This window comes from Corynebacterium sp. HMSC067D03 (assembly GCF_001811185.1).
Lineage (GTDB): Bacteria > Actinomycetota > Actinomycetes > Mycobacteriales > Mycobacteriaceae > Corynebacterium > Corynebacterium coyleae.
Map to the genome: position 1 here is coordinate 1 of NZ_KV803820.1, position 57,671 is coordinate 57,671.

The window sequence follows — 57,671 nt, forward strand, 5'->3', positions numbered from 1 at the left end:
TTTCACCGTCCACCGGAATCATGACACCCCACTGTGTGTGCAGCTCCCCCGATTGTTGCCTCTGCTGTTCTCGCTCACTGCAATGGTCATGAGACTTCAATAGGCATCGCTTCACCAAAATCCGGAGCGGCTATCCTACCGGCGTGCAGAAACTTTCTGGTGGCCTCCTTGCCGCGCTGGCTTTGTTTACCGCCTCTGGTCCCCTGGGCATCGACATGTACCTCCCGGGCATGCCAGAACTAGCTACGAGTTTGTCGACGACCCACTCATTTGCCCAGATGACCATTACCGGGTTCATGCTCGGTATGGCCCTTGGCAATCTCTTGTTTGGGGCGATTTCCGACGGGACCGGACGAAAGCCTGTCATTATTGTGGCTTCCGCCGTTGCCCTTGTTGCCTCGGTGGCTTGCGCGCTAGCCGATTCCATCGCATTCCTCATTTGCGCCCGCTTCTTCCAAGGCCTCGCAGGTGGATGCGCGATCGTCGTTGCTCGTGCTGTCGTCCCCGACATTGCTCACGGAAAACAAGCCGCGCGCGGACTTTCAGCGCTCATGGCGATCTCCGGGTTTATGCCTGCAATCGCCCCGGTGCTTGGTGGCCTCATCATTCCCGCATTCACCTGGCGCGGCGTTTTTTGGACAATCGCTGCAGTCAATCTTGCGCAGCTCGTTGTCGCTTTGTGGCTCGTTCCCGAGACGCTGCCCTCCCACAAGCGGACAAGTGGCACCTTGCGCCAGATGTTTCCGCGGATGGGGCGCTGTCTACAACGTCCCGCGTTCACTGGATACATGGTGGCTGCAGGTTTGGGCTTTGGCACGCTCTTTTCCTACATCGCGGCTTCTCCCCTAGTCCTCCAATTGCAGCTCGGTCTGAGCCCAACCACATTCTCTCTCGTCTTCGGGAGCATCGCGTTGCTCATTCCACTGAGCAACACGCTCAACATGCGGCTGCTCAAGCGGCACCAGCCGCGCGCGCTCCTTACCGTCGCACTCGGAGTTGATCTCACAGTGGGTGCGATACTCCTCGCATTTTCCATTTTGGGTCCAAGCACCGCAATGATTCCTTTTATCGCAATCCTCTCCGCGATGGCGGGATTCATCATGGCGAATGCTTCCGCTCTCGCTATCGAGGAAGTGCGAGACATCGGTACCGGAGCCGGAACCGGTGTCATGGGGTTCTTCCAATTCATTATCGGTGGACTCGTTCCACCACTTGTTGCGCTCGGCCCAAACCCAGCCGCTGCGATGGCGCTCGGCGTGCTCACCTGCGCTGGTTTGGCGCTTACGGGAGCACGCATCAGCTCACGCTTTCACCGAAGCTGATCAGCTTCAACCCACCACGTTCCAAAACCACGAGGCCAGAAACAAAACCGCTTTACAATTAACGACGATGCTTACCCCCAACACCTCAGACCAGCTTCCCGACTCGATCGACACGCAGGTATTGATTGGGCCGGTTCTTCCACCTGGGGAGTGCGAGACACGCTTGATTGGTATTGCTTCGCTCACCGGGGTTGCCGCAATCGAGGGAGCATCTGCCGGCTTGGGAAATGCGACCGATTTCGCATTGCTCAACGCCCTTCGCGTGTGGTCTGATGCAGTGCTCGTTGGTGCGGAAACGGTACGAAAGGAAGACTACTTCGGTGCGCGAGTCTCGCCAGAGAAACAGCAACAACGGAAGGAAAACGGGCAGTCTGTCGCGCCTCCGATTGTGGTGTTAAGCCGCAGCCTCGGTTTTGATACGTCCTCGCAGCTCTTCTCCAATAGTCTCGCAGCGCCGATATTCGCCGTCCCCCAGGATATGCTCGATACCCCTGAGGTTGCTGCTCGCGCACATGACATCACCGAGGCTGGTGGCAGCATCCTCCCGCTCGTAGATGACTCCATGCGAACAGCAATTGAAGCGCTGCACATGCACGGTATGTCCCGCATCGTTTGCGAGGGAGGTCCACAGCTCAACACCCAGATGCTGAATGAAGACGCGGTAGACGTATTTCATTACACCATCAGCCCTCACGCAGTGCTGCAGCCTTCTGAAGTGAGGTTGTTCGGGCACAGTGACGACGATCGCAACATCCCCTTTGTTCTCGAGTCGGTTAAAGCAACAAGCGATTCCCTGCTGTTTTGCCGTTACCGAAGGGTGCGGGACCGAAAAGGCTAATCGAGCCGGTACGGTATCACCCGTGATGTTGCAAACTCGCCTCCATGATTTTTGGGTCGCCCCAGCGCCCGTCGCGACGCGTTCCCACGCGGAGGTACCAACCTCCACGCTTCGAGGCGCAGGTGCTTTGGCTTGGCCACTGGCAGTCATCTTGATCGTGCACAGGCTTTTTGTCCTCGCACGCACCGGATCGGTGACCGACGACTTCACTACGGTCTGGTCGGCGGCACGCCGCTTCGTCGACCGAGTACCTGTGTACAACGAGATTTACGAGCACGTTGACCCGCACTACCTCTATAACCCGGGTGCTACGCTGCTACTTTCTCCTCTTGGGATGCTTCCAAGTATGGAAAGCGCGAGGCCATTTTTCATCCTGTTCAACGCGCTTTGCATTATTGCTGCAGTCACATGGCTTACGCAGCTAGCGGGCTTCCGCATGTCTCACCCGGTGCTTCCAATCGCATTAGCCCTTGCATTTATGACGGAAGCCGTGACAAATACCTTGGTGTTTTCGAACATCAACGGTGTACTACTTCTCGCCCTGACTGCGTTTATCGCGTTGTTTCTCGCTAGGCGTGATGTCGGTGCGGGTATCGTGCTCGGGCTGGCGGTCGTCGTCAAGCCAATGTTCGCTCCGCTTCTCGTACTGCCACTGATGAAAATGCGGTGGAAGGTAGTTGCTAGCGGTGTCGCCGTACCTGTATTCCTCAACGTCATTGCCTGGCCGCTGACTCCAGGTGCTCGCGACTACATCGACGTTGTTGTGCCGTATCTAGGCATCACACGCGACTATGCCAACTCTTCGCTCGCAGGTTTTGCCGTCTATTTCGGTATGCCTGCCTGGGCGCACACCATCCTCTTTGTCGTCGCTGCATCTGCTGTTGCGGCGGCGATCATTGGTTTAGCCCGCTGGCGTTATAGCGACGAATGGCTTTGGCTGACCCTGAGCACCGGCGTCCTGCTCGCAGGCGTATGCCTACTGTCCTCACTCGGACAGGCGTACTACTCGATGATGCTCTTCCCCGCCCTGTTTACTGTGTTTCACCGCGCCAGCCCCCTTCACACTTGGCCAACGTGGCTGGGCGCCGTTTTATGTCTCGCGCCACTGAGTTGGGTTACGCCTGACGCGATACTGCTTGGACGGTGGCTGAACACTTTTCTTCCCACATTTGGATGGGCCGTGTTTATTGTCGCGGTGGCATCGTGGGTATGGTCTACTCAAATCACATCGGCGCCACAAAAGGAGAGGACGCGACAATGAGCGAATCCAAACCAAATTACAAGGACTTCACCGAAGCACAGTGGCGAGAAAAACTTAGCCCTGAAGAGTTTCGGGTCCTGCGGGAGGCCGGCACCGAGGCACCCGGTGTGGGCGAATACACCAACACCACCACTGAAGGTGTCTACCGCTGTAGAGCATGTGGTGAGGAACTGTTTCGGTCCTCAGAAAAGTTCGACGCACACTGCGGGTGGCCAGCATTCTTTTCCCCACTGGCGGGCGATCGGATTATTGAGCGCGAAGACCGCTCTCACGGAATGATCCGTACGGAAGTACTCTGCGCGAACTGTGGCTCTCATCTCGGCCACGTGTTTGCCGGCGAGGGTTTTGACACCCCCACCGACCTGCGTTACTGCATCAACTCCATTAGCCTGACGCTGGAAGAGGCCTAGGGCCTCATCCGGCCTACGGCAGGATGTTGATGATCTCCGCGATGTCGCTGACGCGACGTCCGGTCTGGAACGGAACCTCCTCGCGCACGTGCAGGCGGGCCTCGGTGTAGCGCATCGTCTTCATCAGGGCCTCAATGCGCTCGAGCGTTGGCGCCTCAAATGCCAGCATCCACTCGTAGTCGCCGAGCGTAAACGCCTCGACGGTGTTCGCGCGCACGTCCGCAAAGTCGCGGGCGGCTTGGCCGTGTTCAGAAAGGATTCGGCGACGCTTCTGGGGGTCCATGATGTACCAGTCATACGAGCGAACGAAGGGGTAGACCGTGATCCAGTCACCCGGTTCCTCCCCCATAATGAAACTCGGCAGGTGGGACTTGTTGAACTCTGCAGGACGGTGCAAACCGTTGCCAAGCCAGCTCACCTCAACGAGCTGACCGAACGCAGTCTCACGTCGGAAATCAGCCAGTGCCTTTTGTAGGTCGGAAAACTCTTCTGCGTGCCACCAGATCATGAAGTCTGCATCAGCACGAATGCCGGTGTTGTCGTAGATGCCACGAACAACAACGACGCCCTCTTCTTCAAGCTTGCGGAAGAAAGCCTGCGCTTCTTCGATGATACGAGTACGTTCCGTCCCAAGAGCACCGGGAATTGCACGGAACACTGCAAACTGCAGATAACGCTGCGTGGCGTTGAGTTTCGCAAAGTCAAGCTTGGCCATGATGACGCTCCTTCCCTGCCGATACGGCAGATCAAACTAAAGTCGTAATGAGTCTACGCTGTCGCACATTGCGTCTCGACGATATGTCGGCGCGCCTCCCCCACCACACGCAACGGGTCGATACCTTTATGCGTGTGATGAATCCGGACACCACCCCCCAGACCTCCACACATAGTGCGGATACGCTCGGGGAAGGCGCAAACGAGAACTGGCCGGCGGATTTTTCTAAGGCCGTCGAGTCAATGCATGCAGCCCAGCTGCGTCCTGAGATTTCCCTCGGGACTATCCGACCGCCGCAGCGACCTGCACCGTTTAGCCATGCTGTGGGGCTCGAAGTCGTTCACCCGAACGAGGACGGTGACAACATCCCGGTCGATTCAGAAGGCGATGCTTTCGGCCGACTAATCCTGCTGCACTCCCCTGCCGCCGAGGAGGCCTGGGAGGGCACCATGCGGCTGGTGGCCTATATCCAAGCGGACATGGATGATGCTGTGGCGTCAGACCCGTTGCTACCTGACGTCGCTTGGCAGTGGCTCAATGAATCGCTCGCGGAGACCAGTGCTGGGTTCACCAATCTTGGCGGCACGGTTACTTCGACCGCATCAGTACGCTTCGGTGAGATCGGTGGACCTCCCCGCGCATACCAGTTGGAGATGCGCGCCTCCTGGACTGCTGAGGGGATCGACTTGAAGAGCCACGTCGAGGCTTTTTCCAAGGTTTTGGCACATGTTGCCGGGCTTCCACCAGAGGGTGTGACACAGCTCAACGCACGCTAGGGCATACTTACGCAACATGACATCCCAGGTGCAGTACCACCTCGTAGAAACTCCCGAGCAATTCTCTCGCGCAGCGGCGGCATTGGCAGAAGGTCGAGGCGCTTACGCCATCGATACCGAGCGCGCAGCGTCATTTCGTTATGACGACCGAGCGTTCCTCGTGCAGATTTATCGACGAGATACCGATACGTACCTGTTCGCCCCGGAAGGCAACCGAGACGCGCTTCATGATGCCCTCGCTCCCGTCATCAACGGTGAGGACTGGATTATCCACGCTGCCGTCGATGATCTTAAGTCGCTCGCAATGCTCGGTCTCTACCCAGGCACAATCTTTGACACAGAACTCGCATCCCGCTTCGCAGGGTTTAATAGGCCAAATTTGGCGGCGATGGTGCAGCACTTCGTGGGAGTAGAACTTAAAAAAGGTCACGGCCACGAGGACTGGTCCACCACACCTCTGCCACCAACGTGGCAAGAATACGCCGCGTTAGATGTCGCACACCTCCACGATCTCGCAGAGGCTCTCGCCGAGCAATTGGACAACGAAGGCAAGCTTTCGTTCGCCGAGCAGGAGTTTGAGCGGATTGTCAACGAGCTCGGACCGGACAACGCACCCTTTAATGAGACATGGCGTGACATGAAGGGAGTGTCAGGGCTACGCTCCGCCAGGAGCCTGCAGCTCGCTAAAACGCTGTGGACCGCCCGCGACGAACATTGCCGAAAAGAAGACATCTCTCCCGGTCACATGCTCTCGAGCGAATCAATCGTCACCATCGCTCGTACTGTGCCATCCTCCCCATGGGAACTACGAAACTGCCTGCGCTACCGATCGCTCAATACAACGAAAACCAAATTCTGGTTTAGTCTCGTCGAACAGGCGCTCGCTGAGGACCCCGAACAATGGCCAACCCCCGCGCAGCCTGCACCGACTGACCCTCCCGCAAAAATTGTGTGGGAACACGACTACCCACGTTCCTGGCACGCATTGCAGTCGGCGCGAAAGTACGTCTCTGAAGTGGCGGCGCAACAAAACATCCGTCCAGATATGCTGCTCTCTTCTGCAGTGCTGCGACAAGTTATGTGGACCGCCCCAGACTCCGACGCCGTATGGAGCACTGACGCTGCTGCTATGCAACTGAAGCGTGCTGGGGCACGCCCATGGCAGATCGCCCTTACGGCACCGCTGCTCGCACGGGCCCAAGCTGAAGCGAAAGCAGCAGGAATCCCGCAGGGCAAAACCCCGTCATCTGGGCGAGCTGCAGCACGTCGCCGTCGCAGGAAGCGCGCTCAATAGCGCCTTACTCGCTGTCAGCGAGTCGCTGTGCCCACTCTCTAATCTGCAGGGTGGCAGACTCCGCATCGAGTCCGTACTCCTGGAGGATTTCGTCGCGGGACCCGTGCCGGGGGAACACATCCGGAAACGCGAGTTGGCGTAGCGGTGTGTCCACCTCTGCTGCCGAAAACGCCTCAGCGATAGCAGATCCGACGCCGCCTCGAATGATGCCGTCTTCATAGACCACAACCATGTCAGCTTCGACAGCCAGGTCACACAGCGCGGCGTTGACGGGAATGATCCAACGGGGATCGACAACAGTTACGCGGATACCGTCGTCGACAAGCGCATCTGCAATCTCGAGCGCGGCCTGACCAAATGCGCCGACGGCAACGAGTAGCACGTCGATTTCTGAATCGCTGCTATCACCTGTGGGTTCGGCGAGGATATCTACACCGCCGACGTTTCGCAGTGCCGGGATCGTCGGGCCGGCAGAGCCCTTCGGGAACCGTACGATCGTCGGGGCGTCGTCGACAAGAAGGGCCTCCCTGAACTCTTCGCGCAACGACTGAGTGTCTCGAGGTGCGGCGATACGGACACCCGGGACGATCGATGCGATCGCCATATCCCAAACACCGTTATGGCTTGCGCCGTCGGAGCCAGTTACGCCTGCACGGTCCAGCACTAACGTAACCGGCTGGTGGAGCAAACCTGCATCCATAAGCAACTGGTCAAAAGCACGATTGAGGAAGGTCGAGTAAATCGCCACAACCGGGTGCAATCCACCGAGTGCCATACCAGCGGCAGACGTCACTGCGTGCTGTTCCGCAATCCCCACATCGAAGAACCTGTCTGGAAACTGCTCACCAAATGGCTGCAGACCGGTTGGCCCCGCCATTGCCGCAGTGATCGCAACGATGTCATCGCGTTCGTGGCCTGCGCGAAGCAGCTCTTCGGTGAAAGCGGCGGTCCAACCTGGCTTAGAGGTGGCCAGTGCTTTTCCTGTTACAGGGTCGATCACGCCGGTAGAGTGCATCTGGTCGGCTACGTCATTGACTGCCGGGGCGAAACCGTGGCCTTTCTCAGTGACAACATGCACGATCAACGGCCCCTCGTAGCGCTTGGCATACTTAAAGGCGTTGAGCAGTGCCTTGAGATCATGCCCCTCGACTGGACCGACATATTTCATACCAAGGTCCGGGAACATTTCGGTTGGAAGAACCTGATACTTCACGCCCTCCTTGAGCGCATGCAACGCATCAAAGGTCTTCTCTCCGACCCACCCCATAGATTTGAGGGTCTTTTTCCCAGACTCCATGACCTCGTCGTAGCCAGGCTGGATCCGAATAGCGGCAAGCTGGTCACGGAGCTTGGTCAGGTTATTGGCCAGCCCGCCAATCGTCGGAGAGTACGAACGTCCGTTGTCGTTAACCACGATGACAACGTTGCGGTTTCCGGCCGCGATGTTGTTGAGTGCTTCCCAACACATGCCACCTGTGAGCGCTCCGTCACCGACAACTGCGATGACGTGATCGTCCGAATTACCGGTGAGTTCCTTCGCTTTGGCAAGACCGTCAGCATAGGACAGCGAGGCACTGGCATGGGAAGATTCGGTCCAGTCGTGTTCTGATTCAGATCGCGACGTGTACCCAGAAAGACCGCCCTTCTTGCGCAAGGAATCAAACTGGTTCGCACGTCCAGTCAAAATCTTGTGCACATACGACTGATGCGATGTGTCAAAGATGATCGGGTCGTTCGGGGAATCGAAAACGTAATGCAGCGCCAGTGTCAGCTCAACAACGCCGAGGTTCGGTCCGAGGTGTCCTCCGGTTGCTGACACTTTCTGGATGAGCAGCTGCCGGATCTCGTCCGCGAGCGCGTTGAGCTGGCTCGGCGCGAGCTTCTGCACGTCTGCCGGTGTCTCAATATGCTCGAGCAGTCCCACTATCCTGTCGCTCTCCTTCAGGTTTTTCGCCGCGATGCGGTCCGCATCTGCAGTGTTCCCGTATGGTTTCCGCACGTTGCGTAGTGCGGAATCGGTTCTGGTCAGCTTACACTCCGAAATTGGTTGACCCTATTCCTCCGCACCACCATTGTGGTCAGGCACAAGTGATGCCATGACCTCAAAATGGTGAGTATTGGGAAAAGCATCGATAAGAGCGATGTGCTCGACTCTAAATCCGTGCGCGCCAAAGCCTGCGAGGTCGCGCGCAAAGGTTGCTGGATCACAACCGATGTGAATGATGCGTTCTGGAGCCGCTTGCGCAATCTTGTCGACGACATCACGCCCTGCCCCTGACCGAGGCGGATCTAAGACAACAAGTCCCGGAGCCGGAAGCTCGCTGATTCCAACTTCCACCTTCGCATTGTGGCGATGCACATCAAACTCGTCTTCCACTGGCTGTGGGTTCGCCGTCGCCGAAGCGGAGTAATCAACACTGTCGATCCTGCCGCCGCCGATTGTCTCATTGATCGCAGGCACAAATGCACCGACGCCTCCGTACAGATCCCATCCGTTACGGTGCGTGTAGTTGTCGCTTCCCCATTCTTTAATGAGGTCGCTATAGGTTTGCGCCGCGTTGAGGTGCGCTTGCCAAAATGCTGTAGGGGGAAAGGAAAACTCGTGACCGTCTACCACCTCGGTGACCAACCCCGGGCCTTCAAGCACCTTGTGAATACGCTCAACGCGTCGGCCACGCTGCGCCGACTGTGTTTCCACAACGTGACGTTTCCCGCGGGAATCCACGACCGCCACAATCTCACTGCCGGGCGTGTATCGAGCCGCGTCGTCGCCAATGATGCCGTCGAGCACTTGCGGCGCGACCTGACTACACACGACACCACCGACAACGTCTGACGATTTCAGTGCACGCATTCCGGCTCGTCCTTGCGGATCAACGCCCATGCGGACACGGGTGCGCCAACCAGTTCTGGGTTCAAGCTCCACAACCCGCAATTGCTTCTCGACGACATCCGCCTCGACAACACCACTCTTGCTCGCAAGCGCACCGAGTTGGCCAAGAAGAACGTCGCGTTTGAGCGATACCTGTACCGCCGGGTCAATGTGCGCGAAGTCGCAGCACCCCGCACCTGCTGCTGCCGCAGGACAAGCCGATCTGACACGGTGAGGCGATGGATCCACTACTTTGACAAGCTCTGCACGTGCCCAGCGTTTTTTCACACGGGTCAGTCGCGCTTCAACCGTGTCGCCGGGAATTGCGCCCGCGATGAAAACGACGCGCCCGTCTGGGGCGTCGGCGATGCCTTCTCCCCCGTGCGCCATTGCCCTCACAGACAACTTCAGCACGAGGCCGGCAGTAATCTCGTCAGTCACAGCTACTCGGACTTACCGCGTCCGGCTTGGCGCTGAGCGCGCTGCGCCTCACGGAATTCGCGGAGCTGCTTTTGGCCTTCGACATTTTGAGCGATGATCTTCTGCAACGCGTCGCTCAGCACGTTCGGGTTACCCTCCGCGGGGGCTTCCTGAGCGCCCTGAGCCTGCTGAGCACGCGCCTCCACAGCCTCTTGCACCTGCTTTGCCAGCTGCTCAGGAAGCACAACGGGGAGAGAGTTTCCAGCAAGAATCGGGTCGTCGCCACGGTAAACAAACGAGCGCGCGACCGTTTCACGACCAAGTTGCGCAAGCTGGTCTTCCGAACCGGACGGAGCAGCAAGTGTCACGCGGTAGAGCCAGCGCGGCCCCTCCACACCGATGATTCGAATGACGCCGTTAGTGCCGGTTCCTACGATCTCTTGACCCCAGGGCCCCTGCTCAATTTCGACGGGCATACCCTCAGAACGCATACCTTCGATGATCTCGTCGGAAGATTCCTCCCACAAACCACCGGTTCGCGGAGCAGCAAACGCCACCGGGGTCAGGCGGCCGAAGCGGGTGACGATGTGAACCATCTTGGGGCCCTGCTCGCCCATCTCCACCTGGACCTGGGATTCCTTCGGCAGTGGAATCCGGATGGATCCGAGGTTCAGCGTGGCCTGGGAGAAGTCCGAAAAGTCAAAGTCATCAATGTTGACGTTATCGCCATCGAACGGACCCGTGGAGCCATTGATCGGGTCATAATCTGTAAGGACCTGCACGCCTTCTGCCACACGAAGCTCCGGCGCCTCTACCTGCGCATCTGCCGTAGCAGATGCCGACTGGGTATCAGCAACCGATTCGGGCGCCTCAGCCTCGGACGCTGCCGGTGCCGCGGTTGACTCCTCTACAACCTTCTGCGGTTCCGGGGTTGTTTCGGCCTTCTTCTTCCTCCTGAACGGCCAGATTGCCATTGCAGGTACCTCCTCTAAATTCTCAGTACGTTTTCGTCGCTAAAGACTGTAGCCCCCAGAGCGACACAGAGTTAGTTCGTGCCAGTCGATCCGTAGCCGCCAGCGCCTCGGACCGTCTCATCGAGCTCGTCTACTTCTTTAAAGCTTGCCAGTTCCACACGTTGCACGACGAGTTGTGCGATACGCATTCCACGTGTGATGACAATCGGCTCAGACCGGTCGGTGTTAATGAGGCACACCTTGAGCTCGCCCCGGTACCCTGCATCGACGGTTCCGGGAGTATTTACAATGCTCAAGCCCTGCTTTGCTGCGAGCCCGGAACGCGGGTGAATCAATCCTACTGTGCCTACAGGAAGCGCAATCGCAATTCCTGTGCCAATAAGCGCTCGCTCACCTGGTTGGAGCGTCACATCCTCTGCGGAGTAAAGGTCAGCTCCGGCATCTTCCGGGTGAGCCCGGTGAGGCAAGGGCAAATCAGGGTCAAGTCGCTTGACTGCGATTGGGCCGATGGTGTCGTCGATACGCGCGATTGATTGTTGCTCTTCCACGCTGCCAACCATACGGCAGCTGGGTTCCTCCGATATCAATGCCTAAGGTATGAGGGGTGACTACGAACCCAGTGAATCCTTCCGACACTTCCGCTCCGGATGCACCGAAAGTGCTGTATACCGAGCGCCAATGGGTGCCTTGGTACTGGTGGGCTGCAGTTGCAGGCCTGACGCTGCTCCTCGCAGGCGAGCTCGCACTGAACCGCAACATGTGGTGGTTTGTCGGCGGCTTTGTTGTTGCAGGCGCGTTAGCGGTCTGGTTTTTGGTGTGGCTTTCACGCTACACGCTGACCGTTGAGCAGGACCCTGACGGGACCCGCTGGTTGCTCGCCGGGGATGCGAACTTGCCCAGTACGGTCGTGGACCGCGCGACGGTTGTGCCGGCTTCCGCCCGCCAGAATGCTTTGGGTAGGCAACTCGATCCGGCAGCGTTCCTCATCACGCGGTCGTGGGTGCCCGAGCATGTTCTTCTCGTGCTCGATGACCCTGAGGATCCGACGCCGTATTGGCTTATTTCAGCAAAAGACCCGGAAGCCGTGCTTGATGCATTCGTTCCGGGCCTTACGGGCCGCTCCTAATCTCTGCGAGGAGCGGATAACGGCTTGCGCCGCCTGGTACTAATTACTCGCAGTCGAGGCAGATCTTGGAGCCGTCGTCCTCGACATAGGCGAGGCGCTTGTTCTTTTGCACCAAGAAGCAGGACGCGCAGGTGAATTCGTCTTCCTGTCGCGGCTTGACCTCAACATTGAGTTCCTCACCCGAGAGGTCCTGCGTCGGGGGCTCGACAGGCTCAACGATTTCCCCATCATCGTCCATGCTGCTGCCTGCAACCTCTGCTGCCTTCAGGCCTTCGAGGGAGTCGGTTTCGATGTCGTCGTCCATGCGGCGGCGCGGCGCATCGTAATCGGTGGCCATGCTTGATGTTCCTCCAGCTCAACGTCGTGCTTGATCGCGCCTCTACACGCGACATTTGAGCGGAATACTAAAGCACGTCCATGCTTCTGTCATCTTTGCTGGTAGAAACTCATTTTTTCGACATCATCCGCACAAGGGTGCAAGTTTGTACACTGCGCACATGACCTCACCTCAACCACACAACGAGTCGCACGTGTCGCGCTCAGTTTCCCCTTCATCCCGGTTCGGCTTTGGAGTTGACGTTGGAGGCTCCTCCCTGAAGGCTGCGGTTGTCGACCTTCACAGTGGCGAATTTCACGGTGAAAGACTTGAGGTGGCTACGCCACAACCGGCGACCCCTGACGCTATTGCAGAGGCGGTCGCGCAGTTAACGCGTCAAGCAGCATGGTCAGGCCCGGTTGGGATTGCGCTTCCGAGCGTGATTGTCCGCAACATTGCTCGCACTGCGGCGAATATTGACCCGACTTGGGTGGGCACGGATGTGGTTGAGCTCTTCTCTACCGTGCTGGGGCACCACGATGTCACTGTGCTCAACGATGCCGACGCAGCCGGGCTTGCGGAGGTGTCTTTCGGATGCCCCGAAGCACAGCGCGGCTCTGCCTTGTTTCTGACGTTTGGCACGGGTATCGGCTCAGCGCTTCTAGCTAACGGTCAGCTCTTTGCCAATAGCGAGCTCGGGCATCTGCTTATCGACGACACGGAGGCCGAACACCTTGCGTCATCCGCCGTGCGCACGAGGGAAGGCCTTTCTTACGACGATTGGGCCAAGCGCGTGGAAACTGTTCTTTGCGAATACGAACGACTCCTCAACCCGGATGTCATCATCGTTGGCGGCGGTGTTTCGGAAAACAGTGACCAGTGGGTTCCACTGCTGAACGTCAACACTCCAGTAGTTGTGGCCAAGTTACTGAATCGAGCAGGCATCGTGGGCGCTGCCAAGGCCGGTGCCGGTCATGTCGCTGGCTCACCTCATAGGTAAATCCTGTAGGGTGTTGACATTCTGCATATTCGGGCTACGCGCCCATACGTGCAGTAGGCACATAAAAATGGAACGTTCACCTGCTTGCTAGGATGGGCGTTCTGAAAATTTTTATGTGCTTGCGTACCCTGGTTTTCCAGTGGTAGCAAACACTGCACCAACTGCACTTCACAACGATGAAGTGCACATCGCAGTGGTTGTGGGCCGAACCTCTTGCGAGGTCCCGGCCCCGAGATAGTCTGATGAGTCGAAAGGGCGTACGTGGTAGCCAGCGAAGCTTCAAGCAACAACACCGTTCATGGCGAGCCTGTGGATCCGTCAAACGGTGGCGAGAGCAACGGTTCCGGTACCGACTCGAAGCTTGCCAAGAAGACGGTGAAGAAAGCAGCCAAAAAAGCAGTGAAGAAAACCGCGAAAAAGACTGCTAAAAAGACTGCGAAGAAAACCGCGAAAAAGACAGCCAAGAAGACGGTAAAGAAGTCCGCGAAGAAAACTGTCCGTAAGTCTGCGGCGAAGCGCACCACAAAGGCTGCTCAAACCGCTGCAGCGAAGGCGGACGAAGCCGAGACCGAGGATCTCGAGGCAACAAGCGCGGACGACGAGTCCTTGGATCCGACCGATGCCGAGGATTACGACCCGGACATGGGCGACGATGAGGACGACGCGTTCGACGAAGATCTCGACGGTGCCATGGACGACGCCGACGAGACCGAAGACGAAGATGACGAGGAAGAAGAGGACGACGGTTCTTCTGTCTGGGACATTGAAGAATCCGCTGCCCTGCGCCAAGCACGCAAGGATGCTCAGCTGACCGCATCCGCGGACTCTGTTCGTGCCTACCTCAAGCAAATCGGCAAGGTTGCACTTCTCGATGCAGAGCAAGAGGTCTCTCTTGCGAAGCGCATCGAGGCAGGACTCTACGCACAGCACCGTCTCGACGAGATGGCACGTGCTGCTGCAGAAGGCGACAAGGATGCAAAGCTCACGCCTGCGGTAAAGCGTGATCTCCGCGCGGTTGCTCGTGATGGCCGCAAGGCAAAGAACCATCTGCTCGAGGCGAACTTGCGTCTCGTCGTGTCGCTGGCCAAGCGTTACACCGGCCGCGGGATGGCATTCCTGGATCTGATTCAGGAAGGAAACCTTGGCCTCATCCGTGCCGTTGAGAAGTTCGACTATTCCAAGGGCTACAAGTTCTCCACCTATGCCACGTGGTGGATCCGCCAGGCAATTACGCGTGCTATGGCAGACCAGGCCCGCACCATTCGTATTCCGGTGCACATGGTCGAGGTCATCAACAAGCTTGGCCGCATTCAGCGTGAGCTGCTGCAGGACCTCGGTCGCGAGCCAACGCCGCTCGAACTGGCAAAGGAAATGGATATCACCGAGGAGAAGGTCCTCGAGATCCAGCAGTACGCTCGTGAGCCGATTTCGCTCGACCAGACGATTGGTGACGAGGGCGATAGTCAGCTCGGCGACTTCATCGAAGACTCCGAGGCAGTCGTTGCCGTGGATGCCGTGTCCTTCACGCTTCTACAGGATCAGCTGCAAGACGTTCTGCACACGCTCACCGAACGTGAGGCTGGCGTCGTTCGCCTGCGCTTCGGCTTGAGCGATGGCATGCCGCGCACCTTAGATGAAATTGGTCAGGTCTACGGCGTCACGCGTGAACGTATCCGCCAGATCGAGTCGAAGACGATGTCGAAGTTGCGTCACCCGTCGCGCTCCCAGGTGTTGCGCGACTACCTGGACTAAATTTTCACGCGACAAAGCTCAGCGCCCCGGCCAGATCATGTATCTGCCGGGGCGCTGAGCTTGCGCTTTACTCGGTGCTACTCGTTTACGGCGAGTATCACCGCGGTCTTTAGTTCGAGGACCCTTCCATTTCATTTATCTTTTCATTGAAGCCATCTTCGATGCACTTCTGGTATGCAGCGTTGTCCGATTGGTACTGTTCACAATCGCCGATGATGTCCTTGGCAAAGTACACACCCCAGAAGATCATCACCGCAGTTGCGATCATTGCGAAAGCGCCTAGGACCAGGCCGGTCACCGCCATGCCTTTGCGGGAACCCGGCCCCACGATGTTCTTCGATTTACGGATACCAACGATGCCGAGGATCACCGCGATGACACCAAGAATGATGGCACCGAACAACGTGAACATGGCAGGGATCGAGAGAATGCCGAAAATCAGGGCTGCCATTGCAACGCCATTAGGTTTCTGCTCCCCTACCGGCGCTGTGCCGTAGGGCGCGCCGTAAGCGGAGGGGCTCTGGGCCGTGTCATAGCCCGCTGGTGCCTCATAGCCGGCGTAGTTGTTCGCTGTGTCGTAGCCTTCCGGCTGCGGCTGGTTATAGGGCGAGACTCCCTCAGGGTGGCCGTTCGGGTCGTTCGGGTAACCGTTGGGGTTGTAGCGGTCAGTCATTCGTTTCTCCTCGTTTTACGTAATGTGCCCGCCCACTGTACCGACTTCGGTGTCACCAGTCACGAAGGTATGCGATGCGTTCTCGGAGCTGTTCCGCGCTACACAGTGCAGTCGGTGGACCTCCGCAGGCCTTTCGTACCTCGGTGTGGATCGCACCGTGTGGGCGACCAGTTTTGCTGGCGACGATGGATACGCGCGCGTTGAGTTCGCTGCGTAGCTGAGGGAGTTCGTCAGCTGCAGTTGCACTTTGGGGAGTCTCCTCCACCGGCTGTGTTACCTTCTGCGGCTCCCCGAGGATCTCTGCTCGTTCACGAGCGCGTCGTTCCTCTGCCCGGCGCGCTTTTTCTTCAGCATCGCGTGCGTCGAGTTGGTCGGCCTGGCGTTTGGCCAGCAGGGTGCGTACTTGCTCGGCGTCGAGGAGGCCGGGCAGTCCGAGGAAGTCTTGTTCCTCTGCAGAGCCGGCGACTGTTGGGGTGCCGTAGGTGGATCCGTCGAAGATCAGCGAGTCGAGCTCCGCCGATGCTCCGATGGTTTCGTATCCGGAGGTTTCGTCGGGTTCGTTTTGGGTGCGGTTGGCCTGCTCGAGCAGTTCGTCGGACCAGCCGGATTCGCGGTGAGGTTTGCCTAGGACGTGGTCGCGTGAAACTTCCATTTCCTCAGCCAGGCGCAGCAGCACTGGGACGGAGGGCAGGAAGACGGAGGCCGATTCGCCGGGCATGCGGGAACGGACGAAGCGTCCGATGGCCTGGGCGAAGAACAATGGTGTGGATGCTGAGGTTGCGTAGACGCCGACGGATAGGCGTGGCACGTCGACGCCTTCGGACACCATGCGGACAGCGACCATCCATTCGTCGCGGGATGCCGAGAATTCATCAATGCGGTCGGAGGCGCCTGGTTCGTCGGAAAGAACGAGCGTGACTGGGGTGTTGGAAAGTTTTTCCAGGATCTTCGCGTATGCGCGGGCGGTGGTTTTGTTGGTGGCGATGACCAGCCCGCCGGCGTCTGGCATGTTTGCGCGGACTTTCATCAAACGGGTGTGCGCAGCATTAAGGACGGCTGCGACCCAGTCACCTTTCGGGTCCAGTGCGGTCTTCCATGCACGTGCGGTTTGTTCGGCGTTCAGTGGTTCGCCGAGGCGAGCTGAGTACTCCTCCCCCGCTGAGTCTTTCCATTGTGCTTCGCCGGAGTATGCAAGGAACACCACGGGTCGGACGACGCCATCGGCCAGTGCGTGGGAATAGCCGTAGGTGTAGTCCGATTCTGAGACGAGGTGGCCGGCGCCGTCTTCGACGTAGCGCACGAAAGGGATCTGGGAGTCGTCGGAGCGAAACGGTGTACCGGTCAGAGCGAGTCGGTGTTCGACGTCGTTGTATGCCTCGTAGACACCATCACCCCAGCTCTTGGAGTCACCTGCGTGGTGGATCTCGTCGAGAATCACCAGCGTGCGTCGTGCTGAAGCGACAGCATGGTGTTTGAAGGGGTGCATACCTACTTGCGCATACGTGACGACGATGCCGTCGTAGGCGGCGTTGACTGCCGAAGAGTTGGTGAAGTTTGGGTCCAACGACATTCCGAACCGCTTGGCGGCGTCCGACCACTGGTGCTTGAGGTGTTCGGTCGGTACGACAACGATAATGCGCTGAACGGTGCGGTCAGCAAGCAGGGTCGAGGCAAGCGTGAGCGCGAAGGTGGTCTTACCTGCGCCGGGCGTTGCCACAGCCATGAAGTCGCGTGGCTTGGTACTCAGAAACGAATCGAGGGCCTCCTGCTGCCATTTGCGCAGCGAAGGCCCAGAAGACGCGGCTGTCACTTGCGGCGCAGCCCCTTATAGATCCGCTCGCAGTCCGGGCACACCGGAGAGCCGGGCTTTGCTTGTTTTTTCACCGGGAAGGTTTCGCCACACAGGGCGACGACCATTTTGCCGGAAATCGCAGAGTCGACAATTTGGTCTTTTTTGACGTAGTGAAAAAACTTCGGGGTTCCGTCGTCGGTTGTCGACGAGGTATCTTCCCGCAAATCCGGGCGTTCAAGTGTCTTCGTCGTCGTGTTCACGCGCTCTATCATGCCCCAAATTGAGCGAGAGGTTAAGCCGGAGGGCTAACCTCGACACATATGAGCACCAATGAGAACGTTTCCCCCGATTCGGATCCGCGGGACCGAGCCCGTGACGGGTTGTTCTCTAGTTTGAGCCAGGACGATCAGACGGTTGACGCTCAAGCCGAGGATGTCGTCGACTCCTCTGTGCCTCACTCGCGTCGGCGTCGTCGCATGGCCCGCGCTTTGATCACAGACGCGGTGACGAGTCCTGAACAAAACCGGCAGTCTCGTGAGAAGCAGTACGCCATTTTGCAGGGGCTTCGCCTACCGTTCATCCTCGCCGCGATCTGGGCTGCGTGGATGAGCTGGTGGGTGCTGGCGGCAATATTGTTCGTCGTCTCGGTACCGCTGCCTTGGATTGCGGTGGTGTTGGGCAACGCACAGGGCGAGAAGCGGGATGCACGCTCAAAAAACGTGTACAAGCCTGCGGTAGTGCGTGAGGAGATTCGGTTGGAGAATTCTCGTCGTGTGGCGCTCGAGAGTTCGTCGTCAAGCACGGCAAACGTGCCCGATATCATCGATCACGACGACGGTGGGGATGATGCAACAGGAGACAACGATGAGTGATTCAGTAACGGTAAGCCCGGAGACAGCGAAAACTCTTGCCCAAGCATTGGCAAAGGCCGGTTTTACGTCCGCAGGGATTGCTGAGCACCTTGGGCCAGCCGCGACGCAGGCGATGTTTCGCGGTGAGCCTGGAGTAGTGCGCCACGCGTGCCAGGATGGGTCCCGTTTGTCGCGGTTGATCCGGTTTTTTATCTTGCGCGAGCCATGCACCGCAGCGGAACTCAGTGATGTGCTGTCGCAAGAGCTTGTGCAGCTGCTTATCGACGACTGCGTGGTCGCCCCTGCAACCGACAATGCCGAACTTCACATCGCACTCGATGTGCGCCCGCATGTGATCGCAGATGAGGAGCGCTTTGTCTTTTCCGATCTCGATGCGTCGATGACCGACATCGTCCCAGGACACGATCATGTTCTCGGCGTTGGCGCCGCTTCCTTATCACTGCTTTCGGCTGCGCCTCAGACACCGGTGTCGTCTGTTTTGGATTTGGGAACGGGTTCGGGGGTGCAGGCACTTGCACAGGCCCACGTTGCTAAGAGAGTTGTCGCGACAGATGTTCACGGTCGAGCGCTGGACCTAGCTCGAGCAACGTTTGCTGCCAACGGTGTAGACAATGTGGAACTGAGGCAAGGAAGTTGGTTTGAACCTGTTGCGGGCGAACGGTTCGACCGCATTGTGGCCAACCCCCCATTTGTTGTCGGACTACCCGAGGTGGGCCATGTCTACCGCGATTCAGGCTTGGATCTTGATGCGGCCTCCGAGCTCGTTGTCTCCGGCGCAGTGGAACATCTTGCCGAAGGCGGCCGTGCTTTCATCCTGGGTTCCTGGGTGCACAGCAAGGATGCGTCCTGGCAGTCTCGAGTGGCGTCGTGGTTGCCCAGCACAGGAGTGAACGCCTGGGTGCTGCAGCGCGATGTTGTGGATCCAGGGATGTACATCTCCACGTGGCTTCGCGACGAATCCATCGACCCCCGCTCTACTGAAGGCATCGAACGCACCGAACGGTGGCTGGAGCACTTTGCGCAAAATAACGTCACTGGAATCGGATTCGGGTGGATTGTCTTGGAAGATATCGGCGATGCCGCAACTGAGGTCACCGCTGAGGAACTATCCCAGCATTTCACTGACCGCTTAGCACCGGAGGTTGAAGAATACTTCCTGCGTAGCGATTGGCTGCGTGGAAAATCCTTCGCCGAAGTTCTTGATGCCCAATACATGCTGCGCCCAGGGGTCGCGCTTGAGGAGGTCAGTTTGGCCGACACAGAAACCGGTATCGGCTTCGCACCCGAGGTCATCCGTGTGACTCGCACGGACGGGCCACGGTTTACCCATACCGTGGATGCTGGGGTGCTCTCCGTTATTCGTGGGCTGCACCCGCAAGGCCTTGCGCTTCGCGACGTCACTGGGCTCTACGCTGCTGCCAACGGTATTAACGACGAGGCTGCACTACATGAACTTGAGCAATCCAGCTCGGCAGCCATAGTTGATCTTGTCCGTCATGGCGTTGTCCTACCCGCAGAAATCGCCGCTATCTGATCAGAAACAGAGGAATATCCTGTGAAAGCCGTCCTGACCCGCGTTTCCGAGGCTTCCGTCACCGTCGACGGCGACGTTGTCGGCGCTATCAATTGCGCTGAGACAGGCGGAATCCTCGCCCTTGTCGGCGTTGGCCGCGAAGACGACGAAGAAGCCTGGCAAAAGATGGCCCGCAAAATTGCAGAACTGCGCATTCTCGACGGGGAAAAGTCCGTTGAAGACGTCAATGCTCCGGTGCTTTTAGTCAGCCAGTTCACGCTTTTAGGCCGCACTGCCAAGGGTCGCCGCCCATCGTGGGGAGACGCTGCCCCTGGCGAAGTTGCGGAGCCAATCATCGCAAAGATCGCGTCGGCACTGCGTGAACGCGGAATTCATGTCGAAGAAGGGCGATTCGGCGCCAACATGCAAGTCCAGAGTGTCAACGAAGGGCCGTTCACCGTGTTGGTAGAAACGTAACGCTCAGTGAATATAAATGGTGCCCGCGGGAACACCTCTTCACCTCGGACCGTTGGTCTATCAGATTGCACCGATGCAACATGAAGTGTTTCACCCCAGTCCGAGGAGGCGTTGTCACATGACCCAGCCGGATCGTGCCACAGAAAAAGAAGAGAACGTCGACCGCGGTAGCCGACGTAATCAGACCAACGACAACCCATCCGCAGACCTTGTACGCGTTTATCTCAACGGCATCGGCAAAACCGCCCTACTCAACGCTGAAGAAGAGGTCGAGCTTGCCCAACAGATCGAAGTTGGCCTCTACGCTCAGCATCTTCTCGACGATCCGGAGGTGAAACTCACCCGGGCAAAAAAGCGCGACCTGACAATCCTCGCTAAGCAAGGCCGCAAGGCGCGCGCGCACCTCCTCGAGGCGAACCTGCGCCTGGTCGTATCGCTTGCGAAGCGCTACACCGGCCGCGGAATGCCACTGTTGGACCTCATCCAAGAAGGCAACCTCGGCCTTATTCGTGCGATGGAAAAGTTTGACTACGCCAAGGGCTTTAAGTTTTCCACCTACGCCACCTGGTGGATCCGCCAAGCAATCACGCGAGGTATGGCTGACCAGTCCCGCACAATCCGCCTCCCTGTGCACCTTGTCGAACAGGTCAACAAGCTCTCACGTATTCGTCGCGAAATGTATCAATCTCTCGGCCGTGAGCCGACGAACGAGGAACTGTCCGAAGAGTCCGGCATCGAAGAGTCCAAGATCGAAATGCTGCTGCGCCAATCCCGCGACCCCGTCAGCTTGGATATGCCGGTCGGTGCAGATGAAGAGGCGCCTTTGGGTGACTTCATCGAGGACGCGGAAGCCACCGACGCCGAAGACGCCGTCGTGACTACGCTGCGCCATGACGACATTCAAGACATCATTAACGGCCTTGAGCAGCGCGAACAGGATGTCATCCGCATGCGCTATGGACTGACTGACGGTGTGCCGCGCACCTTGGACCAGATTGGCCGACAGTACGGACTATCCCGGGAACGCGTACGTCAGATCGAACGCGAAGTCATGGCGAAGCTTCGTGTGGGCGAACGTGCAGACCGTCTTCGCGATTACGCAATGTAGCCATTAGGAAAAACAACAACTACGCCCAGTGATGGGACTTAGGTCACTATCGCTGGGCTACAGTATTTGTCGAACGTTCGTTATAGCAGCAACAGCTGCTGCCTCGTCGAGTGGAAGGAACCAACAACCGTGCGTGACCTCGTCGACACCACAGAAATGTACTTGCGAACGGTCTACGAGCTGGAAGAAGAGGGCATCACTCCCCTTCGCGCCCGCATCGCTGAACGACTTGAGCAGTCTGGCCCCACCGTGTCGCAAACTGTGGCACGCATGGAGCGCGACGGACTTATCGTTGTTGAGCAAGACCGTTCCCTCTCCCTCACTGAGGAAGGGCGCGCACTCGCAACCGCGGTGATGCGCAAACACCGTCTCGCGGAACGTCTTCTGACCGACGTGCTGCGCCTTGATATTGAGAAAGTGCACGACGAGGCATGTCGCTGGGAACACGTCATGAGCGAAGAGGTCGAACGTCGCCTTGTCGCAGTGTTGGATAACCCCACCCACTCCCCATTTGGTAACCCGATCCCCGCACTGGAAGAGCTGGGAGCACCACAGGGGGTGCCCGAGACACGCGGAACTCGAGCGACCGATCTTCGAATCCAGGAACCGACCAGAGCGCGTGTTGTGCAGATTTCGGAAATTCTTCAGGTCCCGTTGACAGACGGTGTCTCCCTTGCAGGCATCGGTCACTTCGTCGGCCAAGAAGTGACGTTGACTCCATTTGAAGACGGCGCGCTGGAAGTCAAGACCGCCAACGGAGAAACTGTTGTACTTCCATCTGAGCTAGCACACGCGCTGCGCGTCGAACCGCTCAACTAACGCTTCGAGGAGAAACCCCATGAAACTTGTAGTCACAGGCGGCGCAGGATACGTCGGAAGTGTGTGCGCGCAAGCACTGCTTGAAGCAGGCCACGACGTCACCGTTATCGACGATTTCAGCACTGGAAACCGCTACGCTGTCCCTGAGCAGGCTGTGCTCGTTGAGGGAAACATTGTCGATGTTATCGACGACGTACTGGCTGACGGTGACGTCGATGGCGTACTGCATTTCGCTGCACGCTCGCTTGTCGGCGAGTCGATGGAGGATCCCGCCAAGTACTGGCATGGCAATGTCGGAGTATCACTCGCGTTGCTCGACGCAATGCGCAAGCACGACGTGAAATCCCTGGTGTTTTCCTCGACCGCTGCCACCTACGGTGAACCAGACACCGTGCCGATTACCGAAGATGCGCCAACACGTCCAACGAATCCCTACGGCGCCTCCAAGCTAGCGATTGACCACGCAATCACGTCCTACGCCAATGCGTACGGCCTCGGCGCAACGAGTCTGCGCTACTTCAACGTCGCCGGCGCACACAACGGTGTTGGTGAAAACCACATCACTGAAACCCACCTCATCCCCATTGTGTTGCAGGTTGCCATGGGCTACCGCGACAAGATCATGATGTACGGCGATGACTGGCCAACAAACGACGGTACTTGCGTGCGCGACTACATTCACATCCGCGACCTCGCCGACGCCCACATGCTCGCTTTGGAAAACAACACGCCTGGCCAACACAAGATCTATAACCTTGGTTCCGGTGCTGGCTATTCGGTGCGAGAAGTTGTGGAGATGTGTCGCGAAGTCACCGGCCATCCCATCCCAGCTGAGGTAGCTCCTCGCCGTGCAGGCGATCCGGCTGTGCTCATCGCGTCGTCCGAAAAGATCAAAAGTGAGCTTGGTTGGAACCCCACCCGCACAGATCTACGCCGAATCGTCGAGGACGCATGGGCGTTCACCCGCGAACTGGGAAGCCGTTCGCACTCGGCGCGTTAACCTCCGAATTCGAGCCACGTGTCTCTGCATGCTCGACTGCTCACTTCAAGAATCTCTTCTGCCTTGCCCGCCAGCATCACTTGCAGCAGCAGATTCGACAGCGCATGACCTGGAACTTCCTCGTCTGCGCACCGCAACGCAGTGCCCGCCCATGCGTACAAGCGTTGGGAAAGGGCAACCATCGCCCAAAGACACAACGCGTTGGCCCGAATGGCTCCGGTGAAGTTCCTCGCGATACACAACATCACCGCGGATGCCCCGAACGGGTATGCAAGCGCGTCGACGATTAAGCAGTCGCGCAACCGGCTTCTGCTCAGCATCGCGGCGATAAGTTCGACTTCGTCATCCGACTGAAACACATCGCTCAGTTCAACGTATCCATCCCCGTCAATGATCGAATCCGCTGGCGTTGAGACGAAGAGCTCGCAGGCCCGCTCGACGTCCCGGCGCGCAAGAGCAGGTGCCACTGAGACCAGATCCATTAGGTCAAGGCCTCGTCGATACGCAGCGGGCGCGACCTCGTCGCAACGCACAGCATCGCTGAGCAATAGCGGGTCGAAGTGCTCGAACGTATCCGCGCGATCGAGTTCCGGCAGCAAGCCGTTATCGATGTACGGCCGCATCGCCGGCGACGCGATCACCGAAGCGACCGTACCCGAAGTGAATGTGTCCTCCCACCCCCAGATCTGTGCGTTCTCCGTCTCGTTGGAGAACGCGAGGCGGTACGGGGTGCCATCAGCGACTTCCGAAACTAACCAGCACGCGTCGACCAGTGGCACAATCCCCTGATAACTGTCTCGCAACTCCTTAATGGCCTGTTTGACCATCTCCGAATCAGGGACTCGGCTAATGATCACGCCAAACGTCGCCACACGTTGCGTTATTGGCAGTTGCTCAAGCATGTTGCGAAGCTGCTCTGTGCTGCCCAAATCAGAGCATAAGTACGGCCCAACATCCAAGATGTCAGGTTCCCCCGGACGCGCTTGCAAGGTGATCAGCGAAACAGTTTCAGTTGGAAAGTAACCGAGAGTTCCAGGAAGTGATGCAATCAAGTGCGCGGGCGATTGCAATGTGTAGGTGTCGTGGTGCGCCGCGCCAGCACCATCCGATGAATGAGTTCCTTGTGGTTGAGTGTCTGTCATAAATATCAGACGCACTGAAGCAGTGTTCGGTTCCATCCAAAAACATAACGGGGAATGTTTTGCTCGCTTCCTTCGTTGTGGTGGGGGAATCAGCGATACCATTTCAGGAGATCTACAACCGTGACTTACGATCAGCAGATGTACGAGCTTGAGTACCCCTCGCCCACCGTGGACAGCACCTCCCAATCGGGCCCGGCGCTGATTATTGCCATGCACGGCTACGCCGACGCAGGTCACGCAGTTGAGTCTGCAGCCGACCATCTTAAGGCCGCGCTAGAGACCCATACGGTGGCGACGTTTAGCAACGACGAGCTCATCGACTACCGCTCACGACGCCCAACGGTGACACTCGCCCATGCTGAAATCGCAGACGTTGCAGACCTGCAACTCGATATGCGGGTCCTGCGCGACAGCAAGGGCAAGTCTTTCTTGCTCCTGTCCGGGCCTGAACCGGATCTTCGCTGGGAAGCGTTTAGCAATGCAGTCGCCGACCTCGTCGAGCGTTTCAACGTGGATAAAACGATCTGCCTCTACGCTGCCCCTATGGGCGCGCCACACACTCGCCCCCTTGTGGTATCAGCACACGGCAACGACACCGACCTCGTCGGCTCGATGTACACCTTCGACGGTATGGTGAGCGTTCCTGGCTCCGCCGCAATTCTCATTGAGCGCGAACTCCACAAGCGTGGGCGAAATGTCGCAGGCTACACAGCGCACGTCCCGCACTATGTCGCTGCTTCTCCGTACCCGCACGCAACTTTCCAGCTCTTGCAGTCGGTAGAGGATTCCACCACGTTGACCTTCCCGCTTGGTTCGTTGGAAGGCGACATGAAGCGGGTCTCCCAGCAACTTGCAGAACAAACGACGAACTCCGCTGAGATCACCCATGTGGTCCAGGCCTTGGAGGAACACTATGACCAGGAGATGGAGGAATACCGTCGCCACCACCCGCAAGCCATGATGCCCGGTGAGGCACAGATGCCCTCGGGTGAGGAAATCAGCGAGGCTTTTGAGAACTACCTCACCGCCATCGAGGACCGAGACCGCAACCGTGGTCAACAGCGCAGTCTGCCTCACGATGAGGACACTGATCGGCGCTTGCGTGACTACTACTTCATCGACCCCGACGCTGAAGAAGGTGACGGCGACAGTGACGACGACAGCGAAGGTGACACCGGCGCAACATCCTAAATGCTGATGGGATGTCGGGGCGGTCAGCTACGGTGGTGAGCGTGACGCTCACTGATATGCTCTCCGACATTGCCGAAGCACCTGAGTCCCTCTTCGAGGACGTGGTGTGGGACTCGTTTACCTCGTGGACCGAGTCCCGCGGTATCAGCCTCTACCCTGCTCAAGAGGAAGCTTCGCTAGCGTTGCTCGCTGGCGACAACGTTATCTTGGCTACCCCAACTGGATCCGGGAAGTCCATGGTGGCCAACGCGGCGCATTTCATTGCCCTCGCCCGTGGACAACGATCGTTTTATACGGCGCCGATTAAGGCACTGGTAAGCGAGAAGTTTTTCGCGCTGTGCGAGATTTTCGGCGCTGAAAACGTCGGCATGATGACCGGTGACGCAACGGTGAACTCCAATGCGCCAATCATTGCAGCCACAGCGGAGATCGTCGCAAATATCGCGCTACGAGAGGGCGAGCATGCACGGATCGACCAGGTCGTCATGGACGAGTTCCATTACTATTCCGAGCCGGAGCGCGGATGGGCCTGGCAGGTTCCGCTCCTCGAGTTGCCAAAGGCACAGTTTCTGCTGATGTCGGCGACACTAGGCGATACTGCGTGGCTCGAGGAGGACCTGACGAAACGCACCGGGCGCACCACCACTTATGTGGGCGGCGCTGAGCGTCCCGTTCCGCTGGATTTCCACTATGTGTTCACGCCGGTGCACGAGACGATTGAGGAGCTGCTCGCCGACGGCAAGGCACCGATCTACGTTGTGCATTTCTCTCAGCGCGAAGCCACCGAACGAGCGCAGGCGCTGACCAGCATGAAAATCATTACGGATGAGGAAAAGCAGCGGATCGCTGAAGAGATTGGCAATTTCCGCTTTACCACCACGTTTGGCAAGACGCTGTCCAAACTTGTGCGTCGTGGCATCGGAATCCACCACGCAGGCATGTTGCCGAAGTACCGTCGCCTTGTCGAACGGCTTTCCCAAACCGGCTTACTGAAGGTCATCTGCGGTACAGACACGCTCGGTGTGGGGATTAACGTGCCGATTCGTACAGTGCTCATCACTGGGTTGGCCAAATACGACGGAACTCGCCAGCGCATCTTGAAGTCGCGTGAATTCCACCAAATCGCAGGCCGCGCAGGTCGCGCAGGCTACGACACCGAAGGCACTGTAGTGGTGGAAGCACCCGAACACGAGATAGAAAACGTAAAGCTGCGCCGCAAGGCGGGTGATGATCCGAAGAAACTCAAGAAGATACGGAAGAAATCTGCCCGCGACGGTGAAGTTTCCTGGTCTGAGAACACTTTTGAACGTCTGAAGGTCGCTGAACCCGAAGAGCTGACAAGCCAGTTCAAGGTGAGCAACTCGATGCTGCTCAACGTGGTGGCACGCCCTGGTGACGGCTACGAGCACATGCGCAAGTTACTGCGCGACAACCACGACAACCGTGCGAAGCAGAACAGGGACATCCTCACCGCAGTGGAGCTATTCCGTGGGCTGATTAACGCTGGAGTGGTGGAACGTACTCCGGACTCTCCCGCGTTTCGCCCATACACGCTGACGCAGGAGCTCGACCGCGACTTTGCGCTAAATCAACCTCTCGCTCCGTTCGCACTGGCGTTTCTTACCCTGCTGGATCCGGAATCGGATACATACACCCTTGATGTCATCTCAGCATTTGAAGCGATCCTCGACGACCCGAGGCAACTCCTCCAAGCGCAAGAGAAAGCCGCTCGTGGAGAAGAAATTGCTGCGCTAAAGGCTGAAGGTGTTGACTACACCGAGCGCATGGCGATTATTGAGGATGTCACCTATCCGAAGCCATTGGCCCACGAGTTGGACGAAGCGTTCGATACCTTCACCCAAGGCAACCCATGGGCGAAGGAGTTCGAGCCGTCGCCGAAGTCTGTGGTGCGGGACATGATCGAGCACGCAATGACGTTCTCCGATCTCATTTCCACATATGGGCTGGCGCGCTCCGAAGGTGTGGTGCTTCGCTACCTCACCGATGCTTGGCGCACGCTCTCCTACTCCATCCCCGATGCCTACATGAACGACGAGCTCGAGGACATCGTCGTATGGCTCGGCGAGATGATTCGTCAGGTGGACTCGTCGCTCATCGACGAATGGGCGCATATGACCGGAGAAGACGAACCTGTCAGCCAGGAAACCATCGACCGAGAACTGGCCTTTGGTGTGCAGGACCCATCCGCGCTGACCGCCAACCGTCGTGCGTTCACAATCATGGTCCGAAACTACTTCTTCCGGATGGTCGAACTGTTCGCCTATGAGAAGGAAGAAGAGTTGGCCGAGATGCTCGACTACCTCGAGGCAGACGAGCGGGTGGACTGGCCAGGGGCGATGGACGACTACTTCGACGAGTACGACGATGTCGATCTTGGCCCAGATGCACGTGGCCCTGAGTTCTTCCACATCGGTGATCAATCCGGCAGATCGTGGCAGGTCACCCAGATTATTAACGACCCCGAAGGCGACAACGCGTTCCAGATTCACGGTGTGGTGGATCTCGACGCATCCGATGAAGCGGGTGAGGTTCGGGTCTCCTCGTTGGAGTTTCGGGGCCAGTAGAAGCCGTCGCGCTAAACGGAAAGCTCTAATTTGCCCCAAAACACAGCAACCCCGGCTAGATTGTGTGGAGCAAACTTTGGTTCTAGCGTGACAAGGAGCACAACGTGACGCGCACAATTGTTGTCGGCGCCGGCATGACCGGTCTGTCAACCGCATGGCACCTGCAGGAATACGGCCATGAGGTGGAAGTTCTCGAACGCATCGATGTTGCGGCCGGTTCTTCCTGGGGCAACGCCGGCTGGTTGGCACCGGGAAAGACGATCCCGCTGTCCAACTCGAGCCTGTGGGCATACGGCCCGACCGCACTGTTTGATAAGCACGCAGCCTTGGATGTGCCGGTGCGTTTCGACCCGAAACTGTGGCGCTTCTGCGCCAACTTCATGGCACACGCGACGGGACGCGCATGGGACAAGACCATGGCTCGCCTCACTAAGGCAGATATTGCTTCCCTCGCTGCTTTCGACGAGCTCGAAGCAGGTGGTGTGAAGGCCTCCACACATGAGGGTCCGTTCATCATCGGTTTCGAAAACGAGGGCAAAGCCGCCGGCTTCCTCAAGGAAGTCGAAGGCGCTCAGCGTCACGGCCAAGATATTCCTTTCGAGCAGATCACGCTTGACGACGCCCGCACTGACGCCCCGATGCTGACCGAGAAGGTCGGCGCAACCTACCGCATGGGCGGTCAGCGCTTCATCGAGCCGGGTCCGTACTGCCGGGCCATTGCAGATTCGATTATCGAGCGCGGTGGCAAGATCACGACGGGTGTTGAGGTCGTAGAGGTCACCTCCACCCGCAAGCCAGCCGTGAAGCTTTCCACCGGGGAGTGGCTGCAGGCCGACAACGTTGTTTTGGCAACCGGTGCGTGGCTTCCGTCCTTGGCTAAACAGCTTGGTGTGAACACGATGATTCAGGCTGGTCGCGGCTACTCCTTCTCGGTTGAGACAGCTGCGCCTGCTACCTGCCCGGTGTATCTGCCGGATCCAAAGATCGCCTGCACCCCGTACCAGGGTCGCTTCCGCATCGCAGGCACGATGGAGTTCCGCGGCCCGGATGAGCCGTTCCAGCCAGGCCGTATTACCTCGATGATTCACTCGACGAAGCCGTTCTTCCGTGGCATCGACTGGGAAGATCGCCAGGACGAGTGGGTCGGTTCCCGCCCGGTCACTCCGGACGGTCTCCCACTGGTTGGCGCGACGAAGGTGCCAAACGTGTACACCAACGGTGGTCACGGCATGTGGGGCATCATCCTGGGCCCGCTGTCCGGCAAGATGCTGGCAAAGCAGATTGTGACCGGCGAGATCGACGAGACGATCAAGCCGTTCGACCCGCTGCGCGGCCCGTTCGGTGGCCTGTAACGCACCAACGTTTCAAACCCCGTCACTGCACTATGCATGTGGCGGGGTTATTTTTATCCCCCGTTTTCCCCACCCGTCAACGCTGTGCGCTGCAGGTTTCCTCGCACGACTCGTGCGACGGCATCTAATTGCATTGAAAATCGCAGTTGTGCCTTATCTTAATTCCTGTCACATTGGTCAGTTATGAGTGATAAGGAACACAAATGCCACAACTGAGCACCAACCAGATCGCGCCGTCGAATAGCGATGACCTCGAGGCAGTAATCGAGGCAGCTGTTGCTCGCGCCTACCACTGGATGGAAGCTACCGCCGAAGCAGACGCCGACGACGCCTCCACCCAGCAGCTCGCTGAGTTGCTTCGCGACGAAAACGGTGTCCGCTTCACCATGGACTTCGTTGACCGCGTCATGCGCCCGGAAAGCAACCGTGTCGCAGCACACGCACTGCGGGCGATCACGCGCGGTGTCGACGCCCGATTCCTCGGCCAGATCAACTCCCTACTCGTCGGAATTGGTGCTTTCGTCGGCCCATTCCTGCCAAACGTAGTTGTTCCTGCGGCACGTGCCCGTCTCCGCCAGCTCGTTGGCCACCTGGTTCTCGATGCCGAAAGTGACGCACTGAACAAGCTGCTCGACAACGCGCAGCAGCGCGGCGAGCAGCTCAACTTGAACCTGCTCGGTGAGGCCGTCCTCGGCGAGAAGGAAGCAACAGATCGTGCAGAACGCACCCTCAATTTGATCAAGAACCCACGCGTTACCTATGTGTCCGTCAAGGCATCGTCGATGGTGTCGCAGCTCAACCACTGGGATTACGACGAATGCGTTCGATTGGTCAAGGACCGCATCCGCCCGCTGTACCGCGCTGCGCGCGACCGTAGCCCTCAGGTGTTCATCAACATGGACATGGAGGAGTACCACGACCTGCATCTCACGCTGGACGTGTTCACGCAGCTGCTCAGCGAGGAGGAGTTCAAGGACTACCAGGGCGGCATTGTGCTTCAGGCGTACTTGCCGGACACGCTTGGTGCACTCGAGTACCTGGCCGACTTCGCCCAGAAGCGTGTGGCCGACGGTGGCTCCAAGATCAAGATCCGTCTGGTCAAGGGTGCGAACCTGTCCATGGAACGCCACCACGCTGAAGTCAAGGGTTGGGAGCAGGCTCCGTACCTGACCAAGGATGAGGTGGACGCAAACTACTACCGCCTGCTGGATTTCATCCTGCGCCCTGAGTTTGCAGATGCGGTTTCTATCGGTATCGCTTCGCACAACCTGTTCACGTCTGCGTTGGCATACGAGCTGGCACAGCGCCGCGGTGTCACCGCGATGATCGACTCTGAGATGCTGCAGGGCATGTCCCCTGCGCAGCAGGAAATCGTGCGCGAGGTGTACGGCGACCAGATCCTCTACACCCCGGTTGTCGGCCGCGAAGACTTCGACGTGGCGGTGAGCTACCTGGTGCGTCGTCTCGAAGAGAACGCTGCCCCGCAGAACTTCCTGCATGCCCTGTTCGCTCCGAAGACTGAGGACCGCGATCCGATTAAGGAGCAAGAGAACGTCTTCCGCTGGGCTGTCGGCAACCGTTGGGACGTGCACAATGGCCCGAACCGCACGCAAGACCGTAATACGGAAACTGAGCGCCACGTCGCACATGCTTCCGCAACGACCGGCCGCTTCTTCAACGAGCCGGATACGGATCCTGCCCTTGAGGCCAACCGTGCTTGGGCGATCAAGCACCTGAGCACTCCGCCATCGATCGACACCGGTGAGGAGATCACCGATCCGGTTGCTATCCGCGACAACATCGCGCGCGCACTCGAGGCGCAGAAGGCGTGGGGCGCGCTGTCCGCGAACGAGCGTGCAGAAGTGCTCGAGGCGATTGGTGACGAGATCGCGCGCCGTCGTGGCGAGTTCATCTCCGTTGCTGCGCACGAGGCTGGCAAGACTGTCGACCAGTCCGACCCGGAGATCTCCGAGGCTATCGACTTCTGCGACTACTATGCAGATAGCGCCCGTCACCTCGACGACATTGAGGCAGAGTTCGAACCGAACAAGCTCACGGTGGTTGTTCCGCCGTGGAACTTCCCGGTCGCTATTCCGACCGGTGGTGTCATGGCGGCGTTGGCGGCAGGCTCCGCTGTGGTCCTGAAGCCGGCACCGCAGGTAACGCAGTGTGCCAAGCTGATCGCGGATTGTATCCAGGCAGTCTTCGCAGAGAAGGGCATCGACCCGGATACGGTGCAGTACGTTCGCGCTGACGAAGGTGAGGCGGGCAAGGCACTGCTTACCGACGACGCCGTGGACGCCATCATCCTCACCGGCGCATCTGAGACAGCCCAGCTGTTTAAGTCGTGGAACCCGCAACTTAACGTCATGGCTGAGACCTCGGGCAAGAACGCCATCATCATCACGCCGTCCGCCGACCCGGATCTGGCGATCAACGACCTGTACCTGTCGGCGTTCGGCCACTCCGGCCAGAAATGCTCCGCTGCGTCGTTGGCAATTCTCGTCGGCTCCGCGGCCGAGTCTGAGCGTATTCGTGGCCAGCTCCTTGACGCTGCTTCCACTCTCGTGGTCGGCCCAGGCACCGAGCTCTCCACCACGATGAACGGCTTGATTGAAGCTCCGGGCGAGAAGCTGCAGCGCGGTTTGACCAAGCTCGAACCGGGCGAGAAGTGGTTGCTCCAGCCGAAGAAGCTCGATGATGAAGGCAAGTTCTGGAGCCCCGGTATCCGCGACAACGTTAAGCCTGGCTCCTGGTACCACCAGAACGAGTGCTTCGGACCGGTCCTGGGCATCATGCACGCCAAGGACCTCGATGAGGCTATTGAGTGGCAGAACTCCACCGGCTACGGCTTGACTGCGGGTATTCACACCCTTGACGGCGACGAGATCAATACCTGGCTCGACCGTGTGGAAGCTGGCAACGTCTACGTCAATCGCGGTATCACCGGTGCAATCGTGCAGCGTCAGCCGTTCGGTGGCTGGAAGAAGTCCTCGGTCGGCCCAGGCGCGAAGGCTGGTGGCCCGAACTATGTGGCACAGATGGGCACGTGGCGTGACCGTGATGGTGTGGCTCCGTCGCCGGGCGTGAGCATCTCCGCCGATATCCAGGAGCTGCTGGAGGTGTTCCGCCCGAACGTCGATGCAGAGGATTACGGCTGGCTCTCCCGTGCTGCTGAGTACGACCAGCGCGCATGGGACCGCGAGTTCGGTCGTGGTCACGACCACTCTGGTCTTCGCTCGGAGGCGAACATCTTCCGTTACCGCAACACGCTCGAGCCGGTCGTGATCTACGTCGGTGAGAACTACCGCTTGCGCGATGTCTACCGCCAGCTGCTCGCAGCAGCGATCACCGGCTCCGAGATCCGTGTCGTTGCTCCTGCGGAAATCGCCTCGGATCTGGAGGCTGCTGCGATCACGGTCGATGCGAACCGTGTGGAAGGCACCCCGTCGCGCATCCGCGTTATCGGTGATGCCCCAGCAGACATCTACGGCGACATCACCACCGCCGTTTTTGATAGCCCGGCGCTCATCGACGGTCGACGTGAGTTGCTCCCGTACCTACTGGAGCAGGCCATCTCCGCAACCCTGCACCGTTTCGGCGTCATCCACGACCCGGCCGGCATCAGGAACTAGTCCCCCACTAACCGACACAACCCTGGGAGAACCCGATGACTACGAAACCACCACCATCGGAAGCATCAACTCGTCCTAAAGCTGGCGTCATTCCTGACGAAGATGCCGGCTTGCAGAAAGGGCTGTCCACCCGTCAGATCAACATGATCGCAATTGGCTCGGCGATCGGTACCGGTCTGTTCCTTGGCGCAGGTTCGCGCCTTGAGGCCGCCGGACCGTCGCTAGCCCTGATGTACCTGCTCTGCGGTTTCATCGGATACCTCATCCTGCGGAGTCTGGGTGAGCTCATTGTCCACCGTCCAACCTCGGGTTCGTTCGTGTCCTACACTCGCGAATTCTTTGGCGAGAAGGCCGCATACGTCTCGGGCTGGTTGTACTGGTTCAACTGGGCAGCGACCGCCGTTGCTGACGCGACAGCGCTTGCGATCTACATCCGCTGGTTCGGCCAGTTCTACGGTTGGATTAACGACATTCCGCAGTGGGTCATCGCACTTGCGATCATCGCTCTTGTGACGGGGATGAATCTCGTCTCGGTGAAGTTCTTTGGCGAGATGGAGTTCTGGTTCTCCCTGATCAAGGTGGCGTTCCTGCTCACGTTCCTCGCGGTCGGCATCTTCATGGTCATCTTCGGCAATCCGAGTGGTGATCTGACTGGCCTGACGCTCATCTCCGATCACGGTGGCTGGTTCCCGAACGGCGTACTGCCGGCACTGATCGTGATCCAAGGCGTCGTGTTCGCTTACGCAGGTATCGAGCTGCTGGGCACGACCTCTGGTGAGGCAAAGAACCCCCGTAAGGACATCCCGAAGGCGATTAATGCTGTTGTCTTCCGCCTGCTGGTGTTCTACTTCGGCTCCGTGCTCCTGCTGTGCATGCTGCTGCCGTACACCCAGTACTCCGGTGACGAGTCACCGTTTGTGACTTTCTTCAACTCCATCGGCGTGCCGTACGCCGGTCCTATCACTCAGTTGGTGGTCATCACCGCTGCGTTGTCCTCCCTGAACGCCGGCCTCTACTCCACGGGCCGCATCATGTACTCGCTGTCCAAGGCCGGTTCCGCACCGCAGTGGGCAGGCAAGGTCACCAAGGGTGGTGTGCCCTACGGTGGCATTCTGATGACCACCGGCGTCGCCCTGTTCGGCGTTGTGCTCAACTACTTCGTGCCGGAGGCAGCGTTCGAGGTTGTGTTGAATATCGCGGCACTTGGCACGATGGCGTCCTGGGCGGCAATTTCCCTGTCGCACATGCGCTTTGTGCGGCTGGCCCGGCAGGGCAAGTACACCCGTCCGGATTACCGCGCACCATTCTCGCCGTTCACCGATATTGTCTCGCTGCTGTTCCTTGGGCTGGTTGTCGTGCTCATGGCCTTCGACTACCCAATTGGCACCTGGACACTGATTGTGTCGCTGCTGATGTGGCCGGCGCTTGCATTCGGCTGGTTCAAGGTCCGCGATCGCGTTGAATTCATCTCGCGTTCGCACGTGAACTACGAGCACGTCACTGGTGAACAAGCACCCGACATTGATCCCCCAATCGTTACCCATTAATCCCCTCTTACTTTGAAAGGAAGCTTCCGTATGACTCAACTTGTCGACGTCACCAACATGTGCCGCTGGATCGACCACCACGGTGTGGAGAAGATCATCGCCGGCATCCTCGAATACATCGAAAAGGACTTCGTCCGCTGGGAGGAATTTGACAAGATTCCGCGCGTGGCCAGCCACACCCCTATCGGTGTCATTGAACTGATGCCCACCTCCGACTCAATCGAATACGGATTCAAGTACGTCAACGGCCACCCGTCGAACCCGGCTCGTGGCTTCCAGACTGTGACCGCTTTCGGTTTCCTGGCTGACGTAGACAACGGCTACCCTACGTTTGAAGCCGAGATGACCTTGCTCACCGCACTTCGTACTGCTGCAACCTCCGCAATGGCGGCAAAGTACCTCGCGCGCAAGGACTCTGAAGTCATGGCGATGATTGGCTCCGGTTCCCAGTCAGAGTTCCAGGCGCTCGGGTTCCGTGCGGCATTGGGTATCGAGAAGGTCCGCATCTTCGACATCGACCCGGACGCGATGGAGAAGTTCCGCCGCAATATCGAGCCGCTCGGCATCGAGGTCTACATCGCCGACAGCGTTGAGGATGCGCTCGAAGGCGCAGACATCATTACGACCTGCACCGCCGACAAGGCGCAAAACACCATCCTGGATTACTCCCTGGTTCGCCCTGGTGTGCACATCAATGGTGTGGGTGGTGACTGCCCGGGCAAGACGGAGCTTGATCCGCGCATTCTTGACGACGCCACCGTGTTCGTCGAATTCCCTCCCCAGACCCGCATCGAGGGCGAGATCCAAAACAAGGGCGAGGACTTCGAGGTCGTCGAACTGTGGAAGGTCATCGCAGGCAAGGTCCCGGGCCGCTCTAGCGATGAGGAGATCACACTGTTCGACTCGGTCGGCTTCGCAATCGAGGACTTCTCCGCCCTGCGCTACCTGCGCGACTCGACTGCTGGCACCGACTTCCAGACCTATATTGAGTTGGTCGCCGATCCGGATGATCCGAAGGACCTGTTCTCCCTGACCACCAAGGTGCTCAGCCCCATGTAGAGCGCTCTGCCTAACGACGAAACGCCGCTGGCCCCGAACAGAAAGGTTCGGGGCCAGCGGCGTTTAATCGTCGATACGCGCTAGTGGCTTAGCGTGCGTCTTCGATAGTGATCGTCTGGGCAACAGCCTGGACAACACCGGCAACCTTGATGGACTCCCAGACCTGCTCCTTGGTCAGGCCTTCCTCGCGGACGGTGTTGGCGTGGGCGACGGCGCAGTGCTCGCAACCATTGATGGTGGAAACGGCGAGCGACCACAGCTCGAAGTCAGCCTTTTCCACGCCCGGCTTGGAGATGATGTTCATGCGAAGACCAAACTTCACATTGGCGTAGTCATCGCCCAACCAGCCCTTCGCGCGGTATGCGACGTTGTTCATCGCCATGACGGTGGCGGCACCGAAGGCTGCGTCGATGGCCTCCTCGGAGAGGTGCTCCTTGGCCTCGTCGGTGATCTCGGAGATGACGGTTGCGTTGCGGGTCGCGGCCGCGGAGGCGACGAGCGTGCCCCACAGTTGCTGCTCATTCAGCTCGGTCGAGCGGGTCAGCGAACCGAGGTTGAGCTTCTGATCCTTGGCGTACTCGGGAAGTGCGTTGCGCAGGTTATCGATAGACATACGTTGATCCTTTCGGTTGGTATGGGAACGCCCCGCCACTCCAGCGTTAAGGAGCGCGGGGCGGCACGGAAACTAAAGTTCGGGTGCTACTTCAGGGACTCCTGGACCACAGCCATCTTGTCGATGTTCTTGGTCGGGTCGTTCTTCTGCCAATCGCAGGCGCAGACCTCTTCAGACTGCAGAGCGTCGAGGACACGCAGGACCTCGTCGACGTTACGGCCAACAGCGTCCGGGGTGACGGACACGAACTGGATGATGCCGTCCGGATCGATGATGAAGGTTGCACGGTCTGCAACGCCGTCAGCGTTCTCAACACCGAGGGCGCGGATCAGGTCGTGGCGGATGTCCGAGAACATCGGGAACGGGATGTCCAGCAGTTCCTCGTGGGTTGCACGCCAGTTGAAGTGCGAGAACTCGTTATCGATGGAGCCGCCGAGCACCTGGGTGTCGCGGTCCTCGAACTCCTCGTTGAGCTTGCCGAATGCGGCGATCTCAGTCGGGCAAACGAAGGTGAAGTCCTTCGGGTAGAAGAAGATGACCTTCCACTTGCCCTCGTACTTATCCAGGGAGACGCGCTCGAAGTAGTCGTCCGGGGAAGCAGCGTTAGCTTCCTTCAGGTTGCCACCCTTCAGTGCGAGAAGGTCGAACTCCGGAAAACGCTCTCCAACGGTCATGATCGGCATGATGATCCTCCAAAAGAATCTGGTCAAACGAATGTGTTTCGGACGTAAAACAGTATGACACAGTTCGCAGAAGGTTGCAACCAAAAACCTATTAGCCGGTGTAGGATTCATAAGTATGAGCAATCGAGAGTATAAACCGACACTCGCACAGATCCGTACCTTTGTCACGGTTGCAGAACAGAAACACTTTGTGAGCGCAGCAGCGAAACTTGGCATCTCCCAGCCTTCCCTGTCACAGGCTTTGGCGTCGCTTGAAAATGGTCTTGGCCTGCAACTTATCGAGCGTTCCACCCGGCGCGTGATCGTCACCCCCACCGGTGAAGCGCTGTTGCCATATGCGAAGGCAACCCTCGACGCTGCCGATGCTTTTCTTGCCCAGTCGCGCGGAGCGCTCGGCGAGCTCGCCGGCCCACTGAACATTGGCATCATCCCTACAATTGCGCCGTATCTCCTTCCGGGAGTGCTTATTGGGATCGAGGAAAACTACCCGGATTTGGAACCGCGCATCGTAGAAAACCAAACGGATCAACTGTTAAAAATGTTGCGCGACGGGCAACTCGATCTGGCAGTGCTTGCCACTCCGACGCACGCACCAGGTTTGGAGCAATTGCCGCTTTACGACGAGCCGTTTGTGGCAGTGACCAATCCGGACGATCCACTTGCCGGCCGCACCAATCTGGGGCTGGACAGCCTGAAGGACCTCAACCTTTTACTACTGGATGACGGCCACTGTCTCCGGGATCAGATTGTGGAGCTGTGCAAGATCGCTGAGGCAACTCCCAGCGCGCGCAAGCATGCTGTGACACGCGCATCGTCACTGACCACGATCGTCCAGTTGGTCGTGGCAGGGCTGGGGTCAACGTTGATTCCGGCCTCCGCGGTAGGCACTGAGTGCTCTCGCCCCGGAGTCGCTTCCGCAACGTTTGCAAACGGCGTACAGGCGCAACGCACGGTGAGCTTGGTCTACCGCGCGTCCTCGCAGCGTGTTGCGGAGTTCGAGCAGTTAGGGCAACTCGTGAAGGCTTCGTATGAGCGGGCCCTGGAATCAGGTAAATCCCTGCTTCCGCGCTAAGCTCTGCCTCTGGCTATGACTGATCATTCTTCCTCCTCCCCCGCCCCGCCGAAGCCGCAGCTCTACGATGCGCTCGATGCTATACCGATTGCGGATGTTCGACGGTTCCGTAGGCGACTCAAAAATGCGAGCGCGCCGGATGCGCTGCGGGCGATTGGGAAGGATATTGAGAGGGCACGGGGTGTCGTCGAGAAGCGCGATGCTCTGATCCCTGAAATTACTTACCCGGAAAACCTGCCGGTGTCTGCGCGCCGCGACGACATCATGGAACTGGTGCGCGACAACCAGGTCGTTGTTATCGCCGGCGAGACGGGATCGGGCAAGACCACCCAGATTCCAAAGATGCTGCTGGAGATGGGGCGTGGCCGGCGTGGACTGATTGGACACACGCAGCCGCGCAGACTCGCCGCTCGCACCGTTGCGGAGCGCATCGCCGACGAGCTCGGCCAGGACATCGGTGAATCTGTCGGCTACGCCATTCGTTTCGACGACAAAGTATCCCCGTCTACTGCGGTCAAGCTGATGACGGACGGCATCTTGCTCACAGAGATGCAGCGCGATCGCTTCCTCAACGCGTACGACACGATCATTATCGACGAGGCCCACGAGCGCTCACTCAACATCGACTTCCTGCTGGGCTACCTCAAGCGACTGCTGCCCAAGCGGCCGGACCTCAAGGTGATTGTCACATCTGCGACCATTGACCCGGAGGCATTTGCCAGCCACTTCGCCGACGCCGAGGGCAACCCAGCTCCGATTATCGAGGTCTCCGGGCGTACTTACCCAGTCGAAATCCGCTACCGACCACTGGTTGAGCAGATTCAGAAAAAAGACGGCTCCATCAAGGAGATTGACACCGACTTGATCGACGGTGTCGTCGCCGCCTGCAAAGAACTTATGGGTGAGGGCAACGGCGACATTCTGTGTTTCTTCTCTTCAGAGCGCGACATCCGTGACTGCATGGAGGCGATTGAGAAGCAGCACTGGCGTGACGTTGAGGTTGTTCCGCTGTTCGGTCGCCTCTCCAACGCGGAGCAGCACCGTGTGTTCTCCCCACACTCGGGTCGTCGCATTGTGTTGTCGACAAACATCGCCGAAACGTCTCTGACCGTGCCGGGCATCCACTATGTGGTGGACACTGGCCTGGCGCGTATCTCGAGGTATTCGACACGCACCAAGGTCCAACGTCTGCCTATCGAGGAAATCTCCCAGGCTTCCGCGAACCAGCGTTCGGGCCGATCGGGCCGTACCGCCGACGGCATTGCCATCCGCCTGTATTCGGAGGAGAACTTCGAAGCGCGCCCAGAGTTCACTGACCCGGAGATTCTGCGCACAAACTTGGCGTCAGTCATCTTGCAGATGATCTCGCTGCGGCTTGGGGATATCAATGAGTTCCCCTTCATCCAGGCGCCTGACCATAAGGCGGTCCGCGACGGACTTATGCTGCTGCACGAATTGGGGGCGATCTCGCAAAAAGAACGTGGTGGCGCACCGACCCTCACCAACGTTGGCCGCGATATTTCCCGCATTCCTGTGGACCCCAAGATGGCCCGCATGCTGGTGGAGGCCAATCGCCTCGGCGTGCTCGATGACGTCACTGTCATCGTCGCAGCCATGACCATCCAGGATGTTCGAGAACGCCCCTTGGAGTACCAGGCCCAGGCCGACCAAGCACACGCCCGCTTCAAGGACAAAGAGTCCGACTTCCTGTCATCGCTGAAACTGTGGGATTACATCGGCGACTCCCGCGACGAGCTGTCCGGCAACGCATTCCGTAAGCGTATGAAGCGCGAGTTCCTCCACTACATGCGCATCCGTGAGTGGCGCGATCTTGTCCGCCAATTGCGCGACGTGGAGCGACAGCTCGGCTGGTCTCCCGCCGATAGTGTCGCGGGTGAGCGCGATGCAGCTGCAGTCCACCAGTCGCTCTTGACTGGTTTGCTCTCCAATATCGGCGCGCGTGACGGCAATTCCAAAGAGTTTCAGGGAGCGCGCGGGACACGGTTTATGGTCTTTCCCGGCTCGTCGCTGGCTAAGCGGCCTCCGGAGTTTCTCATGGCCGCTGAACTCGTCGAAACGTCACGGCTCTGGGCTCGTGACGTAGCCAAGATCGAACCTGCTTGGGTTGAGCGTGCCGCCGGCGACCTGCTCAAACACTCCTATTCGGAACCTGTGTGGTCGCGTAAGCGTTCCGCAGCGATGGTCCACGAAAAATCCATGCTTTACGGCGTGACCATCGTGCGTGATCGGCTTGTTCCCTACCACCGGGTGGATCCTGCCGCTGCGCGCACAATGTTCATCCGCCACGCGCTGCTGGAGGGCGATTGGAACCGTCACCATAAGTTCATCGACCACAATGAAGCGTTGCTTGCGGAAGCAGCCGAGGTCGAGGAAAAGGTTCGCCGCCGCGGCCTTGTCGTCGACGAAGATACGTTGTTCGACTTTTACGACGCTCGCCTGCCCGACAATGTCACCACCGCTCGCCACTTTGATTCGTGGTGGAAGAAACAGCGTGCGAAAGACAAGCATTATTTGGACTTCGATCCGAACGCATTGCTTGACGACGACAACGTTGACGCCTCTGCGACCGCCTTTCCCGAGGCCAAGCGCCAGGGCTCCGTGGAATACGCACTGCGCTACAAGTTCGAACCGGGCGACCCGTTTGATGGAGTCACTGTCGAGGTACCCGTGCCACTCCTGGCAAACCTTGACCCTGACGGCTTCGATTGGCTCGTCCCAGGCTTGCGCTCTGAACTCGCTGCCGAGATGATCCGCACCCTACCGAAGGCGTTACGTAAAACCGTCGTCCCCGCCCCCGACTTTGCGCAGCGTGCACTCGAGGTAATGCCCGAGGACGTCAACACGGACATCCCGTTTACTGAAGCGCTCGCCGATGCGCTTCGAAGCGTTGGTGGCCGCGGTATTAACGCCACGGATTTCAACCCCCAGGCGTTGCCACCGCACTTGCAGGTTACCTATGCGGCAATCGACCGCCGCGGCAAGATCGTCGACCACGACAAGGATCTCGCAGCGTTAAAACGCCGTCAGGCGGGCAAGATTAAGTCGTCTGTATCCAAAGCTGGACGCCAATCGGAGTCTGAGTCTGTAAAAAAGTGGACGTCGGACTCGCTCGGCGCTGTACCGGAGACTGTGACCACAACAATCGACGGTAACGAGGTTGATGCTTACCCAGCACTCGAAGCTACAAAAGACGGTGTCAAGGTCACGGTGCACCCGACGAAGGCTGCTGCCGACGCGTCGATGGTCACTGCGACACTGACGTTGCTGTTGCGCGAAATCAGCGTTAATGCGCAGCAGATGACCAAGGGCCTACCGTTGCGCCATAAGGTCGCTGTTGACCGCTATCCCCATGGCGGAGCAAATGGCCTGGTCGAGGATGCTCGTGTATCGGTGATTCGTGATCTGATGATGTCGCACGGAGGCCCGGTGCGCACTCCGGAGGAGTTCGACGCCCTTCTCGCCGAGATTAAGCCACAGGTCTCGGGTGGTGTAAGGCGTGCTGTGGTCAACACTGCTCCAGCGCTTGCCGCGTACGCCGACATTTCGGTGGAGCTCGATCAGTGGGAGGGGCCTGCGATTGATGACATGCGTTCGCAGCTCGCCTTCTATCTCCCCCGTCACGCGATAACGGTTCATGGGGTGCAGCACTTACAGCATTTGCCGCGCTATATCGATGCGATGCGGATCCGGCTGGAGGATATGCGTCTGGACCCGGACCGAGATGCTGACCGCCAGGCAGTTGTCGATGGGGTGAAACGCTACCTTGCTGATCATATGAAGCGACTTCCCGCACAACGGTCGAAGACGCGGGCCTACAAGGATATTCTTTGGCTCATTGAGGAGTTGCGGGTCAGTTTGTTCGCGCAGCGACTTGGCACTCCCCGACCGGTCAGCCAGCGCCGGATTGAGAAGAAAATTGATGCGCTGCGCTAGCGATATTCTTCGCGGTCGCGCCGACGCATAAGCCTGATTTCCGACTCGAAATCGTCGGCACTTTCAAACGACTTATACACAGATGCGAAGCGCAGGTATGCAACCTCGTCAAGCGCACGAAGTGGCTCGAGTACTGCCAAACCAATCTCGTGAGCAGGAACCTGCGAGCTGCCCTGCGCACGCACGATTTCTTCGACTTCTTGTGCGAGGCGCTTCAGTGCATCGTCGGAAACGTCCCGACCTTGACATGCACGCCGCACACCAACGATGAGCTTGTCGCGGTCGAACGGCTCACTTACTCCATTACGTTTGACGACGGTGAGTACCGCGTTTTCAACAGTGGTGAATCGACCACCGCATTCTGTACATTCACGGCGACGGCGAATTGCAGAGCCTGCTTCGACAAGTCTGGAGTCAGCGACTCTGGTCTGTTCGTTATGACAGAAGGGGCAATACATAGGGCTCAGACTACCCCTCTAGCGGACCACCTCCGAGTCTGCGATGAAAACCGGCTGGGACGACCCCGGCACCTGGCCTGCATCACTAAACACTCCACCAAACGCAGAGCCGGCTAAAAGCGCTCCAGTCAGCAACGCTGCTAAGACGAAACCTTCCTTGCCCTCGCGGTGAGATTCGAATGCCTCAGATACATATTCCCGACGTCCATGACCTAGGTTCTCTGTACGCTCACCCTTTCGATCAATAACGTCAAGCGTTCGAACACCGCTATAAACACCGCTACGATCTCGTCCTGGATTAAGGTCCCACACCTCGACCGGCTGCGCTAACCGAGGCGTCCGAGATACACCGCAATCGCTCCCATACCCACTGTTCACTGCTGGATTAATCGTTACCGACATTTCACTCTCCTTCAATCTCGTGCACCACTGTACGAATGCACTCGACATGTTCGAATATGTAATCGTTTGTATGTTCGATTCCGCTTACATGTTCGATTTATAGCAAAGCGAGCAAATACTGTCTAGCCCAAAGTGGAAAATATCGAACAAACTTGCCCTATCTGGTAGGTTCTATGCCTACAGACCTAGAAACAGAGACACGCGGAAAGAGGAAAAGCAGTGGCAAAGAAAAAATCTGACGCAGGCAATCTCGACATGAGCACACTTTCAGACAGGCAACGTCGAATCCTTCAGGTCATCCAAGACGCCGTTGTACTCCGCGGCTACCCGCCAAGCATCCGTGAGATCGGCGACGCTACCGGGCTGCAATCAACCTCATCCGTGGCATACCAGCTCAAGGAACTGGAGAAGAAGGGATTCCTGCGCCGCGACCCCAATAAGCCGCGTGCCGTGGATCTGCGCCACCTGCAACAGACAACCAAACCGAAGCGCAAGACCCCCCAGCAGGACACACCCGAGGACGCCACTCCCGCGCGTTACGTTCCAGTTTTGGGACAGATAGCAGCTGGCGCGCCAATCCTGGCCGAAGAAAACGTCGACACGTATTACCCACTTCCTAGTGACCTACTCGGCGATGGCGACGTTTTCATGCTTCAGGTTGTTGGAGAGTCCATGCGCGATGCTGGCATCCTCAACGGCGACTGGGTTGTTGTACGTTCGCAGCCTGTTGCCGAGGAAGGCGAGTTCGTCGCTGCATTGCTTGACGGCGAGGCGACAGTCAAAGAGTTCCACCGCGATTCCACCGGTGTGTGGCTCCTTCCCCACAATGATGCGTTTGCCCCAATCAAGGGCGATAACGCAGAGATCATGGGGCGTGTTATTTCCGTTTTCCGCACCCTTTAGCGGGAATTTGCCCTCTTTTAGGGGCAAAACAAACACAATCGCAGACATCCGGGCATGAATGTCTGAAATACTGAGTACTCCGACCAAAACGTTTGAGGAGTGCGATGTACGCCGAGGAGCGCAAACGCCAGATTGCGTCACTTACTGCTGTGGAAGGCAGGGTGAGCGTCGCTGAACTCGCGGAGAAGTTCGATGTCACTGCCGAAACGATCCGCCGCGACCTCACCGCACTTCACGCCGATGGGATTGTGCACCGCGTACATGGTGGTGCTGTTGCAAACCAAGCGTTTCTCACCTCTGAACTCCCGCTCGATGCCCGGTCTCGTGCGGCATCTGATGCGAAAACCGCGATCGCGAAAGCTGCACTGGATTTTCTCCCCCGCCACGACAACGCCGCGATTTTTCTGGATTCTGGCTCTACAACCAGTTACTTTGCACAGTTGCTTTGCGAGGGCACCCGCGCTCAAGACTGCTCTATCGTGACAAATTCGCTGCCAATCGCCCTGGATCTTTCCTCCGCAGGCCTTGATGGCGTACAGCTTCTTGGAGGGTCAGTTCGTGCAATTACGCAAGCGGTAGTTGGTGCGACTGCACTTCGAACGTTGGCATTGCTCCGCGCCGATGTCGCATTCATTGGTACCAATGCTCTGACGATTGACCACGGCCTATCTACCGCCGATTCTCAGGAAGCAGCCGTGAAATCGGCCATGGTCACAAATGCCCAGAAGGTCGTGGTCTTGTGTGATTCATCGAAGATCGGCAACGATTACCTTGTCAGTTTCGCACCCCTCGATGCCATCGACATCGTCATTACCGATAGTGGTGCACCTGAGACATTCCTCGAAGATCTCGAGCGCAATGATATTGAGGTCGTTCTTGCGCCGGTGACATCCAGCACACACTAATTCCGATTGTGTGGGATTCGTTGCAAAAACGGATACAATCGGACACACTGGTTGTGTGAGCAGCACAAAGAACACGGTGCGGGTAGTCACCCTCACCCCAAACCCCAGCATGGATGTGACCGTAAACGTCCCCGTGCTTAAACGCGGTGAGGTTGCGCGGATTTCCCAGACCCGAAAGGAGGCGGGTGGAAAAGGGGTCAATGTCGCGCACGCGTGTGCCAAAGCGGGCATTCGAACCATCGCGATTGCCCCCTGTGCCCCCTCCGATCCGTTTGCGGACGTCATCCGTGAACTGCCGGTGCAGTTTCACCCCGTTGCTATCGCGGCATCGGTGCGAACCAATACTGCGATTGTTGAAGATGACGCAACAACGACAAAGATCAACGAACCAGGAGCGAGGCTTTGCGACGACGAAAAGGCGGCCGTTGAATCAGCTATAGATTCAGTCGTCGCAGACGCTGAAGCCGTCGTTCTTGCAGGATCGCTTCCCCCTGGTGTCCCAACTGACTGGTACGCAGATCTTGTGGAGCGCATCCGTCGGGTTAATGCTGGCGCGCTGGTCACAGTGGATACTTCCGATGCACCGCTGCAGGCAATTGGTGAGCGACTCGATACGAGCGCGCCGGACGTGTTGAAGCCAAACGCGTTTGAGCTCGCGCAGCTCACCGGTGGCGACGGCAGCGCATTGGAGCGCAGCGCTTCCGAGGGCGACTACGCCGCCATCGTTTCGGCAGCACAGACACTGATTCACCACGGGGTCAACGAAGTACTGGTCACCTTAGGCGGCGCCGGTGCATGCTTAGTTACTCGCGCTGGCGCGTGGGCGGCGACCCCACCTCCAGTCACGGTGCTCTCAACCGTCGGCGCTGGTGATAGTTCGTTGGCTGGCTACCTGATGGCACGGATCGCCGGGGATGAACCAGCCGAGTGCCTCCGCCGTGCAGTGGCGTACGGCTCGGCTGCGGCGTCGCTGCCGGGCACTGGCATCCCCTCTCCTTCCGATATCGACCTTGAACACACTCACGTGTTCCCCGTATAACTGCATGAAAGAAGACAACGTGAATCAACCTCTCATCACGCCAAAACTTGTCACGCTTGATGCTGACCTTGGCGTTTCTCCCTCCGATGTCATTGGCCAGCTCGCTGCACGTATCGCAGATTCTGGCCGTGCGACTGATGCTGCAGCGGTGGCTGAGGCAGCCATCGCGCGTGAGGCTAAGGCCGGCACCGGCGTGAACGGACGGGTCGCTATCCCGCACTGCCGTAGTGCCGCTGTCACCGAACCCACGCTTTCGTTTGCCCGGCTGTCCAACCCTGTTGACTTCAACGGCCCCGACGGTGACGCCGAGCTGGTGTTTCTCATTGCAGCACCTGAAGGCGGCGGCAAGGCACACTTAAAGATTCTCTCGAAGCTCGCCCGCGCACTGGTCCGCGGCGATTTCGTTGATAACCTCCGCTCCGCCGCGTCCGAGCAGGAGATCGTGGATCTTGTGCACGGCGTGGTCAATGCTGAACCGAAGAAGGCTGAACCGAAGAAGGCTGAGCCGAAGAAGAAGGCCGATGCGGTGGTGTCGTCGCAAAGCAATGCGCCAATTCGTATTGCAGCGGTCACATCGTGTGCGACCGGCATTGCACACACCTACATGGCAGCGGATGCACTGACGCAAGCAGCTAGCAAGCGCGACAATGTTGATCTTCGTGTCGAGCCGCAAGGCTCCTCCGGTGGGGATCCGCTCGACCAGGCGTTTATCGATTCCGCTGATGTGGTGATTTTCGCCCATGATGTCGCTGTTCGCGGAAAGAGTCGCTTCGCGGGTAAGCCCGTGGTCGACAGTCCAGTCAAGCGTGGTGTCAACGAACCTGACGCGATGATCGATGAGGCGATCGCCGCATCGAAGGACCCAAACGCACCTCGAGTAGCTGCAGCGTCGAAGGCAGATAGTGACGACACCGCGTCTGCCGCGACACAGAGCTGGCCCAAGCGCATCCAACAGGCGATCATGACCGGCGTTTCCTACATGGTGCCGTTCGTCGCCGCCGGTGGCCTGCTGTTGGCCCTCGGATTCCTCTTCGGCGGCGCGGACATGGCGAATGGCTGGCAGGCACTGGTCACCGAGCACTCCCCGACTAACCTGCCTGGCAATCAGATCACTGTGGACGGCGAACTCATTGCGTTCAGGCGCTCCGGCTGGTTGCTCTACCTCGGCGCAGTGCTCTTCGCCACTGGGCAGATGGCTATGCAATTCGTCGTGCCGGCACTGTCCGGCTACATCGGCTACGGACTCGCTGGGCGCCCGGGTATCGCACCTGGCTTCGTCGGCGGCGCAATCTCCGTGATGGTCGGCGCTGGCTTCATCGGTGGCCTGATCACCGGTTTGCTCGCAGGTGTGATTGCGCACTGGATTCAGACGTGGAAGGTTCCGCGCTGGCTGAGCTCGCTCATGCCGGTGGTGATCATCCCGCTGCTGACATCGCTGTTCATCGGCGTACTGATGTTCCTGCTGCTGGGCCGTCCGCTCGGCGCTGTCATGGAAGGACTCACCGCGTGGCTGGAGTCCATGTCCGGTTCGTCTGCCGTGATGCTTGGCGTGATTATCGGCTTGATGATGTGCTTCGACCTGGGTGGTCCGGTGAACAAGGCTGCTTACCTGTTCGGCACCGCTGGCTTGTCTGCGGGTACCCAGGGTGCGTACGAAATCATGGCTGCGGTGATGATCTCGGGCATGGTGCCGCCGATCGCGCTGTCTATCGCCACCTTCCTGCGTTCCTCGCTGTTTACCCCGGCTGAGCAGGAGAACGGAAAGTCTGCCTGGCTGCTGGGCCTGTCCTTCGTATCTGAAGGTGCGATCCCGTTCGCAGCTGCAGATCCGTTCCGTGTGATCCCTTCGATGATGCTTGGCGGTGCAACCGCAGGTGCGGTCTCGATGGCCCTTGGTGTGGGTGCGCAGGCACCGCACGGTGGCGTGTTTGTGATCTTCGCCTACCACCCGTGGTGGGGCATGCTCGTGGCGTTGGCTGCCGGTGTCGCGGTGGCAACGCTCGCTGTTGTGGCGCTCAAACAGTGGTGGCCTAACGATGAGATCCGAAAGGCTGCGAAACGCGAGGAAGAACTCGTGTCGGCTTAAGCACAAGGGCGTACACTCGACTGCAAAACGCATTCTTGAAAAGCCGCGTGAAAGGAAAGTTGCATTATGGCTTCGAAGACGGTCAAGGTCGGTTCCACGGTTGGTCTGCACGCTCGTCCGGCGACGGTGATTGCGGACGCTGCTGGTGAGTACGATGACGAGATCCTGCTTACCCTGGTCGGCGGCGACGAGGACGATGAGACTGATGCTGCGTCCTCGCTCATGATCATGGCGATGGGTGCAGAGCACGGCGATGAGGTCATCGTCACCTCTGATAATGCCGAGGCGGTTGAGAAGATCGCCGCACTGATCGCGAAAAATCTCGACGACGAGTAAAAGCTTCTTGCTTAGCGACGACTACGCCCGGGCAACCACAGTGGTTGCCCGGGCGTAGTCTTTTTGATGGGTGAGGTTAGCGGAACTGGCCTTCACCAATATGGTCGTAAGCCCACCGCATCATCGGATAGATAACGATGATGCCAACGGAGCCGAGGGCGATGCCTTCCAGGGTGACCTGCCCGACCTCGAAGGTGAGGTTGCCGATGCCGACAATCAGCGCGACGGCAGCTGCGGTGAGGTTCGCCGGGTCAGTGAAGTCGACCTTGTTGTCCTGCCAGATACGCACGCCAAGCATGCCGATCAGGCCGTAGAGCACCAAGCACGCGCCACCGAGCACGCCGGCGGGAATGGTGAAGATGACGGCGCCGAACTTCGGGATGAACGCGAGGATGATCGCGAAGGTGGCAGCCACCCAGTACGCAGCGGTGGAATACACCTTGGTCGCGGCCATGACTCCAATGTTTTCGGCGTAAGTAGTGGTGCCGGAGCCGCCGAAGCCACCCGCCAGGGTCGTGGCGATGCCATCGCCGATCAGTGCCCGGCCCTGCATGTGGTCCAGGTTGCGGTGGGTCATCTCGGCGACCGCCTTGACGTGTCCGACGTTTTCAGCAATGAGCACAACAAGCACCGGAAGTGTCACTAGCACGGCAGAAAGGTGGAACTCCGGAGTGTGGAACTGCGGCAGGCCAACCCAGGCGGCGTCACCGATGGTGGCCAGCGCGTCCTCGCTCAAACCGCCAGTGAGCGCGGCGAAGAGCCAACCCACCAACACACCAATCAGGATGGACAGTCGGGAAAGCATCCCGCGAGTTGCAACCGTGACCACCACGATGGTCAGCAAAGTCACGCCTGCAACAGCAGGCTGGGTTTGTACGTTACTGACCGCAGTCGGTGCGAGGTTAAAGCCGATCAACGCCACAATCGCACCTGTGACTACAGGGGGCATTACGGCGTCAATGACGCGTTTGCCGGCTTTTTGCACGATCACGCCGACAAGGATGAGCGCCACACCCGTCAGCAGCACGCCACCGAGTTGCGATCCAATGCCATACTGCTGAGACGCGGTCAGCGGGGCGATGAAGGCAAAAGAAGAGCCGAGGTAGCTCGGCAACTGGTTCCGGGTGATCAGCAGGAAGATAATCGTGCCAAGTCCGGAAAACAGCAACGTGGTGTTTACTGGGAAGCCAGTGAGCGTGGGCACCAGCAGTGTTGCGCCAAACATAGCCACCACATGCTGCATGCCGATGCCGATGGTGCGCGACCACGACAGTCGTTCGTCGGGAGCGACAACCGCCCCGGGTTTCACATGGCGTCCGTCGCCATGCAGGGTCCAACCAATTGAGTTCGTCACGAGTCTTCATTATGGCCCTCGCGCGCTTTGCATAGCTAATCGCAGCCGCAGCAGTTCGAGCGGGTAAGTTGCTCCTCATGGACATCATCATTCGACGCACCCCCGAGGAAGTCGGCGCATACGCCGCCGATTGCATCGAGCCGTTCGCACGCCAAGGCGCCACCATCGGCCTTGCGACCGGATCCTCACCCAACCCAACCTATAAAGAGCTCATCCGCCGACATCGCGAAGAAGGCTTGAGCTTCGCCAACTGCAAGGCCTTCTTGCTGGACGAGTACTACGGCATCCCTCGTGACCACGAGCAGTCTTACTACTCGACGATCCGCCGCGAGTTCACCGGCTCTATCGACATTCCGGATTCGTCCGTTGCGTCTCCCGACGGCGAGGCCGCCAACCCCCAGGCAGCAGCTACCTCCTACGACCACGCCATCCGCCACGCGGGCGGTGTAGATATCCAAATTCTCGGCATTGGCGCAAACGGACACATTGCGTTCAACGAGCCGACGAGTTCGCTGCGCTCCCGTACCCGTCTCATCGACCTGCATCCACGCACGATCGAGGACAATGCACGCTTCTTCGATTCTGCCGACGAGGTCCCGCGCCAAGCCCTGACACAGGGCATCGGCACCATCCTTGAGGCACGCCACCTGGTGCTTATCGCCACTGGCCCGGCGAAGGCTAACGCGGTACAAGCACTCGTCGAGGGGCCTCTGTCCGCATCGTGCCCGGCATCGGCACTGCAGCTGCACAACGCCGCGAAGGTTGTCGTAGACGAAAGCGCCGCCGAGATGCTCACCGGGGCCGAAACCTACAAGGCGTTCGACCCTTACTGGCGCTAACACCGGGGTCAACGCCAACCCGAACCGCCAGGCTTAGGAGACGACGAACTCCGCATACTGGTCGGCGAGGACACGTGGCAGGCGGACGTCGATACGCGTGCCCTCTGCCTCGTACTCCTCGGAGCGCACTGTGCCCTCCTCGTGCACGCGGCTGACCACATCTCCGCGGGTGTAGGGCACGACCATGGTCACGTGCGCATCGATGGAGTTGAGGTGCTGTTCGATGCGCGCCTCCAACTCGTCAATGCCCTCGCCTGTCAGCGCAGAGACGAACACCGCCGTACGGCCCGTCTTTTCAAAGGCGTGGCGAAGTTCGGCAAGAACGATCGGGTCAGCGTCGTCGATCTTGTTCACCACAACGATCTCCGGCGGCATCTCCTCGCCCGAGTCGCGTGTGACCTCTGCAAGGACCGCATTGACTGCTTCGATCTGCTTCAGTGGGAACGGATCCGAACCGTCCACGACGTGCAGGACAAGGTCGGCGCCGCTGACCTCTTCGAGCGTGGACTTAAACGCCTCAACCAGCTGGGTAGGCAGGTGGCGCACAAACCCGACAGTGTCGGTCAGCACTACGTTGCGCCCGTCTGCCAACTTGGCCTTGCGCGTCGATGGGTCGAGAGTGGCAAACAGCGCGTCCTCCACCAGCACGCCCGCACCCGTCATCGCGTTGATCAACGAGGATTTACCCGCGTTGGTGTAGCCCGCGATCGCGATCTTCGGGATAGTGGAGCGCTGGCGCTGCGCGCGCTTGATCTCTCGGGCAGTCTCCATATCGCGCAGCTGGTGGCGCAGTTTGGCCATCTCGGTGCGCAGGCGGCGACGGTCGGCCTCGATACGCGTCTCACCAGGACCACGCAGGCCCACACCGCCGTTGGAGCCAGCACGACCGCCCGCCTGACGCGACAGGTTGCCACCCCAACCGCGGGTACGGCTGTAGAGGTACTCCATCTGCGCAAGGCTGACCTGTGCTTTGCCCTCTTTACTCTTCGCGTGCTGGGCGAAGATATCGAGAATTAACATCGTGCGGTCGATCACCTTGATCTTGAGGGCTTCCTCCAGCGCGATCATCTGCGACGGCGAAAGCTCACCATCAAAAATCACCGTGTCAACGCCGGTAGACAGCACAATCTCACGCAACTCCGCAACCTTGCCGGAGCCGATGTAAGTACCCGGATCAGGTTTGTCGCGCTTTTGATACAGCATGTCGACGACTTCAGCGCCGGCTGTTTCCGCCAGTGCTGAAAGCTCCCACATGCGAGCCTCAATCTCCGCAAGGGTGCCTTCGGTCCACGCGCCAACGAGCAAGACCTGTTCGATGCGGAGTTTGCGGTACTCCACCTCGGTGATGTCTTTTTGGTCCTGCGAGCGGATCTCGGTCGACCCGGTCACGGAACGAAACGCGTTGCGCTCCTCCAGGTCAAGCGCGCCTACCGTCGGTGCGGATTCGTCAGGGACGGTGTTGTGCCGAAAAGCCTCACGGAGAAGTTCGTCGTGGGCGCGCTGCTCGGGCGTGGTGTCGTCGTCACGCAAAAAGCGCTCACGGTTACCGCCGAAACGGTCAAGGTGGGGTTCAGTCATTACATCCTTTAATGGAGCTTGAAACGTCCTATTCATATCTACCCCATCAAACGCCAATAGGCCCGAGATTCTTCCCCAAGTGCGTCTGCGACTAGGATCGAGCGTCATGAGCACAGCAATCAGCAACGACCTCGCCGCAATCGGCCTGAACTTTGACAAGTGGCAGGACGCTGTGGAAGCCGCCATTGCCACCGACCGTCTCGCGGTTACTGGTGAAGTGCGCGGCGGCCAGCTGATCCAATACGCCGACCCCTCAGGCGCCCAGCTCAACATTTTGGCAGTTGAGCCGTTCGCTACCTTTGCAGGATTCGATTCCGTGACCCGCACCTACGCGCACGTCACCCCAATCAACGACGTGGTTGCGCTCGCCGATGTGGTGGACCCACGCGGCAACGCGATAGCATCCCTGACCGTGAATCTTGCCCAGGGGCCACTGCTTGTCGACGAGCCCACGCTCCAATGGCAAGAACTCTCCGTGACCGCACTCGCGCTGACAACGGAGCGCTACACCTCAACCGATGCCTACCTGGCCCTGCACCCGGGAGCGGTCGTTGGCACGGTAACCTCCCCGGGCGCCGAAGCAGTCGCATCCGGTGCCGCCGCTACCCCGGACGCACGCGCCGAATTCTCCGGCCGCGTACTGGATGCGGAATACCGCACCTCCGAACTGACCGGCCAGCGCTTCATCCACGTCGCTGTCGATGCTGCGTTCCCGTTCGACGTGTGCCTGCCCGACGGCGACCTGCCGTCCCGCGACTCCGTGATCGCTGGCACCGCCGTCATGGCCGGCTCCATCCCAACTCCGACCGGCGGCGGCTGCGGAGGCTGCGGCGGATCCTGCGGTTGCGGCGGCCACTAATCCTGCAGGGCAGAACCATGAGTTCACCAGACAAGGACCTCTCGCGAGCACTACTCGGCGCGCTCGTACTCGCTGCCGCAGTAGTGCTTGTCTTGTTGCTGAAGTGGCCTGGTTTGCTCCTGTCTGTCCTGCTGATCGCTTGCGCCTTCTTCATCAGCCGACATCTGCAGCCAGACCCCGAGGTAGCTGCAATGCGATCGTCGCTGGAGTACGCGCGCGACGACATCCTTGAGATTCTCGACGCGTACGAAAAGCTCCAAAACGGCGCATCAGCCGCCGACATCGCAGACCGCACGCTGCACTACCCCGCCCTGGCAAACCCCGATAACTCTGTGCCCCAAATCAACGAGTTTCTGCTTCGAGCATCCTCTGCGCGACGCTTCATTGAGCGCGTCGACGGTTATCTCGAATCCCCCGGCACCGACAAAACCCAGTTGGAACGCATCCTGATGGTCGCTGACGAGCGCGCCTTCGAACTTCAGGAGGCCTGGGACGACGCACGCCGGGCCGCAAAAGAGATCGGCCCGGCGTAACGGTTTAAAGTTGCGGTTTTAGAACGGCAACTGCGGCAGGTTAAACGGCAGCGCGATGCCAAACTGCGGAGCAAGCGCAACTACGCCCGCAAACAGCAGGCCAACGGCAGCGAGAGTGCCGAGAACGATGCCGACGATTGCCCCAACGTTTTCCTCAGGAGTATTGAAGGGGTTCGAAGCCCAACCCTTCGTTGGGAACGCAACGGTAGCGTTGCCACCCTGAGCGCAGGCAGCCATTGCCTTCTCAACCGCAGGATTGTATTCTTTCTGAACTGCATTGCCGGTCTTAACGTGCGCCGTCTTGTTGGCGGCCTTCTTGAAGGCCTCAATGCGACCCGTCGGAATACCCAGCTGCTCTGCGGCAAACGATGCAACATCGGTAGTCGGCAAAGCCTCATTGCTTGCTACCACTTCAGTGAATGAAAGCGGTGACGTCGCGGGGATATCGCCGTTGTACACGAGCTCCTTTGCAACGCGTGGGTAGCTCTCCATCAGCCGTGCGTAGCCATAAAAGTAGCCGACGTAGTTGTCCTGGTTATAGGACATCAACTTGTCGTAGGCTGCTTCAAAGGCTTCCTCCTCAGCAGCAGTGAGATCGTCCGTGCGCTGGGCCTCAATCTTCTTGAGCGCTGACTGCACTGTTGCGGACTTCAGCGTAGAGTCTGCCCACCCCTTGATTTCCGGGTAGGCGCCTTCAATACCCTTTTCAAAAACTTCGAAAACCTTCTTTTCGGTATAGTTTTTGTTCAGTTTTGCCAGGTAGTCCTTTTCCGCCTGGTCCAACTTGACCGAACACGTGTTGTTGGTGGTGCGAGGTCCGATCTCAGCTGCGTATGCAGCAGGGACGGTGAGCAGGGATGCCGAAAGGCCAAGCGCGACGGCCGAGGCGATAACTTTGCGTTGCATAGGAAACTCCTGTCAGGGGGGTGGGGTCACAATGACAGGTTGATTGTAAGGCAGGAAAATCCCCCGCACACGTGGTTTACAAAAACTGCTCGTTAAAGTTCGCGGGCCAGCTCTCCACGGAACACGATGGTGGCCGGGCCGGTCATGGTGGCTACACCGTCGTTGAGCTCGACCTTGACGGCGCCACCGGGGACGTTGATGGTGACGGCACCGTTTTCAATTCCGGCGTCTGCAAGCACTGCCTGCGCTGCAGCAACCGTGCCGGTCCCACAGGAGCGGGTCTCCCCGACGCCGCGCTCCCAGACACGCATGTGGGCCTCGCCGTCGCGAAGTTCGGTGAGCACCTCGACGTTGACACCTTCAGGGAAGAACTCCGGGTCAAAGGTCGGGGCAACAAAGTTCATCTCCGCAAGCCCTTCAGGTGTGAGACCCGGAATCACGCAGGCGAGGTGCGGGTTGCCCACGTCCACGCCGATGCCAGCAAACTGGTTGTCCCCCATTGCCGCGGTGGATACACCGGTGACCTCCACCGGGCCCATACCGACGGAGACGACGGCGTTGGCGTCATCAGCTTCAAGCACGCGGATGTGCTTCACCCCGGCGCGGGTGTCCACGTCGAACTCGCGGGCATCTTCAAGCCCTTCGGCGACGAGCACATGGGAGAAGGCACGGATGCCGTTGCCGCACATCTCGGCGATGGAACCGTCGGCGTTGCGGTAGTCCATAAACCACATTCCGTCGCGACGCACCACGCGCAGTAGGCCGTCTCCGCCCACGCCGGCGCGGCGGTCGCACAGGAAGGCGACCTGCTCAGGGGTGATGTCGAGTTGGTCGTCGACATCGATCAGGACGACGAAATCGTTTTCGGTAGCATGTGCTTTCAGGAACTTCACGCCAGCGAGTCTAACGCGAGATCCACCACGCTCGAATCAGCGGCGTCGAGCCACTGCGTGCGCGGGTCGCGGTTAAACCAGGAGCGCTGCCGGCGCACGTAACGGCGAGTACCGGTGATGGTCTGCTCAAGCGCTTGTTCTTCGGTGAGTTCCCCGTCGAACATGGCGAGGACCTGCGCGTAGCCGATGGCTCGCCCGGCAGTGGAATTGCGGACGAGGCCGTCTGTGACCAGGGCGCGGGTTTCGTCGATAAGCCCATGCTCGAACATCGTGCGGGTGCGCAGCTCGATGCGGGGGTTGAGCCACTCGGCGTTCGTGCGCAGGCCAAGGATGCGCGTGCCCCAACGTGGAGGGGCATTTTTCGGCGGTTGGGAAGCCTTGAACGGTTTGCCGGTCAATTCGATGACTTCGAGGGCGCGCACGGTACGTCGCGGGTCTTTGTCCTCGATGATGCTGGCTGCTTCCGGATCGACCTCGGCGAGTTCGGCGTGCAGCGCGTCGACGCCGATCTCCCCCAGACGCGCCTCGTAGCGGGCGCGCACGGTGGGGTCGGTGGGTGGGAAGGACCAGGCGTCGATAAGCGACTGCACATACAGCATCGAACCGCCCACCAGCACCGGCACCTTGCCACGCGCCATGATCTCCTCAACCGTGGCCACGGCAAGCGTCTGGTACTCCGCGACGGAGGCGGTCTTGGTCACATCCCAAATATCCAGCAGGTAGTGCGGGATGCCTTCGCGCTCCTCCACCGGCAACTTCGCGGTGCCGATGTCCATGCCCCGGTAGAGCTGCATCGAATCCACGTTGACCACTTCCCCGCCAAACTCGTGCGCCAACGCAATGCCAAGCGCGGACTTGCCGCTGGCGGTGGGCCCTACAACTGCTATGGGGTTCATACGCTCCACTCCGCTACATACCGTCCGACACCCAGCGTGTCATCGGCATCGATCAACCGCGCATCCTTGCGCTCAAGTGATGCGAGTTCGCGCCACAGTTCCGGTTCGAGCACCTGCGTATCGACGAGCACCGCTTCACCACCGTCCAACCACCGCACAATGGCCTCGTGCGTCTCCGGCGCGCCGGGCACCAAGGCCAGCGGGGCGCGCGGAGTTAACCCCGCAGGCCCGTCGACGACGACAACGGTGATGGCGGCGGGGTCAGGGTCGTCAATGCGCGAACGTACCTCGCGAACCTCCGGGTCCCCCAGCGCAAACCTAGCGACCAGCTCTCCTAAGTGGTTCCCACTACGCACCGTGATGTCAGGGCCGCCCCAGGCACGAAACGACCCCGTGTGCGCCGTGTGCCACTGCTCGTCGAGCGAGCAGACGATGTCGATGGCGCGGCCACCTGCAGTTTCTGCCAACGCACGGGTGGCGGCGAGGAGGCGCTGCGAGGCGTCGTCGTGAGGCGAGAGCGCCAACGCAGGCGATCCGGGGATGATCCAAAGGTTTGCTCTCACCCGCCCAACCCTACCCAGAGACCCAAATCACCCCGCAGCGATGTGTGTGGCTGTACGATCGCATGCATTGCGCAAAGGCAGCCGCGGCGCGCGGCACAGTGCGGCCCCAAGGCCGCGGAAAGGACGACCACCATGACCGAGTCGAACCCCACCAACACCTCTGGCAAGATCCCCTCGCCTGCCGCCATGGCGAAGAAGGGTCCGAAGCCTCGGCCACGCCCGGCTGCGGCGCCTGCCGCCCCGTCAGTGACACCGGCGCCTGTTCCGGCGCGTACGCCGTCGGACCCGTCGAAGTTTGGCCGTGTTGATGCAGACGGCAACGTCTTCCTCACCCGCGGCGGCACTGAACGCCAGATCGCGTCCTGGCAGGCAGGTACGCCCGAGGAAGGCCTCGCACACTACGGGCAGCGTTACGACGACCTGGTTACCGAAGTCGAACTCATCGAGACTCGCCTGCGCGCTCACCCGGAAGACGCCGATGCGATCCGCAAATCCGCAGAGGCACTCAAGGCATCGCTTGACGACGCCGCAGTGATCGGCGACCTCGACGCCGTCGAAGCCCGCCTCGATGCTGCCATCGCCGCATCCGCCGATGCGCGTGAGCAGGCCAAGGAGCAGAAGGCGGAGCGACGTAAGGCAGCGATCGCCCGCAAGGAAGCCCTCGCCGCCGAAGCCGAAGACCTGGCAGAAAACTCCACCGAATGGAAGCGCGCCGGCGACCGCATCCGCGACATCCTCGAGGAGTGGCGTGGCATCCGTGGCATCGACCGCGCAACCGATGACGAACTGTGGAAGCGCTACTCCCGCGCCCGCGACAGCTTCAACCGCCGCCGCGGCGCCCACTTCGCCGAGTTGGACCGCAACCGCGCCCAAGCCAAGAAGGTCAAGGAAGAACTCGTCGACCGTGCCGAGGCTCTCAAGGACTCCACTGATTGGGGCAACACCGCCCGCGCCTACC

51 protein-coding genes (1 of these 51 running past the window's edge) are annotated in these 57,671 nt (G+C 59.2%); 32 read left to right on the top strand and 19 right to left on the bottom strand.

Going from position 1 to position 57,671, the window contains the following annotated elements; translation table 11 throughout:
* Window positions 1-143: 143 nt before the first annotated feature.
* The 4 genes from HMPREF2785_RS05745 (at window position 144) to msrB (ending at window position 3,831) form a co-directional block, all read left to right on the top strand.
* The gene (locus tag HMPREF2785_RS05745; RefSeq protein ID WP_070569913.1) at window positions 144-1,322 is read left to right on the top strand and encodes a multidrug effflux MFS transporter; all 1,179 of its coding nucleotides are present in this window, start codon (window positions 144-146) and stop codon (window positions 1,320-1,322) included.
* A 67-nt stretch (window positions 1,323-1,389) separates the two neighbouring features.
* A complete protein-coding gene (locus tag HMPREF2785_RS05750; protein ID WP_070614504.1) occupies window positions 1,390-2,160 on the top strand; it encodes a pyrimidine reductase family protein in 771 nt (256 codons plus the stop codon).
* A 25-nt stretch (window positions 2,161-2,185) separates the two neighbouring features.
* Window positions 2,186-3,421: a glycosyltransferase family 87 protein gene (locus tag HMPREF2785_RS05755; RefSeq protein ID WP_070614505.1), complete on the top strand. Its 1,236-nt coding sequence runs from the start codon at window positions 2,186-2,188 to the stop codon at window positions 3,419-3,421.
* A complete protein-coding gene (gene msrB, locus HMPREF2785_RS05760; protein WP_070483781.1) occupies window positions 3,418-3,831 on the top strand; it encodes a peptide-methionine (R)-S-oxide reductase MsrB in 414 nt (137 codons plus the stop codon). Before HMPREF2785_RS05755 ends, msrB begins: the two co-directional genes overlap by 4 nt.
* 13 nt (window positions 3,832-3,844) lie before the next feature.
* Here the strand turns inward: msrB and hemQ are convergent, their stop codons facing one another.
* Window positions 3,845-4,549, bottom strand: coding sequence for a hydrogen peroxide-dependent heme synthase (hemQ, locus tag HMPREF2785_RS05765; protein WP_180950015.1), 705 nt, complete (start codon window positions 4,547-4,549; stop codon window positions 3,845-3,847).
* 134 nt (window positions 4,550-4,683) lie between these two features.
* On the opposite strand from hemQ, the gene HMPREF2785_RS05770 reads away from it, so the two are divergent.
* Together HMPREF2785_RS05770 and HMPREF2785_RS05775 are read left to right on the top strand one after the other, a co-directional pair.
* Entirely contained in the window at window positions 4,684-5,322 is a 639-nt protein-coding gene (locus HMPREF2785_RS05770) for a DUF3000 domain-containing protein (RefSeq protein WP_371325696.1), read from the top strand.
* 16 nt (window positions 5,323-5,338) lie between these two features.
* Window positions 5,339-6,616 carry an HRDC domain-containing protein gene (locus HMPREF2785_RS05775; protein WP_070614506.1) on the top strand — a complete coding sequence of 426 codons (1,278 nt, stop codon included), beginning with the start codon at window positions 5,339-5,341 and terminating at the stop codon, window positions 6,614-6,616.
* Between the two features lie 4 nt (window positions 6,617-6,620).
* Here HMPREF2785_RS05775 and dxs read toward each other — a convergent pair whose 3' ends face one another.
* The 4 genes from dxs to dut all read right to left on the bottom strand — a co-directional run bounded on the left by dxs (window position 6,621) and on the right by dut (window position 11,430).
* Window positions 6,621-8,540: a 1-deoxy-D-xylulose-5-phosphate synthase gene (dxs, locus tag HMPREF2785_RS05780; RefSeq protein WP_070614507.1), complete on the bottom strand. Its 1,920-nt coding sequence runs from the start codon at window positions 8,538-8,540 to the stop codon at window positions 6,621-6,623.
* 129 nt (window positions 8,541-8,669) lie between these two features.
* Window positions 8,670-9,929: a class I SAM-dependent RNA methyltransferase gene (locus tag HMPREF2785_RS05785; RefSeq protein ID WP_246821171.1), complete on the bottom strand. Its 1,260-nt coding sequence runs from the start codon at window positions 9,927-9,929 to the stop codon at window positions 8,670-8,672.
* Window positions 9,930-9,931: 2 nt separating this feature from the next.
* Window positions 9,932-10,882 (bottom strand): DUF3710 domain-containing protein, encoded by a 951-nt coding sequence (locus tag HMPREF2785_RS11570; protein WP_083279413.1) that lies wholly within the window; start codon window positions 10,880-10,882, stop codon window positions 9,932-9,934.
* A gap of 71 nt (window positions 10,883-10,953) precedes the next feature.
* On the bottom strand, window positions 10,954-11,430 hold the full coding sequence (gene dut, locus HMPREF2785_RS05795) for a dUTP diphosphatase (protein WP_246816787.1): 477 nt from the start codon (window positions 11,428-11,430) through the stop codon (window positions 10,954-10,956).
* A 56-nt stretch (window positions 11,431-11,486) separates the two neighbouring features.
* On the opposite strand from dut, the gene HMPREF2785_RS05800 reads away from it, so the two are divergent.
* Window positions 11,487-12,008, top strand: a complete 522-nt coding sequence (locus tag HMPREF2785_RS05800) for a DUF3093 domain-containing protein (protein ID WP_070569925.1) — start codon at window positions 11,487-11,489, stop codon at window positions 12,006-12,008.
* Between the two features lie 43 nt (window positions 12,009-12,051).
* On the opposite strand, the gene HMPREF2785_RS05805 is transcribed toward HMPREF2785_RS05800, so the two are convergent.
* Window positions 12,052-12,345 (bottom strand): DUF4193 domain-containing protein, encoded by a 294-nt coding sequence (locus HMPREF2785_RS05805; RefSeq protein WP_070422359.1) that lies wholly within the window; start codon window positions 12,343-12,345, stop codon window positions 12,052-12,054.
* A gap of 160 nt (window positions 12,346-12,505) precedes the next feature.
* On the opposite strand from HMPREF2785_RS05805, the gene ppgK reads away from it, so the two are divergent.
* The gene (gene ppgK / locus HMPREF2785_RS05810; protein ID WP_070614508.1) at window positions 12,506-13,324 is read left to right on the top strand and encodes a polyphosphate--glucose phosphotransferase; all 819 of its coding nucleotides are present in this window, start codon (window positions 12,506-12,508) and stop codon (window positions 13,322-13,324) included.
* Between the two features lie 309 nt (window positions 13,325-13,633).
* Complete coding sequence (locus HMPREF2785_RS05815; RefSeq protein WP_070614656.1) at window positions 13,634-15,076, top strand: RNA polymerase sigma factor; 1,443 nt, start codon at window positions 13,634-13,636, stop codon at window positions 15,074-15,076.
* A 109-nt stretch (window positions 15,077-15,185) separates the two neighbouring features.
* Here HMPREF2785_RS05815 and HMPREF2785_RS05820 read toward each other — a convergent pair whose 3' ends face one another.
* The 3 genes from HMPREF2785_RS05820 to HMPREF2785_RS05830 are packed head-to-tail and all read right to left on the bottom strand — an operon-like array spanning window position 15,186 to window position 17,813.
* Entirely contained in the window at window positions 15,186-15,749 is a 564-nt protein-coding gene (locus tag HMPREF2785_RS05820) for a DUF4190 domain-containing protein (protein ID WP_070451290.1), read from the bottom strand.
* Between the two features lie 52 nt (window positions 15,750-15,801).
* Window positions 15,802-17,559, bottom strand: a complete 1,758-nt coding sequence (locus HMPREF2785_RS05825; RefSeq protein ID WP_070451288.1) for a DEAD/DEAH box helicase — start codon at window positions 17,557-17,559, stop codon at window positions 15,802-15,804.
* Window positions 17,556-17,813 (bottom strand): DUF3039 domain-containing protein, encoded by a 258-nt coding sequence (locus HMPREF2785_RS05830; protein ID WP_070422354.1) that lies wholly within the window; start codon window positions 17,811-17,813, stop codon window positions 17,556-17,558. The genes HMPREF2785_RS05825 and HMPREF2785_RS05830 overlap by 4 nt, the downstream gene beginning before the upstream one ends.
* 48 nt (window positions 17,814-17,861) lie before the next feature.
* Between HMPREF2785_RS05830 and HMPREF2785_RS05835 the strand changes: the two genes are divergently transcribed.
* The 6 genes from HMPREF2785_RS05835 (at window position 17,862) to galE (ending at window position 23,330) form a co-directional block, all read left to right on the top strand.
* Window positions 17,862-18,413: a DUF3099 domain-containing protein gene (locus HMPREF2785_RS05835; RefSeq protein WP_083308100.1), complete on the top strand. Its 552-nt coding sequence runs from the start codon at window positions 17,862-17,864 to the stop codon at window positions 18,411-18,413.
* Window positions 18,406-19,947, top strand: a complete 1,542-nt coding sequence (locus HMPREF2785_RS05840; protein ID WP_070614509.1) for a DUF7782 domain-containing protein — start codon at window positions 18,406-18,408, stop codon at window positions 19,945-19,947. The genes HMPREF2785_RS05835 and HMPREF2785_RS05840 overlap by 8 nt, the downstream gene beginning before the upstream one ends.
* Window positions 19,948-19,968: 21 nt before the next feature.
* Window positions 19,969-20,403 carry a D-aminoacyl-tRNA deacylase gene (dtd, locus tag HMPREF2785_RS05845; RefSeq protein WP_070422352.1) on the top strand — a complete coding sequence of 145 codons (435 nt, stop codon included), beginning with the start codon at window positions 19,969-19,971 and terminating at the stop codon, window positions 20,401-20,403.
* Between the two features lie 118 nt (window positions 20,404-20,521).
* A complete protein-coding gene (locus tag HMPREF2785_RS05850; RefSeq protein ID WP_070422351.1) occupies window positions 20,522-21,511 on the top strand; it encodes a sigma-70 family RNA polymerase sigma factor in 990 nt (329 codons plus the stop codon).
* Window positions 21,512-21,640: 129 nt separating this feature from the next.
* Window positions 21,641-22,330, top strand: coding sequence for a metal-dependent transcriptional regulator (locus HMPREF2785_RS05855; protein ID WP_070422350.1), 690 nt, complete (start codon window positions 21,641-21,643; stop codon window positions 22,328-22,330).
* 19 nt (window positions 22,331-22,349) lie between these two features.
* Window positions 22,350-23,330, top strand: coding sequence for a UDP-glucose 4-epimerase GalE (galE, locus tag HMPREF2785_RS05860; RefSeq protein WP_070422349.1), 981 nt, complete (start codon window positions 22,350-22,352; stop codon window positions 23,328-23,330).
* Here the strand turns inward: galE and HMPREF2785_RS05865 are convergent.
* Window positions 23,327-24,574, bottom strand: coding sequence for a DUF4192 domain-containing protein (locus tag HMPREF2785_RS05865; RefSeq protein ID WP_083308919.1), 1,248 nt, complete (start codon window positions 24,572-24,574; stop codon window positions 23,327-23,329). The two genes, galE and HMPREF2785_RS05865, sit on opposite strands and share 4 nt — an antisense overlap.
* Window positions 24,575-24,610: 36 nt before the next feature.
* On the opposite strand from HMPREF2785_RS05865, the gene HMPREF2785_RS05870 reads away from it, so the two are divergent.
* The 6 genes from HMPREF2785_RS05870 (at window position 24,611) to HMPREF2785_RS05895 (ending at window position 35,841) form a co-directional block, all read left to right on the top strand.
* Window positions 24,611-25,663 (top strand): PAC2 family protein, encoded by a 1,053-nt coding sequence (locus HMPREF2785_RS05870; RefSeq protein WP_070614511.1) that lies wholly within the window; start codon window positions 24,611-24,613, stop codon window positions 25,661-25,663.
* A 56-nt stretch (window positions 25,664-25,719) separates the two neighbouring features.
* Window positions 25,720-28,248: a DEAD/DEAH box helicase gene (locus tag HMPREF2785_RS05875; RefSeq protein ID WP_070614658.1), complete on the top strand. Its 2,529-nt coding sequence runs from the start codon at window positions 25,720-25,722 to the stop codon at window positions 28,246-28,248.
* Window positions 28,249-28,352: 104 nt separating this feature from the next.
* Window positions 28,353-29,600: an NAD(P)/FAD-dependent oxidoreductase gene (locus HMPREF2785_RS05880; protein WP_083308899.1), complete on the top strand. Its 1,248-nt coding sequence runs from the start codon at window positions 28,353-28,355 to the stop codon at window positions 29,598-29,600.
* 203 nt (window positions 29,601-29,803) lie between these two features.
* Window positions 29,804-33,235, top strand: a complete 3,432-nt coding sequence (locus tag HMPREF2785_RS05885) for a bifunctional proline dehydrogenase/L-glutamate gamma-semialdehyde dehydrogenase (protein ID WP_070614512.1) — start codon at window positions 29,804-29,806, stop codon at window positions 33,233-33,235.
* Window positions 33,236-33,270: 35 nt separating this feature from the next.
* Window positions 33,271-34,782 (top strand): amino acid permease, encoded by a 1,512-nt coding sequence (locus tag HMPREF2785_RS05890; RefSeq protein WP_083279407.1) that lies wholly within the window; start codon window positions 33,271-33,273, stop codon window positions 34,780-34,782.
* 30 nt (window positions 34,783-34,812) lie between these two features.
* Window positions 34,813-35,841 carry an ornithine cyclodeaminase gene (locus tag HMPREF2785_RS05895; protein WP_070422346.1) on the top strand — a complete coding sequence of 343 codons (1,029 nt, stop codon included), beginning with the start codon at window positions 34,813-34,815 and terminating at the stop codon, window positions 35,839-35,841.
* An 88-nt stretch (window positions 35,842-35,929) separates the two neighbouring features.
* Here the strand turns inward: HMPREF2785_RS05895 and HMPREF2785_RS05900 are convergent, their stop codons facing one another.
* Complete coding sequence (locus HMPREF2785_RS05900; protein WP_070483800.1) at window positions 35,930-36,454, bottom strand: alkylhydroperoxidase, AhpD family; 525 nt, start codon at window positions 36,452-36,454, stop codon at window positions 35,930-35,932.
* An 86-nt stretch (window positions 36,455-36,540) separates the two neighbouring features.
* Window positions 36,541-37,137, bottom strand: a complete 597-nt coding sequence (locus HMPREF2785_RS05905) for a peroxiredoxin (RefSeq protein WP_070422344.1) — start codon at window positions 37,135-37,137, stop codon at window positions 36,541-36,543.
* Between the two features lie 115 nt (window positions 37,138-37,252).
* Here HMPREF2785_RS05905 and HMPREF2785_RS05910 point away from each other — a divergent pair, with 115 nt between their 5' ends.
* Both HMPREF2785_RS05910 and hrpA read left to right on the top strand, forming a co-directional pair.
* Window positions 37,253-38,209: a hydrogen peroxide-inducible genes activator gene (locus HMPREF2785_RS05910; protein ID WP_070614513.1), complete on the top strand. Its 957-nt coding sequence runs from the start codon at window positions 37,253-37,255 to the stop codon at window positions 38,207-38,209.
* A 15-nt stretch (window positions 38,210-38,224) separates the two neighbouring features.
* On the top strand, window positions 38,225-42,163 hold the full coding sequence (gene hrpA / locus HMPREF2785_RS05915) for an ATP-dependent RNA helicase HrpA (RefSeq protein ID WP_070614514.1): 3,939 nt from the start codon (window positions 38,225-38,227) through the stop codon (window positions 42,161-42,163).
* On the opposite strand, the gene nrdR is transcribed toward hrpA, so the two are convergent.
* Complete coding sequence (nrdR, locus tag HMPREF2785_RS05920; RefSeq protein ID WP_070422341.1) at window positions 42,160-42,621, bottom strand: transcriptional regulator NrdR; 462 nt, start codon at window positions 42,619-42,621, stop codon at window positions 42,160-42,162. The genes hrpA and nrdR overlap by 4 nt on opposite strands.
* A 657-nt stretch (window positions 42,622-43,278) precedes the next feature.
* Here nrdR and lexA point away from each other — a divergent pair.
* From lexA to HMPREF2785_RS05945, 5 genes are all read left to right on the top strand, one after another.
* On the top strand, window positions 43,279-43,926 hold the full coding sequence (gene lexA, locus HMPREF2785_RS05925; protein ID WP_070422402.1) for a transcriptional repressor LexA: 648 nt from the start codon (window positions 43,279-43,281) through the stop codon (window positions 43,924-43,926).
* Window positions 43,927-44,030: 104 nt separating this feature from the next.
* Complete coding sequence (locus HMPREF2785_RS05930; RefSeq protein ID WP_070451043.1) at window positions 44,031-44,831, top strand: DeoR/GlpR family DNA-binding transcription regulator; 801 nt, start codon at window positions 44,031-44,033, stop codon at window positions 44,829-44,831.
* Between the two features lie 55 nt (window positions 44,832-44,886).
* The gene (locus HMPREF2785_RS05935; RefSeq protein WP_256374915.1) at window positions 44,887-45,870 is read left to right on the top strand and encodes a 1-phosphofructokinase family hexose kinase; all 984 of its coding nucleotides are present in this window, start codon (window positions 44,887-44,889) and stop codon (window positions 45,868-45,870) included.
* Window positions 45,871-45,889: 19 nt separating this feature from the next.
* Entirely contained in the window at window positions 45,890-47,956 is a 2,067-nt protein-coding gene (locus HMPREF2785_RS05940; RefSeq protein WP_141750648.1) for a PTS fructose transporter subunit IIABC, read from the top strand.
* Between the two features lie 66 nt (window positions 47,957-48,022).
* A complete protein-coding gene (locus HMPREF2785_RS05945) occupies window positions 48,023-48,292 on the top strand; it encodes an HPr family phosphocarrier protein (RefSeq protein WP_070422337.1) in 270 nt (89 codons plus the stop codon).
* A gap of 76 nt (window positions 48,293-48,368) precedes the next feature.
* Here the strand turns inward: HMPREF2785_RS05945 and HMPREF2785_RS05950 are convergent, their stop codons facing one another.
* Window positions 48,369-49,646: a uracil-xanthine permease family protein gene (locus HMPREF2785_RS05950; RefSeq protein WP_070451040.1), complete on the bottom strand. Its 1,278-nt coding sequence runs from the start codon at window positions 49,644-49,646 to the stop codon at window positions 48,369-48,371.
* A 77-nt stretch (window positions 49,647-49,723) separates the two neighbouring features.
* Between HMPREF2785_RS05950 and nagB the strand changes: the two genes are divergently transcribed.
* Entirely contained in the window at window positions 49,724-50,485 is a 762-nt protein-coding gene (gene nagB / locus HMPREF2785_RS05955) for a glucosamine-6-phosphate deaminase (protein ID WP_070614517.1), read from the top strand.
* Between the two features lie 33 nt (window positions 50,486-50,518).
* Here nagB and hflX read toward each other — a convergent pair whose 3' ends face one another.
* Entirely contained in the window at window positions 50,519-52,063 is a 1,545-nt protein-coding gene (hflX, locus tag HMPREF2785_RS05960) for a GTPase HflX (protein WP_083308901.1), read from the bottom strand.
* Window positions 52,064-52,181: 118 nt separating this feature from the next.
* Here hflX and HMPREF2785_RS05965 point away from each other — a divergent pair, with 118 nt between their 5' ends.
* Both HMPREF2785_RS05965 and HMPREF2785_RS05970 read left to right on the top strand, forming a co-directional pair.
* A complete protein-coding gene (locus HMPREF2785_RS05965; RefSeq protein WP_070614660.1) occupies window positions 52,182-52,922 on the top strand; it encodes a hypothetical protein in 741 nt (246 codons plus the stop codon).
* A 17-nt stretch (window positions 52,923-52,939) separates the two neighbouring features.
* The gene (locus HMPREF2785_RS05970) at window positions 52,940-53,455 is read left to right on the top strand and encodes a hypothetical protein (RefSeq protein WP_070614518.1); all 516 of its coding nucleotides are present in this window, start codon (window positions 52,940-52,942) and stop codon (window positions 53,453-53,455) included.
* A gap of 18 nt (window positions 53,456-53,473) precedes the next feature.
* On the opposite strand, the gene HMPREF2785_RS05975 is transcribed toward HMPREF2785_RS05970, so the two are convergent.
* The 4 genes from HMPREF2785_RS05975 to HMPREF2785_RS05990 all read right to left on the bottom strand — a co-directional run bounded on the left by HMPREF2785_RS05975 (window position 53,474) and on the right by HMPREF2785_RS05990 (window position 56,713).
* Window positions 53,474-54,361 carry a hypothetical protein gene (locus HMPREF2785_RS05975; RefSeq protein WP_070483814.1) on the bottom strand — a complete coding sequence of 296 codons (888 nt, stop codon included), beginning with the start codon at window positions 54,359-54,361 and terminating at the stop codon, window positions 53,474-53,476.
* A gap of 92 nt (window positions 54,362-54,453) precedes the next feature.
* A complete protein-coding gene (gene dapF / locus HMPREF2785_RS05980) occupies window positions 54,454-55,254 on the bottom strand; it encodes a diaminopimelate epimerase (RefSeq protein WP_070614519.1) in 801 nt (266 codons plus the stop codon).
* Window positions 55,251-56,150: a tRNA (adenosine(37)-N6)-dimethylallyltransferase MiaA gene (gene miaA, locus HMPREF2785_RS05985; protein ID WP_070614520.1), complete on the bottom strand. Its 900-nt coding sequence runs from the start codon at window positions 56,148-56,150 to the stop codon at window positions 55,251-55,253. The genes dapF and miaA overlap by 4 nt, the downstream gene beginning before the upstream one ends.
* Window positions 56,147-56,713, bottom strand: a complete 567-nt coding sequence (locus tag HMPREF2785_RS05990; RefSeq protein ID WP_070614521.1) for a hypothetical protein — start codon at window positions 56,711-56,713, stop codon at window positions 56,147-56,149. Before HMPREF2785_RS05990 ends, miaA begins: the two co-directional genes overlap by 4 nt.
* 132 nt (window positions 56,714-56,845) lie before the next feature.
* Here HMPREF2785_RS05990 and HMPREF2785_RS05995 point away from each other — a divergent pair, with 132 nt between their 5' ends.
* On the top strand, window positions 56,846-57,671 hold the 5' portion of the coding sequence (locus HMPREF2785_RS05995) for a DUF349 domain-containing protein (protein WP_070614522.1). It continues 539 nt past the right edge of the window; the window shows 826 of its 1,365 coding nt (coding positions 1-826); the start codon lies at window positions 56,846-56,848; its stop codon lies beyond the right edge, outside the window.

What these genes read in the sequence shown, in the direction of transcription:
- HMPREF2785_RS05750 (WP_070614504.1), top strand. Translation starts at nt 1,390, where the DNA reads ATGCTTACCCCCAACACCTCAGACCAGCTTCCCGACTCGATCGACACG.
- HMPREF2785_RS05755 (WP_070614505.1), top strand. Translation starts at nt 2,186, where the DNA reads ATGTTGCAAACTCGCCTCCATGATTTTTGGGTCGCCCCAGCGCCCGTC.
- msrB (WP_070483781.1), top strand. Translation starts at nt 3,418, where the DNA reads ATGAGCGAATCCAAACCAAATTACAAGGACTTCACCGAAGCACAGTGG.
- HMPREF2785_RS05770 (WP_371325696.1), top strand. Translation starts at nt 4,684, where the DNA reads ATGAATCCGGACACCACCCCCCAGACCTCCACACATAGTGCGGATACG.
- HMPREF2785_RS05775 (WP_070614506.1), top strand. Translation starts at nt 5,339, where the DNA reads ATGACATCCCAGGTGCAGTACCACCTCGTAGAAACTCCCGAGCAATTC.
- HMPREF2785_RS11570 (WP_083279413.1), bottom strand. Translation starts at nt 10,882, where the DNA reads ATGGCAATCTGGCCGTTCAGGAGGAAGAAGAAGGCCGAAACAACCCCG.
- HMPREF2785_RS05805 (WP_070422359.1), bottom strand. Translation starts at nt 12,345, where the DNA reads ATGGCCACCGATTACGATGCGCCGCGCCGCCGCATGGACGACGACATC.
- ppgK (WP_070614508.1), top strand. Translation starts at nt 12,506, where the DNA reads ATGACCTCACCTCAACCACACAACGAGTCGCACGTGTCGCGCTCAGTT.
- HMPREF2785_RS05820 (WP_070451290.1), bottom strand. Translation starts at nt 15,749, where the DNA reads ATGACTGACCGCTACAACCCCAACGGTTACCCGAACGACCCGAACGGC.
- HMPREF2785_RS05830 (WP_070422354.1), bottom strand. Translation starts at nt 17,813, where the DNA reads ATGATAGAGCGCGTGAACACGACGACGAAGACACTTGAACGCCCGGAT.
- HMPREF2785_RS05835 (WP_083308100.1), top strand. Translation starts at nt 17,862, where the DNA reads ATGAGCACCAATGAGAACGTTTCCCCCGATTCGGATCCGCGGGACCGA.
- HMPREF2785_RS05840 (WP_070614509.1), top strand. Translation starts at nt 18,406, where the DNA reads ATGAGTGATTCAGTAACGGTAAGCCCGGAGACAGCGAAAACTCTTGCC.
- HMPREF2785_RS05850 (WP_070422351.1), top strand. Translation starts at nt 20,522, where the DNA reads ATGACCCAGCCGGATCGTGCCACAGAAAAAGAAGAGAACGTCGACCGC.
- galE (WP_070422349.1), top strand. Translation starts at nt 22,350, where the DNA reads ATGAAACTTGTAGTCACAGGCGGCGCAGGATACGTCGGAAGTGTGTGC.
- HMPREF2785_RS05865 (WP_083308919.1), bottom strand. Translation starts at nt 24,574, where the DNA reads ATGGTATCGCTGATTCCCCCACCACAACGAAGGAAGCGAGCAAAACAT.
- HMPREF2785_RS05870 (WP_070614511.1), top strand. Translation starts at nt 24,611, where the DNA reads ATGTACGAGCTTGAGTACCCCTCGCCCACCGTGGACAGCACCTCCCAA.
- HMPREF2785_RS05875 (WP_070614658.1), top strand. Translation starts at nt 25,720, where the DNA reads ATGCTCTCCGACATTGCCGAAGCACCTGAGTCCCTCTTCGAGGACGTG.
- HMPREF2785_RS05885 (WP_070614512.1), top strand. Translation starts at nt 29,804, where the DNA reads ATGCCACAACTGAGCACCAACCAGATCGCGCCGTCGAATAGCGATGAC.
- HMPREF2785_RS05890 (WP_083279407.1), top strand. Translation starts at nt 33,271, where the DNA reads ATGACTACGAAACCACCACCATCGGAAGCATCAACTCGTCCTAAAGCT.
- HMPREF2785_RS05895 (WP_070422346.1), top strand. Translation starts at nt 34,813, where the DNA reads ATGACTCAACTTGTCGACGTCACCAACATGTGCCGCTGGATCGACCAC.
- HMPREF2785_RS05900 (WP_070483800.1), bottom strand. Translation starts at nt 36,454, where the DNA reads ATGTCTATCGATAACCTGCGCAACGCACTTCCCGAGTACGCCAAGGAT.
- HMPREF2785_RS05905 (WP_070422344.1), bottom strand. Translation starts at nt 37,137, where the DNA reads ATGCCGATCATGACCGTTGGAGAGCGTTTTCCGGAGTTCGACCTTCTC.
- HMPREF2785_RS05910 (WP_070614513.1), top strand. Translation starts at nt 37,253, where the DNA reads ATGAGCAATCGAGAGTATAAACCGACACTCGCACAGATCCGTACCTTT.
- hrpA (WP_070614514.1), top strand. Translation starts at nt 38,225, where the DNA reads ATGACTGATCATTCTTCCTCCTCCCCCGCCCCGCCGAAGCCGCAGCTC.
- nrdR (WP_070422341.1), bottom strand. Translation starts at nt 42,621, where the DNA reads ATGTATTGCCCCTTCTGTCATAACGAACAGACCAGAGTCGCTGACTCC.
- lexA (WP_070422402.1), top strand. Translation starts at nt 43,279, where the DNA reads ATGAGCACACTTTCAGACAGGCAACGTCGAATCCTTCAGGTCATCCAA.
- HMPREF2785_RS05930 (WP_070451043.1), top strand. Translation starts at nt 44,031, where the DNA reads ATGTACGCCGAGGAGCGCAAACGCCAGATTGCGTCACTTACTGCTGTG.
- HMPREF2785_RS05945 (WP_070422337.1), top strand. Translation starts at nt 48,023, where the DNA reads ATGGCTTCGAAGACGGTCAAGGTCGGTTCCACGGTTGGTCTGCACGCT.
- nagB (WP_070614517.1), top strand. Translation starts at nt 49,724, where the DNA reads ATGGACATCATCATTCGACGCACCCCCGAGGAAGTCGGCGCATACGCC.
- hflX (WP_083308901.1), bottom strand. Translation starts at nt 52,063, where the DNA reads ATGACTGAACCCCACCTTGACCGTTTCGGCGGTAACCGTGAGCGCTTT.
- HMPREF2785_RS05970 (WP_070614518.1), top strand. Translation starts at nt 52,940, where the DNA reads ATGAGTTCACCAGACAAGGACCTCTCGCGAGCACTACTCGGCGCGCTC.
- HMPREF2785_RS05975 (WP_070483814.1), bottom strand. Translation starts at nt 54,361, where the DNA reads ATGCAACGCAAAGTTATCGCCTCGGCCGTCGCGCTTGGCCTTTCGGCA.
- miaA (WP_070614520.1), bottom strand. Translation starts at nt 56,150, where the DNA reads ATGAACCCCATAGCAGTTGTAGGGCCCACCGCCAGCGGCAAGTCCGCG.